This is a genomic window from Flavimaricola marinus (genome assembly GCF_900184895.1).
GTDB classification, from domain to species: domain Bacteria; phylum Pseudomonadota; class Alphaproteobacteria; order Rhodobacterales; family Rhodobacteraceae; genus Flavimaricola; species Flavimaricola marinus.
Genome location: NZ_FXZK01000004.1, coordinates 56101 through 112030, shown reverse-complemented (window position 1 = coordinate 112030; position 55930 = coordinate 56101). Strand labels below are relative to the sequence as shown.

Below are 55930 nucleotides of genomic sequence, written 5' to 3'. Positions count from 1 at the left end.
CAAAGGCCACGGAAGCGGCCGCACCGGAGGACGACCCGCCCGGCACCGCGTCGGGATCGTTCACGCAGGGCGGCGTTTCGGTCACTGGATTATACCCAAGACCCGAGAATGCAATCTCGGACATATGGGTCTTGCCCAAGCAGACCATACCCATCGCAGTGGCGGTTGCCAGAACCGCTGCATCCGCATCGGGAATGCGCCCCGCCAGCAGTGCGGTGCCGGCCTCTGTTGCCACGCCTGCGGAATCGAACAAGTCCTTCCAACTGGCCGGAACGCCATCCAGAGGGCTCAATCGCTGCCCCGATTTGGCACGAGCAGCGGCAGCGGCGGCTTCGGTCATCGCGCGCTCCGGCGTGAGGCGCGCATATATCCTGCTCTTCAGCGGATGGGCCCCGATCGCGTCGAGATAGGTCTTGCACAGCTCAACCGGGTCAATCTGACCAGCCTCGATCCCGCGGCCTAGCTCTGCGGCGCTCATGGTTAGCCAATCGCCCATTTCTGTGTCCCCCACTGATGTTTCACAACTGGTAGCGGCCCACAGCCGCATGGACAATCCCGGACAGAGACGCATATGTCGGGCTATGAGAAATGACAGCGATATCCTGATCGTCGGCGGCGGGTTGAATGGCCCGGTCTTGGCCTTGGCTTTGGCCCGGGCCGGTTTCGGCGTGACCGTGATCGACTCCACGTCGCGGGATACACGAGCGGCACCGGACTTCGACGGACGATCCTATGCTCTTGCCTTGGCATCGTGTCGGTTGCTCCGCGCACTCGGGCTTTGGGACAAACTTGCGCCGCACGCAGAGCCGATGCTGGAGATCAAGGTTACAGATGGACGCGCCGGCGAGGGGCCGTCGCCTTGGATGCTCCATTTTGATCACGCCGAGATCGAAGAAGGGCCGATGGGCCACATGGTCGAGGATCGGCATCTTCGTGCAGCCTTGCTGGATGCGATGGACGCCTCCCCCGCGATCACCCATTTGGCAGGCGAAACCGTGGTGACGCAGGACGTTGCGGGGCCGCGCGTCTTGCTGAGTTTGGCCTCGGGCCAGCAAGTCAAAGGCAGCTTGCTTGTCGGTGCCGATGGCCGCGGCAGCGGGACAGCCGAGCGGGCCGGGATCGGGCGCACCGGCTGGGGCTATGACCAGACCGCAATTGTCTGTGCCGTGGCACACGAAAAACCGCATGGCGGCATTGCCCACCAGTTCTTCATGCCGTCCGGCCCCTTGGCGATTCTGCCGCTGACGGAAAACCGCTGCTCCATCGTCTGGAGCGAGACTGACAGCCGCGCCGCCGAGATCATGGCATTGGATGACGCCGGGTTCCTTGATGCTTTGCGTCCCGCGTTTGGCAGCTTTTTGGGCGAGATCTCCCTGACCGGAGCACGATTCACCTATCCGCTTGGCCTGACGCTGGCCGACAGGTTCGTCGATGACCGACTCGCCCTCGTGGGAGATGCCGCACATGGGGTTCACCCGATTGCGGGCCAAGGACTGAATGCGGGTCTGCGCGACGTGGCGGCTTTGGTCGATGTGCTGACCGATGCGCGACGGCGCGGTGAGGATCCGGGGAGCGCAGCGGCGCTTGCCCGCTATCAGCAGTGGCGACGGTTCGACACGGCAAGCCTCGCGGTTGCGACGGATCTATTCAATCGGCTTTTTTCAAACGATAATCCGATCCTGCGGGCAGCGCGCGATCTGGGGATCGGCGCGGTGAATGCTACGCCGTCACTCCGCCGCACATTCATGAGAGAGGCCGCCGGCCTTACCGGAGATCTCCCACGTCTGATGAGAGGCTGACTACTGCATTCGACTGGCCGCCGGGCCTGTCAGCGGAGCAGCGTCATGTGTCGCGGTAACAGTCGGCGCCTTTACGTCGACCCATTGCGTTTCCTGCATCTGCCAAAAGCGCGGGTCGGCAAGCACGTGATCTGGCAGCAATTCCTTGCAAAAAACCTTGTGACGCTTGGTCGATACCGTCACCTTGCAGTTCATCCCGGTGGTGGGCAGCTTTCCTGACGCAAAATCAAACCGCAGTTGCGCCTCGCGTCGTGCGAGTTTGCGGATCTGAGCGCGGAGCGATGCGAGTTCGTCTGCCGGTGTCATTTTGAGAATCATCAACCGCTCCTTTTCCGGGTCCGTAACCAAAGCTGGATCACGGCCCCCTAAAGCGCGGTTAAGATCACTCTAGGCTTCGGGCCTCATCGGCGAGCATGACCGGGATTCCGCCGCGTATCGGATACGCCAGATTGGCCGACTTGCTGACCAACTCCTGCCGCGCGGCGTCATAGCTGAGTTGACCGTGGGACTGCGGGCAAATCAGTGCCTCAAGCATCTTTGGATCAAAAACCGGGCCGTCGCTCATTGCATGATCTCCTCGCTACTGCCGCCACGAAGGGCATATTCGATCAACGTGATCAAGGTCTCTCGCCGGGTGCTGAGTGATGGGGCTTCCAACAGGGCCTGTTTGTCCTCCGCGTCGAATGGGCAAAGCATCGAGAGCGAATTTATCAGAAGTTCGTCGTCCGCCTCCGAAAGAGACTCCCAATCGGTCGAAAGGCCCTGATCCTCGAAAAAGCGACCCAAAAGCGCCATGAAATCTAATCGATCAAAGGCGTTGTCACGCTCCGTCGGACCAAGATCACGCTCGAACCCCTGCCAGTTCACCTGACAGCGCCGATAGGGTTGAAATCCTTCGACCTCCTGAACGATCCGGAAGCGCGACATGCCCGAGAGGGTAATCATGTAGCGGCCGTCTTCTGTCTCGGAGAACGCAGTGACGCGACCGGCGCAACCGATGGTGTGGAGCCGCCCCGCCTCGCCGGGGGCGTCATACGGCTGAACCATCCCTATCAGCCGCTCGGGTGTCTTGAGCACATCCTCCAGCATCGCCAGATAGCGCGGCTCGAACAGGTGCAACGGCAACCGGGACCGGGGAAGCAACAGCGCCCCCGGCAACGGAAAGACTGGAACGAGATCTGGCAGGTCTTTGGTTTGTGTCATGCTCCGCAACCTAGCCCGTGCTCTAGGTCAGGCAAATATCATCGACGACAATTTGCGCCGTCCGTTCAATGCGATTGGATCGGTGGCCGTCAATGCGTCGAAGACCTTGAACAACTGGGTTTTGGCCGCCCCGTCGTTCCATTCCCGATCGCGCCGGAAGAGCTCGAGCAATTGATCGACACCTTCGGCCACTTGGCCGTTGGCGTGAAGCGCCGTGGCCAGATCGAACCGCGCGGCGTGGTCGTCTGGATCGGCTTCGACCTTCGCCTGCAGCTCTGCGACCGGCCCGGCATCGGCGGCCTCGCGAGCCAGCTGCAATTGCGCGTGCGCTGCGTCCAGTTCAGCGGACTTGGCGATGGATGCAGTGGCGCCGTTCAGAACGGCCTCGGCCTGATCGAGATCACCCAGCGCGATGTATGACCGCACGAGGCCGGAATAGGCCGGAGCGTTCTCCGGCTCCTCCTGTAGCACGGCGGCAAAGGTCTCTGCCGCGCCGGCCACGTCGCCCTCGGCCAACATCGTCTCGGCGGCCTCGACGGCGGCGGACAGACCTTCGTCTTCCTCGCCGGCAAGGGCGGCGATCTTGGTGACGAATTCGTCTACCTGGCTTGCAGGCAATGCGCCCTGAAATCCATCAACCGGTTGCCCTTGCCAGAAGGCGTAGACCGTCGGGATGGATTGCACGCGCAGTTGCCCGGCATAGACTTGGTTGGCATCGACGTCGATCTTGACGAGTTTGACCTTGCCTTTGGCCTTGGTCACTGCCGCCTCGATGGCCGGGCCGAGCGTCTTGCACGGGCCGCACCAAGTGGCCCAGAAATCCACGATCACTGGCATTTTCTGCGACGCCTCGATGACATCCGTCATGAAGGTGGCATCGGTTCCGTCGATGATGGCTGCGTCGTCGGTGGTCGCGGCGGTGGGCTGGTCTCCGATCCCAAGCATGGGGCGTCTCCTGCGTTTAATGTTTGGCCTCTATATGTGCGCTGTGGCGGCGACCGCCAAGGGCAAAGCGCCATTGCACGGCACAGAATCCGGGATAGTCTGCTCAGAATCGGCAAGAGGAGGCCCGGATGACGCGAACTTTGATGTGCTTTGGCGACAGCAACACACACGGCACGCCGCCCATCGTCGAGAGGGGCGCACCCTATAGCCGTTATGACGACCAGACCCGTTGGCCATGTGTCGCACATCGTGCGCTAGGCTCCGATTGGACGCTGGTCGAGGAGGGCCTACCGGGGCGGACCGCCCGCTTTGCCGATCCGGTCATGGGCGCACATATGAATGGACAGATCGGCCTCGATATCGCGCTGAACAGCCATGGCCCGATAGACGTCATGACTCTCATGCTCGGCACGAACGACGTGAAGACGCGATTCTGCATCTCTCCCGAGAATGTGCTCGCCGGAATCGCCGGGTTGATCGACGTGGCGCTTGGCGAGGTCGCGCAAACCCGTCACGGAGGCTTCAAGGTCTTGCTGATGTGCCCACCGCCGGTCTTGGAAGAAGGACCGTTCGCCGGGGAGTTCTTCGGAGGTCGCGCCGCGTCAGAAGCCCTTCCACCGCTGTATCAGGCACTGGCCGAAGCACGAGGATGCGGCTTTCTGGATGCTGGAAAAATCATCCAGGTCAGCCCGATCGACGGCGTCCACTATGGCCCGGAGGCCCATGCCGCACTGGGCGCGGCTGTCGCCGAAGCGATCGCCGCTCTCTAGTTGCGGGATAGCGATCAGAGATCAAAGGTCGCGAAAACCGGGGCGTGATCGCTCGGCTGATCCCACCCCCGCGCATCCCGCAGGACACGGCTGGAGTGAGCCACCCCGGCAATATCCGACGTCGCCCAGACGTGATCCAGCCGGCGCCCCTTGTCGGCGTTCTGCCAATCAGGCGATCGATAGGACCACCAGCTGAACAAGGGGCCTTCCGGAATATCGGCGCGCGTCACGTCCACCCAATCGCCTGCCTCCTGCACAGCGGCAAGGTGGTCGACTTCGATCGGAGTGTGGCTGACAATCTTGAGCAATTGCTTGTGATTCCAGACATCGTCTTCGCGTGGTGCGATGTTCAGATCGCCGACGAGGATCGCCCGCTGAGGTTTCTCCGCGATGAAATGGTCGCGCATCTGGGTGAGGTAATCGAGCTTTTGACCAAATTTTTCATTTTTCTCGCGGTCAGGAATATCGCCACCGGCAGGTACATAGAAATTGTGGATGACGACGCCGTTTTCCAGCCGGGCCGCAACATGCCGCGCATGGCCCAGCGCGGCGAAATCGTGGGCGGCGACTTCGGTGAGCGGCTGCCGCGACAAGATGGCGACGCCGTTATACCCCTTTTGACCCCGCGCAACGATGTGGCCGTATCCAAGGGAGGCGAACTGCTCCAACGGGATCTTTTCGACCGGCGATTTGCATTCCTGCAGGCATAGGACATCGGGGGCTTCTTCCGACATCAGGCGGGCGACGAGCCCCTCTCTGAGACGAACGGAATTGATGTTCCATGTCGCAAGCGTAAAGGGCATCCGGCTATCCTGTTGCTACGTCTGTCTTCGCGCGCACACTATCGCCGGGGCGGCGCTTCGGCCAGCGCCAAACCACACGTTAAACGGACAACTGCCGCGCACCCGGCGCGGCAGTTGCGAAGCTATTCTACGTCGCGATCAGCGATTGATGTTGTAGGTGCCCACCGAACACACATTCACGCGGTCGGTCAGAACCTGGCCGTTGGTGAATTCCATCCGAACGTCGTAATTGCAATTGGTCACGTTCCGGATCGTCAGATCGAAGTATTGACCGTTGTTCAGAACCCTGCTGCCCAAGAGATCATTCTCCCAGCTGGAATTCGTCGTAGGTGAAGCGTGCAGACTGTATAGTGTCATGCCCGAGCGGTTGTTGACCCGGATGCTCTCGGTTGATTGCGCAAGTGCCGGAGCTGCAAGGACTGCGGCGGCTATAACTGCGGGAATAAATTTGGAAGTTCCGAACATGTGCTCTCTCCTCTGCTCATCGCAGAACAAATCGCCTGCGTGCAACGGAGCCTAGCGGCATGTTTTCGCTCAGGAAAGCCAAAAACTCTGACCAATTGGTATGGAATACCGGTCTTTGTGACGCTTGTATTAATTTCGTCACTACCCGGAAAAAGGCCCGACCCGAAAAAAGGCCCGGGTGCATCTAGGGGATGCCCCGGGCAAGTCCAACAGGGAGGTAGTGGCTTGACCCCGCCACCGAGGGCTCTTTGGAAACGAATTGATACACCTGACCAACCGCAACCGTATCCGTGTGAGCATCGCTGCCCGTCACGACAATATTAGGGCATTCTTGCCCAGATGCTCTGCCTAATTCAAGAATTTCCAGGCAGTATTGCAAAAGCGGCACATGGCACAATTGCTATACTTTTTGCGAAGGCTGGAACTTTCCCGAATTTTCAAAGCCTTGCCGAATTCAGGCGACCAAACGATAGCCGCCGGACTCTGTTACCAAAAGTCGAGCATTCGACGGATCGGGCTCGATTTTCTGGCGCAACCTATAGATGTGTGTCTCGAGGGTGTGAGTCGTTACGCCTGCATTGTACCCCCAAACCTCGTGCAGGAGGACGTCGCGCGGGACGATGCCTTCGGTCGAGCGATAGAGAAATTTCAAAATATTTGTCTCTTTCTCGGTCAACCGCACCTTTTTGTCGTCTTCGGTGATCAGCATCTTTTGCGCAGGCTTGAAGGTGTAGGGCCCAAGCTGGAAAACCGCGTCTTCGGATTGCTCGTGGGTGCGTAGTTGTGCCCGGATACGAGCCAGTAGAACCGGAAACTTGAAAGGTTTGGTGACGTAGTCGTTCGCCCCTGCATCAAGACCCAGGATGGTGTCGCTGTCGCTGTCGTGCCCGGTGAGCATCAGGACAGGGCATTTCACCCCGTGTTTGCGCATCACGCGGCAGAGTTCGCGCCCGTCGGTGTCGGGCAGGCCCACGTCGAGGATCACAAGGTCAAACAGACCGGCCTTGACCTTGGCCATCGCGTCGGCGCCGTCACCGGCCTCGAACACGTCGAAATCCTCGGTCATCACGAGTTGCTCGCTCAGCGCCTCGCGCAGGTCTTCGTCGTCGTCGACCAGCAGTATTTTCTTGAGTTGAGCCATAACAGCCTCCACTTTCATTTCATCACATCTGTGGCGTGTCGTGTGGATGGGCAAGCTATGCTGCAAAGGCTTCACGCCGTCGTGTGCAAGAGGCCACAAATGTTTCAATTCCTGACAGAGCCGGATATGACAACGCGACCTGATCCCGCCGAGGCCCCATGACTTTTGCACCCAACATGACGGAACGGCTTGCCCGCGCCCGCGCAGACCTTCGGATGGGCGTGCCTGTCGTGCTCTTGTCGGAGGGTCCGTCTGGTGCCGTGGTCATGGCAGCAGAGACGACAGACACCGCCCGCCTGACCGATCTGCGCCAGTTGGGCGGTGCACCTGTGCTGGCGATCACCTCGTGGCGGGCCGAAACCCTTCGTGCGCGGGCCTATGACGGCGATCTGGCGCGGGTGATCCTGCCGGCCGATGTAGGCCTTGCGTGGGTGCGCGGCATTGCCGATCCTGCCGACGATCTGTGTCAGCCGATGAAGGGCCCGCTGCGCACCGAGCGCGAGGGCGATGCGGACCTGCACCGTGCCGCGATTGCACTTGCCAAAGCGGCCCGCCTTTTGCCTGCGGCGCTGGTGCTGGAGGTGCCGGATGCGGCCGCGTTTGCGGCGCGAAACGATCTGACCAGCTTGCCGGCCTCGGCGGCTGTGAACACTGCGTTTTCGCCTTTGAACGAGGTGATTTCCGCCCGATTGCCGCTGGAGGTGTCTGAGGCTGGACGGCTGCATATCTTTCGCCCGGAGGATGGATCGGAGGAGCATTATGCCGTCGAGATCGGCTCGCCCGACCGGCAGGAGCCGGTGCTGTCGCGATTGCATTCGGCCTGTTTCACCGGCGATCTGCTGGGGTCGCTGAAATGCGATTGCGGGCCGCAGTTGCGCGGCGCCCTGGCGCAGATGGGGGCCGAGGGCGCGGGCGTGCTGCTTTACCTCAATCAAGAGGGTCGCGGCATCGGTTTGGCCAACAAGATGCGCGCCTATTCCCTTCAAGATCAGGGGTTTGACACGGTCGAGGCCAATCACCGCCTTGGCTTTGAGGACGACGAGCGCGACTTTCGGATCGGGGCGGCGATCTTGCAATCCATGGGCTTTTCCAAGGTCCGCCTGATGACGAACAATCCGGCCAAGGTGGCCCGGATGGAGAGCTGTCACCTGACGGTGACAGAGCGGGTGCCGCTCAAGGTGGGTGAGAACCGCCACAACCATCATTATCTGGCGACCAAGGCGGCGAAATCGGGCCATCTGCTGTAGGCGGTCGCCCGGTCAAGCCCCGCCCTGCGCACGGCGATTAACGTTTCCGAGAGCCCGAAAAAAGCCGATGCGGTATGCCGTCGGTCTGACGTCGGTATCCGGTCGGTGTCGGTCGGCGGGTATTTGTGCCCGGCCGGTTCGTTGACACAACGCACGGACCGGGCTTTGGAATGCAACGGTTGGGCGGCACCCGCCCGTCGGGGGGCGGCGACCTGCCGCCCCGGCGCGCGGCCTAGGCCATGTCGAATTCGAGCGCCTTGACCTGATTGAACTTGCCGGTTGCCCGCAGCTTGTCGAGCGTCTTTTCCGGCACCGCGTCGTCGACGTAGAGGATCGCGATGGCTTCACCGTTCTTGGCCGACCGGCCCAGCGTAAAGTTCGCGATGTTCACGTCGTTGTCGCCCATGGTTTGCCCCAACAGGCCGATGATCCCCGGCACGTCGTCGTTGGTGGTGTAGACCATGTGCTGACCGATCTCGGCATCGATGTTGATGCCCTTGATCTGGATGAACCGCGGCTTGCCGTCGGAGAAGACCGTGCCGGCGACCGACCGTTCCCTCTGGGCGGTGACGGCGGTGACCTTGATGTAGCCTTCGAAGGCGCCGGACTGATCCTGACGGGTGGTCGAGATCTTGATCCCGCGCTCCTTGGCGATGACCGGGGCGGAGACCATGTTCACGTCCGGGTTCACCTTGCGCATGATCCCGGCGATGACCGAGCAGTTCAGCGCCTGCAGGTTCATCCCCGACACCTGCCCGTCGTAGAGCACGTTGATCGCGGTGATCGGCTCGTCGGTCATTTGCCCGACGAAGTTGCCCAGATGACCGGCCAGCGCCACCCACGGCCCCATGACCTTGGCCTCTTCGGCAGAGATCGACGGCATGTTGATCGCGTTGGTCACGGCCCCGGTCAGCAGGTAGTCCGACATCTGTTCGGCCACTTGCAGCGCCACGTTTTCCTGCGCTTCGGTCGTTGCGGCCCCGAGATGCGGGGTGACGACGACGTTGGGCAGGTTGAAGAGCGGGCTTTCGGTGGCGGGCTCTTCGGCGAAGACGTCAAAGGCGGCCCCGGCGACGTGGCCGGATTTGATCGCGTCGGCCAAAGCCTCTTCGTCGACCAGACCGCCACGGGCGCAGTTGATGATCCGCACGCCGGGCTTGAGCTTGGCGATGTTTTCGCGCGACAGGATGTTGCGTGTCTGATCGGTCAGTGGCACGTGCATGGTGATGAAGTCGGCACGGGCGAGCAGCGCGTCCAGCTCCAGCTTTTCCACGCCCAGTTCGGTGGCCCGCTCTTCGGACAGGAAGGGGTCGTAGGCGACGACCTTCATCCGCAGCCCGCGGGCCCGGTCGATCACGATGGAGCCGATGTTGCCGGCCCCGATCACGCCCAGTGTCTTGCCGGTCAGTTCGACACCCATGAAGCGCGACTTTTCCCATTTACCGGCGTGGGTCGAGGCGTTCGCCTCGGGGATTTGCCGCGCCACGGCGAGCATCAGCGAAATCGCGTGCTCGGCGGTGGTGATCGAGTTGCCGAAGGGCGTGTTCATCACGATGATGCCCTTCTTCGACGCCGCCGGGATGTCGACGTTGTCGACCCCGATGCCGGCGCGGCCGATGACCTTGAGGTTGGTGGCCTCGGCGATCAGTTTCTCGGTGGCCTTGGTGGCCGACCGGATCGCCAGACCGTCGTAGTTGCCGATGATGGCGGCGAGCGCCTCCTTGTCCTTGCCAAGCTGGGGCTGGAAATCGACGTCGATCCCGCGATCGCGGAAGATTTGCACGGCGGCGTCGGAGAGCGCGTCGGAGATGAGAACTTTGGGCATGTCAGGTATCCTGTTGGAGGAAAGATGTGGGGGATCGGGGGCAGGTGTCCTGTCGGATGCCTGCCCGCCTTGGGGATATGTGCGAAGCGCGCCTTAGGCAGCTGTGGTCAGCGCGGCCAATTCGGCGTGGTAGGCCCATTCGAGCCACGGCAGCATGGCCGCCACGTCGGATTGCTCGACCGTTGCCCCGCACCAGATCCGCAGCCCTGCGGGCGCGTCCCGGTAGCCGCCGATGTCCAGTGCCACGCCTTCGCCTTCGAGCCGCTTGGCCACGGCTTTGGCAAAGGCCGCCCCGTCGGTGATGTCGGGGTTGGTGAACTGCAGGCAGACCGAGGTGTTCGACCGTGTCGCCGGATCGACCGCCAGATTGGCGATCCAGTCGCGGGTTTCGCAGAAATCCCAGACCGTTTGCGCATTGGCATCCGCCCGCGCCTTGATCGCGGTCAGCCCACCGATGCTTTTCGCCCAGTCGAGCGCCACGAGGTAATCCTCGACCGCGAGCATCGACGGCGTGTTGATCGTCTCGCCCTTGAAGATGCCTTCGATCAGCTTGCCGCCCTTGGTCAGCCGGAAGATTTTCGGCAGCGGCCGGTCGGGCGTGTAGCTTTCGAGCCGCTCGACGGCGCGGGGGCTGAGGATCAGCATTCCGTGTGCCGCTTCGCCGCCCATGACCTTCTGCCAGGAGAAGGTGACCACGTCGAGTTTGTCCCACGGCAAGTCCTGCGCGAAGGCCGCCGATGTGGCGTCGCAGATCGTCAGCCCGGCGCGATCCGCCGGGATCATGTCGCCATGCGCCATCCGCACACCGGAGGTGGTGCCGTTCCATGTGAACACCACGTCCCGGTCGTAATCGAGCGTCGTCATATCGACGATTTCGCCATACTCTGCCGTATGCACGCGGGCGTCGAGCTTGAGCTGCTTGACCGCGTCAGTCACCCAGCCTTGGCCGAAGCTTTCCCATGCGACCATCTCGACCGGGCGTTCGCCCAGCATCGACCACATCGCCATTTCGACGGCGCCGGTGTCCGAGGCCGGCACGATGCCGACGCGGTAGCCGTCCGGCACGCCGAGGATCTCGGCGGTCTGGTCGATGGCGGCCTTGAGTTTGGATTTGCCAACCGCTGCACGGTGAGACCGGCCCAAGGGGGCGTCGGAGAGAGCCTCGAGGCTCCATGTGGGGGGTTTGGCGCAAGGGCCCGAGGAGAAACGGGCATTGGCCGGGCGAGTGCCCGGAGTCGTCGTAGTCATATCTGCTATCCTTCCAGATAAGCGCCCTTCGTTGGGGAAGGGTGTCCCGCCGCCGCGTTTACAAAAGCGCGGCGTGGCTGGCAAGTGACAATATGACGACGATCGATCCGCTGATCGCACCCCACGGCGCAAAGCCTTGGGCGGCTGGCCTCTACATCCCCTGCGGATCGACCCGGAAGCCGTCCTCGGGCGGGTAAATCCGGGTCAGCCACTCCGGTCCCCCCTGCGCGACGTAGACGGCGGCGGCCAGGGGTGCCGCGGCGCACATCACCCCGAAATCCTCTGCGCTGAGCGATCCCCGCGCCCGCCCGGCCAGCACGATCTGCCCGAGGAACCGCCCCTGCCAGATCATTGGCGCATAGATCGCAGAGCCCATCCGGGCGGTCTTGAGGTATTGCTTGAAATTGCCCGCCTCCGCCTCGGTGTCGGGCAGGTGAAGCGGCGCGCCACTGGCCCGCACCCGCGCCGGATGCCCGCCGTCAATCGGGATCATCAGCCGGTTTTGCTCGGCCGGAAAGCCGAGGCTGGCGGTGAGCATGTGCCATTCCTGATCCGGTGCCACCAGAAACGCTCCGGCAACGAAGAACTGCGAGACCCCATCGGGCAGGTCGAACGCCCCTGTCCGCTGCCCGAGCTCGCCATGAAGCGGCGTGAGCAGCGCCCTCAGCGCATCCTCGGGGGAGGTTTCGGCGGTGGCGGCGGCACCGGCCCGTGCCAGCAAGTCTGAGGTCATTCCGGATCTTTCCTGAAGTTGGGTCGCCGCTTTTCGAGAAACGCACTGTAGCCTTCGCGGAATTCCGGCCCGGCGAAGGTCGCCTCGAAGACCGCCTGCAAGTCCGGCCGCAGGGACGGCTCGCTCAGTCCATTGCTGATCGCCTTGATGGCGCTGAGGGCCGAAGGGGCGAGGTTGGCCAGATGCTCGGCCAGTGCCGTGGCGTCCTCGTCGAGCCGGTCGATCAGCCCGATCCGGAGCGCCTCGGCGGCCGTCACCGCCCGCCCCGTGAGCAGCAGGTCCTTGGCCCGGGGCATCCCGACCTTTTCGATCAATTGCCATGTGTCCGACGGGCTGTAGGCCAGCCCCAGTTTGGCCGGTGTGATCGCAAACGTTGAGTCCGCCGAGGCGACCCGGAAATCGCAGGCCAGCGCCAGACCGCAGCCGCCGCCGTAGCAGACCCCCCGCACATCCGCGATGGTCGGGCAGGCCAGATCGCGCAGCCGGGCCTGTGCCGTCCGCACGTAGCCGTTGTAGGCGGCCGTCGCCTCCGGCGTGCCGTAGACCGTCTCGAATTCCGAGATGTCGGCCCCGGCGCAGAACGCCTTGTCGCCCGCCCCGGTGACGATCAGCACCCGCGTGCCGTCCTGCGCCAGCCGGTCGCAGATCTCTGGGATCACCGCCCACATGGCGGCGGTCATCGCATTGCGCCTGTCGGGCCGGTTCAGGATCAGCCGGGCGATGCTGCCCGGTTCGAGCATCAGCCCTTCGTCTGCGTATGTCTCGGTCATGGGCGTGTCCTTCATTGCGTGGCGCGTCGTTCCATCAGGCGTCGGCCCGCGACGGGGCCGTCTGCCCAAGGATCATATCCGCGGCCTTCTCGGCAATCATCATCGTCGGTGCGCTGGTATTCCCGCCGACAATCGTCGGCATCACAGAGGCATCGACGACGCGCAAGCCCTCGATCCCGCGCACCTTGAGGGCGCCATCGACGACAGAACCAGGATCCGCCCCCATCCGGCAGGTTCCGACGGGGTGAAAGATCGTGTTCGCCCCGGCCCGGACCCATGCGTCGATCGCGGCGTCGCTTTCCAGATCGGCGGGGGTGGGCGACAAGTCCTTGGCCTTGCGATCCACCAAAGGCGCGGTCTCGCCGATCTGCCGCGCCAGCCGCGTGCCGTCTCGCATACAGCGGATGTCGGCCTCGGCGGAGAGGTAGTTCGGGTCCATCACCGGTGCCGCCCCCGGATCGGCGGAGGCCAGTGTGATCGTGCCCCGGCTTTCGGGCCGCAGCTGGTAGAAGTTGATCAGGTAGCCGTGCCGCCCCTGCCCCTTGCGCGTGGTCTCGAGGCTGAGCCCCGGCACGAAGGTCATGTGGATATCGGGGATCTCCAGCTCGGGCCGAGTCTTCAGAAAGCCGCCCGCCTCCAGCGGAACGGCACTCGCCGGTCCGGTGCCGAAGAGGTAGGCGCGGGCAATGGCCAGCGCGGCCCGGTCGGGCCGGAACAGCCGAAACAGCGTCACCGGATCCTTGCAGGCATAGGTGAGGTAGACCCCGAGGTGGTCTTGGAGATTGCGCCCCACGTCGGGCGCGTCGTGGACCACTTCGATGCCGTGCCCGGCCAGTTCGGCCCCCGGCCCGACCCCCGACAGCATCAGCAGTTGCGGAGAATTGATCGCGCCACCGCAAAGGATGACCTCTCGCCGGGCGCTGACCTCGATGGTTTGACCGGCGCGCCGCAGCATCAACCCCGTCGCCCGTTTGTGCCGGATCACGATCCGGCGGACCTTGGTCTTGGTCAGAACGGCGAGGTTCTTGCGCGTCATGGCTGGGCGCAGAAAGGCGGTGGCGCTGCTTTCGCGGCGACCGTCGCGGGTGTTGAAATCGTAGAAGCCGAGCCCCTCTTGGTCGGCCCCGTTGAAATCATCGTTGGGCCGTGCGCCGTTCGCCTGACCCGCGCGGAGGAAATCCTCGTAAAGCGGGTTCTCGCCCTTGGATTTCTTGACCCGCAGCGGTCCGTCCTGCCCGTGAAACGGATCGCCGGGACGTTCGGGGTTGCTCTCGGAGCGCCGGAAATACGGCAGGACGTCGTCATAGCTCCAACCGGTCAGCCCGGACTGCGCCCATTGATCATAGTCCGCCGCGTTGCCGCGCATATACATCATGCCGTTGATCGTGGACGATCCGCCGAGCACCTTGCCGCGAGGCCATTTGATTTCGCGTCCGTCCATGTGCGCCTGCGGTGTGGTCTTGTAATTCCAGTTGGTGGGCTTGTGCCAATAGGCGACCCCCGCCAGAAGCGGGATCGAGAACAGCGGATTGCGGTCGCTGCCGCCCGCCTCGACCAGAAGGACCGAGATGGACGGGTCTTTCGACAGCCGGTTGGCGAGCACGCAGCCTGCGGACCCGGCGCCCACGATGATATAGTCGAACGTATCCATGCCCTTGCCCTTCAGAACGGGAATTCCGCGCCATTCATGGCGATGGCCTGCCCGCTGACGTATTCCGCGTCGGGCGTCGCCAGCCACGACACCGCCGCCGCCACATCGTCTGCCGTGCCGAACCGCCCCCACGGCACAGTCTGCCGGAAGCCCTCGATCACCGCTTCGGGCGTTTGCCCCGTGACCTTGGCAAAGCCTTCGGCGATGCCGCCCCAGAACGGCGTTTCGATATGGCCCGGCACGTAGCAGTTGGACCGGATCTTGTGTGGCGCCAGTTCGATGGCCAGCGATTGCGTCAGCATCAGGATCGCGGCCTTGGAGGCGCAGTAGTGCGACAGGTTTGGCACACCGCGCCGCCCAGCCCCGGAGGAGGCGTTGATGATGACGCCGCCGCGCCCTTGGGCGATCATGGCGCGGGCTGCGGCCCGGCTGCCAAGAAAGACCGAGTTGACGTTGATGTCCATGACCCGCTGCCATTCGGCAAACTCCATCTCGACGACGGGTTGCACGGCTATGACGCCCGCGTTGCAGACCATGACGTCGAGACCGCCGTGTTCGGCCACGACCCGGTCGACCGCCGCCTGCACCGCCGCCTCGTCGGTGGCGTCGCCGTTGATCGACAGCACCCCATTGGCCTGCGTCTCGTGCAGATCAAAGCCCGCGACCTGCGCTCCTTCGGCCAGGAACCGTTCGACGATCCCCAGCCCGATCCCGCTGGCAGAGCCGGTGACGAGGACGGATTTTCCCTTGTGGCGATTGGGCTCAGACATCTTTGGCCTCCGGTGTTGGGCGGTAAAGCGGGCCGCGTGCGGCAGGCACGGCGACCATCGCCGGATCGAAGGGCTCCAGCGGATGCCCCGCCGGTTGCGGCGGGCGGGCGGTGTGCCCGGTGAGCGCCTCGATCACGGCGGCGACTTGTGGATGCGTGTAGTAGAGGCTGTAGGCCCCGACCGTCAGCGCATTGAACTCTGCCGGGCTTTGCCGTTCCAGATCGGTCAGCGCGGCTTCCTTGTCTTTGGCAGAGAGCGCGTCGAAACCGTCGGGCAGCAGCGCCGTGATCGCCGCGTAGGGTGCGGCGAACCTGTCATGCGTGGTAAGCGCGTCGTGCAAGCCGATGGCGCTGGCCGCCGGGAAATCCGCATCGCCGGGGATCATCGTGTCGAGCATCGCACTCATGACGCCACCTGCATCTCGGCCCGGTCGCGGATCAGCGCGTCGGCGGCCCGGAGCGCGAGGGCCTGGATCGTGGAGGTGGGGTTGAGCGCGGCGGCGGTGGTGAAGACGGAGCCGTCGAGGATCAGCAGGTTTGGCACCGTATGCGCCCGGCTGTTGCTGTCTGTCACGCTGCTGCCCGGATCGGCCCCCATGCAGGCGGTGCCGAGCAGGTGGAACCCGGCGTCGGCCACCAGCGATTGCGCGGTGATGTCGGCGGCGCCCGCTTCGGCAAAAGCGCGGGTGGCGCTTTTGATCCCGTGCTGGATCATCCGCTTGGTGTTGTCGTCGAGGCTGTAGGTCATCTTGGGCGCAGGGATGCCGTTGCTGTCGGTCAGATGGTCCGACAGGGTGACCCGGTTTTCGAGGCGCGGCAGGTCTTCGGTGGTGACCGTCAGGCTGGCGCTGTGCCCAAAGACTTCGCGGAACCGGGCGTGGTGCCCTGCCCCCCACGGCACCCGCGGCAGGTAGCCGCCAACCGCCGTGCCGACCGGTCCGTCGGACCGGATCAGCTGCATCTGGTAGCCGCGCACGAAGTCGTGGGTAGGGTCGGTTTCGTAGAACTCTTGTGACAGGATCGACACGGCAAAGGGGCCGGCCCAGCCGTCCATAGCTTCGGTGAACCGTCCCGTCACCATCCCGGTCGGGTGGTGCATCAGCCTGCGTCCGACGAGGTCGGTGTCGTTGGCCAGCCCGTTGGGAAACCGTTTCGACGTGGACAAAAGCATCAGCCGCGCGGTGCCGAGCCCGTTGGAGGCGAGGGCCACGACGGCGGCTTTCGTCCGTTGGACCGTGCCGGTGTGGTCATACCAAGCGACGCCGGTGGCACGCCCTTGCGCGTCGGTTTCGACGTCGAACACCCGCGCCCCGGTGATCAGTCGGACCCCGGCTGCGATGGCTTGTGGCCAATAGCTGACGTCGGTGGCGCTGCGTGCACCGTGGGGGCAGCCCAGATCGCAGGGGCCGCAGTTGTTGCAGGCTCCGCGCCCTTCGCCGTAGGGCTGGGTGTTGATCGCGACGTCTGCGGGCCACCAGTGCCAGCCCAAGCGGTCAAAGGCCTGCGCCATTCGCACGCCCGCCTTGCCCGGCGGGACGGGCGGCATTTGCCGCGCCTCGCGAGGCGGGTTGCCGGGATCGCCGGACAGCCCGGAGACGCCCATCATCCGGTCGTTTTCGGCGTAGTAGGGGGCGAGGTCTTCGTAGGAGATCGGCCAGTCGTCGCCGACCCCGTCGAGCGTCTTGGTGCGGAAGTCCGAGGGCCGGAAGCGCGGGAAATGCGCGCCCCAGAGGATCGTGGAGCCGCCGACGGCGTTATAGAGGAACGGCTTGATCGCGGCGTCGGTGTCGTCGACGGGGTAGTCCTGCGGCGCGGCCCGGACGTTGGGGTTCGGGTGGTGCGTGGTCTGCCGCGCGATTTCCCAATCGGGGCGCAGCGAGGGCGTGGCGTCGGGGGCGACCCAGCCGCCCTGTTCGAGGCAGGTGACCTTGAACCCCGCCCGCGCCAGCCGCCAGGCGGCGGCGCCGCCGCTGGCCCCGGCCCCGACGATCACGATGTCAGTCATGGGCGGCCTCCTGAAGGGTGATTTCACCCGCCACCACCCGTTCGCAGCGCACGGCCCGGCCTTGGCCGAGGTCGGTGAGCACTTGCGGGTTGGCGCGGCAGGCGTCGGTGACATGCGGGCATCGGCTGGCGAGATAGCAGCCCTTGGGCACGTCGATGGGCGAGGGGATCTCGCCTTCGAGCGCCGCCGGCACCGGGTTGTCGACCCGCCTGTTCGTCGGGTCTGGCATCAGGTGTGCCGACAGGAGCGCCCGCGAATAGGGGTGCTGAGGGGCGGTGAAGACCTGTTCGACGCTGCCTTCCTCGACGATCTGGCCCAGATACATCACGGCGACCCGCTGGCAGAGATAGCGCACGGTCGTCAGGTCGTGGCTGATGAACAGGTAGCTGATCCCCAGTTCCTTTTGCAGCCGCGCCAGCAGGGCGATCAGGCTGTTGCGGGCGCGGGGGGCGAGCACGCTGGTCGGCTCGTCCAGCACCACGAAATCCGGATTGCAGATCAGCGCCCGGGCAATGTTGATCCGTTGCAGCGTCGAGGCCCCGAGGTCGCGCGGTTTGGCGATCATCAGGGAGGGATCGAGGTCCACCTGCTTGAGCGCGGCCACGGCCCGTTCGCGCCGGGCGGCCTTGTCGCCGCCTTCGTGGACGCGCAGCGGCTCGTCGAGGATGTCGGCCACGGTCCAGCGCGGATTGACGCTGTCGAAGGGGTCCTGGAACACGATCTGCATCCGCGATCGCATCTTGCGCATCTCGGCGGCGTTCAGCGCGGTGATGTCCTGGCCGTCGAGGATGACCGCGCCTGCGGTGGGATGCTCGAGCCGCATCAGGCAGCGCCCGACGGTGGTCTTGCCCGACCCGCTTTCGCCCACGAGGCCGACCGCCTCGCCTTTGGCCACGCTGATCGTGACCTTGTCGACGGCTTGCACGACCTTGTCGGAGCCGCGCAGCGGGAAGTGTTTGGTCAGGGCGTCGGTGCGCAGGAAACCGGCTCCGCCAGTGACCTGCTCGGGGTAGCCGGAGGCCCGTTCGTGGTAGAAACGTAGCACCTCTTGGCTGTAGGGATGCTGCGGCTCGGCAAAGAATTGGCGCACCGGCGCGTCCTCGACGATCCGCCCTTTGTGCAGCACCAGCACCCTGTCGCAGAAATTGGCGATGACGCCGAGTTCCTGTGTGACGAGCAGCATTGCGGAGCCGGTTTTCTGCACCGTCTGCCACATCTCGTCGAGGAATTGCGCCTGGATCGTCACGTCGAGGCCGGAGGTCGGCTCGTCGGCGATCAGCAGCTTGGGCGTGGACGACAGCGCCATCGCGATGAGCGCCCGCTGCGCCATGCCGCCGGAAAGCTCGTGCGCGTAGGCCTCGACCCGGCGTTCGGGATCGTTGATGCCGACGAGGCGCAGCATGTCGATGGCATGGGCGCGGGCGGCGGCTTCGGTGGCCTCGTTGTGGGCGCGGTAGGCAAAGCCGATTTGCCGGCCGACCCGCAACATCGGGTTCAAAGCCGCGCGGGGGTTCTGCACGATGATGCCGATGTCGCGGCCCCGGATCTCCCGGATTTCGGCATCCGGCAAGGTGAGCAGATCGCGGCCGCCGAATTCGACCGACCCGCCGAGGATCTTGCCCGGAGGCCGGGCGAGGCCCATGAGCGCAAGCGCCGTGGTGGATTTGCCCGAGCCTGCGTCGCCGATCAGCCCGACGACCTCGTGCGGGTTGAGATCGAAGCTGACCCCTTCGACCGGGACGATCAGGTCGCCCGGCACTTCGTAGCCGACCTTGAGATCGCGGACGCGCAGCAGCGGATTATCCCCGTTCATAGCGACGCTCCAATGCGTTGCCGAGGACGGCAAAGCCGAACACGGTGAGCGAAATCGCGAGGCCGGGGAACACCGAGGGCCACCATTCGCCCAGCACGATCTGGTTGGCGCCTGTCGAGATCATCAGCCCCCACTCGGGGGTTGGCGGCCGCACGCCCGCGCCGACGAACGACAGCCCCGCCGTCAGCAGGATCGCAAAGCCGATGGTGACGGAGGACTGGATCAGCGCCGGTGTCAGCGAGTTGGGCAACACGTGCCGGAGCGCAATCGACAATTCGGAATTGCCCATCGCGCGCGCCGCCTCGACAAAGCCGCGCGAGGTTTGCCCGAGGACTTCGGCCCGCGTCAGCCGCAGGTAGATCGGCGTGTAGACGAAGGCCAGTGCGATGATGATGTTGGTCGCGGACCGTCCGGCCAGTGCCACCAGCACCATCGCCATGATGAACACCGGAAAGGATTGCAGCACGTCCGACACCCGGATCAGAAGCTCGGTCCCCCAGTTGCGCCAGTAGCCCGCGACGAGGCCAAAGAACACGCCGGTGATCAGCGACAGGATGTTGGCCAAGAGCGCGATCTTGAGATCGGTGCGCGGCGCGGCGATCACCCGCGAAAAGATGTCGTAGCCGTTGGCGTCGGTGCCCATCCAATGTGGCGGATATTCCAGAGTGCCGCCGATCCAGCCTGCCAGAAGGCCGGGGATCTCGGTCAGCCCCGGAGGCGGCACGGCGATCCGGATGGTGGTGCGCGTGGGATCGTAGGGCCCGATATACGGCCCGAACAGCGCCAGAAAGATCACCAGCGTCACGATCGACACGCCGATCCGCATCAGCCAATCGGCCTTGCGCACCGGCGGGACGTAGGTGGTTTCGTCGAGCAGGAGGTCTTGCACTTGATCGGGCATCAATAGGCAATCCTTGGATCAATAGCGGCGTGGATCAGGTCGAGCAGCAGGTAGACCACGAGGCTGATCGCGGTGATCACCAGCACGACCCCCTGAATGGCGGGATAGTCGAAGGCCAGCACCGAGCGGATCGCGTATTGCCCGATCCCGCCCAGCGAAAACACGCTTTCCACCAGCACCGCTCCGGACAGCATGAAGCCGTAGAGGATGCCGATCAGCGTCATCGACGGCCCCATCGCGGCCCGCAGCGCGTAGCGCGCCACCCGCTTGCGCGGCAGTCCGATCAGATTGGCGTAGAGCACGAAATCCGATTGCAGGGCGCGGAGCATGTTTTGCCGCACCATCTTGATGATCGGCCCGGACAGGATGAACGCCAGCGTGATCACCGGCATCATCAGGTGGTGCAGAGCCTCGAAGAATTTCGCAGGCTCCCCCGCGATGAGCGTGTCGATCAGCATGAAGCCCGTCACCGGCTCTGGCGGGAAGGTCATTGGCGAGAGCTGCCCCAAGGGCGCGGGGGCCACGCCGAGCTGGAAGTAGAAGACGTAGACGAACAGCAGACCCCACCAGAATTCCGGCTGCGACCCGGCAAAGAGGCTGTAGACGAAGACCCCCTTGTCTGCCGCCTTGCCCGGATTGAGGGCGCCGAGCATCCCCACCGGGATCGAGATGATGAAGGCGAGGATGAAGGCCAGCGTGATAAGCTGCAACGTGACGGGCAGGAACGTGGCGATCTCGGAACCGACGGTGGAGCCGGACGCCCATGACACGCCCAAAGACCCTTGCAGCAGCCCCGGCGCGATGTCGGGAGACAGCCCGAGGTAGATCCACAGCTGTTCAAAGAGCGGCCGGTCGAGCCCCAGTTGCCGGGCGGCCTGTTCGTAGCCTTCGGGGCTGGAGTTGAGCCCCACCAGCCGGGACACGGGGTCGGCTGGCAGGAGCCGGATCAGAAAGAAGACGGCGATCACCAAGCAGAACAGTTGGATCACGCCAATCAGCATCCGGCGGGTAATGTAGCGTAGAAGCATCTGGGGCCTTTCCGGTCTTGGGCCTATGGAAAGGCCCCATGCGCTTATTCAGAGATCTGAAGGTCGGTGTAGCGGATCGAGTTGTCCGGATACCACTTCAGCCCGCTGACCCGATCCCGGAACGCCCATTGGGTCCGGTATTCGACGATGGGCAACCATGCCACGTCTGCGGCCAGCATCTCCTGGATTTGGGCAAGCGTCGCGTCGCGGCTTGCGGTATCGGGATCGACCCGCGCGCCGGACCACATCGTGTCGAGGTCGGCATTGCGATAGTTGACCATGTTGTTCAGACCGCCGTTTTCAGGCGAGACAAAGAACAGCTGGATCGCATAGCCCGCATCCACACCGATCGGCTTTTCCTGATCGTTGACCGCAAAGGGCAGATCGCGGCGCACAAGCTGGCGGTCGCCGTATTGCGTTTGCGGGATCGGATCGAGCGTTGCCGGGATGCCGACTTCGCGCAGGGCCGTCTGGATCACGTTGACGATCGGACCGAGGGTCGATTCCTTTTCGGCCACATAAGACAGCGCGAAGGCTTCACCGAAGGCGTCGAGCCCGGCCCCGTCCGGATAGCCGGCCTCGGCCAGCAGGGACTTTGCCATCTCGGGATCATAGCTGAACCCCGCGACCTCGGCGTAGCCCGGATAGGTGGAGGGCACCATGCCGTTCCATTGTGTCGCCTCGCCGAAATAGCCTGTGGCGATGATCTGGTCGTAGGGTATCGCATGCGCAATCGCTTCGCGCAGCTTGATGTTGTCGAAGGGCTCGACGTCGAAGTTCATGTGGATGAACAGGTTTTCGTTGCCCGTCACACCGGCGACCGTCAAGCCATCGACATCGGCAATCGAGTTGTATTCGCGCGGTGTCAGCCCGGTGACAAGATCGGCCTGACCGGAGCGCAGGACGACCAGCCGGTTGGACGATTGCGGCACACGCCGCACGCTCACTCGCGTCGCATCGGGTGCGCCGCGGTAGTAGTCCGGGAAGGACGAATAGGTGATCTGTTCGTTCTTGGCCCAGCTTTCCAGGCAATAGCCGCCAAAGCCCGGTGCGTTGGTGTTGTTGACGTAGTCGTGGCTCCACGGGTCCGCCTCGGTGGCGTTGGCTTCCATCGTCTCCTTGTCGAAGATCAGCAGGCCGAAGATCGTCAGAACCGGCAGCAGCAGCGCGTTCGGCTCGGCCTGACGGATTTGCACGGTGTAATCGTCGATCTTGACGATGCTGTCGCCCAATTCCTTGGCCGCCGCGTCGTCACCGAACACCTCTGGCCCGAAGCCGTCGATGCTGGCCACGTTCGACAGGAACCAGCCGATCGGAGCCGCGCCCGAGACGGATTTGGCCCGCTCGAAGGTGTACATCACGTCGTCGGCGTTGAAGGTCGCCCCGCCGCAGCCCGTAACACCTTGGCGCAGGTTGAACGTCCAGGTCAGCGTGTCGGCGTCATAGGTCCAGCTTTCCGCCAGACGCCCTTCGAAAGTGTCGAAGTCGGGTACGACCACGCCATCGACCGTTTCACCGTCGGCATAGCCGACGAGCGGCTCGAGCAGGGTGACCATGCCTTGCTGACTGGAGGGAATCGCGGCGGCGGGACCGTCGTAGTTCAGGCCCGCCGGCACATCCTCGGCAAGAATGAGAATCTCTTGGGCCGTTGCGGCCCCAGCGACGGATAACGCGCATAGCGCGGCCGTTGCTGTCGACATCATCGTCTTCATCTTTTCCGTTCTCCCCGTTTTTATTGATTTGTCCGGACAAATAACGCATCGACTCGCCAGACCTGTCAAGGAATTTCTCCGGACAAATTCCGATGAGCGGGCCTGCCTGCCGCCAGTGGCTGAATTTTGGGCAACCGGTCGCAGGAGCAGAAAAGGGTTTGACAAGGACAAAAAAACCGTCCTCATTTGTCCGGACAAATTTGCCATTTGGATCGTCGAGCGATCCTCAGCCTGGGAATTCTGCTATGCGCGTCTTCGTCGTCTTCAATCTCAAACCCGGTGTCGATCCGGCGGAATACGAGGCTTGGGCCAAGTCGACCGACATCCCCGTGGTCCGTGGATTGGGCTCGATTGCGGGCTTTGACGTCTACCGTTCGACCGGCCTCTTGGGATCGGACGCGCAGCCCCCCTACGCCTATATCGAGGTGATCGAGGTGGCCGACGATGCCGCCTTTGGCGATGACGTCAGCACCCCGCAAATGCAGGATATTGCCGCGCAGTTTCAGACCTTTGCCGACAATCCGCAATTCATGGTGATGCAGGACATCACCGAAGCGCAATGACCCGCGTCGCCCTGATCACGGGCGCCGCCCGCCCCAAGGGGTTGGGTCAGGCCATCGCCGCCCGGCTGGCGGCGGAGGGCTGCGATATTCTGCTTCACGATCGTGGTGCCGTCGACGGCGAGCTGGCCCCGGCCCACGGTGTTGGCGTGGCGCAGGATCTGGAGGCGACGGCCCGGGAAATCCGCGATGCCACCGGCCGCCGGGTGGAAACTGTCACCGGCGATTTGCTGGACGCCGAGGCCATCAGCGCCATCGTCGCCGCAGCGGATGAGCTGTTCGGCCGCCTTGATATCCTCGTGAACAACGCAGGCGTCGGATATTTGTTTGGCCCGCTGACCGAAACCGACCCCGCCCATCTGGATGCCGTTCTGGGCGTCAATCTGCGGGCGCCGATGCTGCTGACCGGGCAAGCCGCGCCGCTGATGATCCGCGGCGGCGAGGGCGGTCGGGTGATCAACATCGCCAGTCAGGCGGCGAAATCCGGCTTTGCCTTTGCCTCAGCCTATACCGCGTCGAAGCATGGTCTTCTCGGCTTTACCCGCTCTGCCGCGCTGGAACTGGGCGCGCATGGGATCACCGTCAATGCCGTCTGCCCCAACCATGTGACCACCGGCCTTGGCGCGTGGCAGAACGACTTCATGAGCAAGGCCAGAGGCGAAACGCTGGAGCAATACATGGACGGGATGCGCGCCCGTATCCCGCTGGGTCGCACCGGCCTGCCCGAAGATACCGCCAATGCGGTCGCCTTCCTGTGCTCGGATCAAGCCAGCTATATCACCGGCGAGGCGATGAATGTCTCGGGCGGAGAGGAGTATCACTGATGTCGTTTGAATGGCCGAACAAGGCGCGGATCGCCATGTCCTTTGTCATCAACATCGAGGAGGGATCCGAGATGTCGGTCGCCCGCGGCGACAAGGGCCCGGAGCCGGTGGATGAATTGGGCGTGTCCCTCAAGATTCCGATCCGCAACTACGCCAACGAGAGCAACTATGACTACGGCATCCGCGCGGGCGCCAAGCGCGTGTTCGGCGCATTCGACAAGGCCGGGATCAAGACCACCGTCACCGCCGCCGCGCAATCGCTGGAGAATGCGCCCGAACTGGCCAGGATGATCGTGGATGGTGGTCACGAGACCTGCTCGCACGGCTGGCGCTGGGTCCATCAGTTCAGCTTCAAGGAAGAGCGCGAGCGCGAGTTCATCCAGAAGGCCATCGACAGCATCGAAGCCACCACCGGCACCCGCCCCTTGGGTTGGCTGTCCCGCTATCTGCACACCGATATCACCCGCGCCCTGCTCGCCGAGATGGGGTTCGAGTATCATATGGACGATTTCTCGGACGACACTCCCCGCTGGGACGTGGTCGAGACGCCGCAAGGGCCGAAGCCCATCGTGATCGTCCCCTATGCGCTCGATACCAACGACATGAAGTTCTGGCTGGCGCCGGGATATACGCCTGCTCAATGGCTGGACTATGCGGTCGAGACCTTTGACCGCCTTTATGACGAAGCCGACGACGGGGTGCCGCGCCTGATGTCGCTGGGCCTGCACCTGCGCATCATCGGGCGGCCCGGACGGATCGGGGCGCTGGACAAGCTGATCGCGCATGTGCAGTCCAAGCCCGACGTCTGGTGCGCCAGTCGTTTGGACATCGCCCGCGCCTTTGCGGCGGCGGTGCCTGCCCCGACCGGTGGGGCCGGCGCATGACGAACCCGCTCGATCAAATCGCCGCCCATGTGGTGACGGCCCGGACCGCGGATTTGCCGCCTGAGGTGGTGGCCAAGGTCAAGACCTTCCTGCTCGACACCTTTGGTGTCGGCATTGCCGGATCATCGGGCACAGGCGTGACCGAGTTGATCGAGGTCGCCCGTGGCTGGGGGGCGGAGCCGGAGGCCAGCGTGCTCGCCAGCGACGTGAAGATGTGTGCCGGATCGGCGGCGGTGGTGAACGCCTATCAGATCCACTGTTTGGAGTTTGACTGCGTCCACGAAGGCGCCGTTCTGCATCCGATGGCCACGATCACCGGTGCCGTGATGGCTTGGGCCGAGCGCGAAGCAGGACGCGGCCGCAGAGTCTCGGGCGATGATTTGATCGCGGCTTTGGCCGTGGGCGTCGATGTGTCGACCATGCTGGGGATCGTCACGGATGCCGAGCTTCGCTTTTTCCGGCCTGCCACGGCGGGCGGTTTCGGTGCGGTTGCCGCGATTGGCCGCCTTGCCGGGTTTGACGAGCGCCGGATGAAGGACGCCTTTGGCGCGCAGTATTCGCAGACCAGTGGCACCTTGCAGGCCCATGCCGAAGGCTCGCCCATGCTGGGAATGCAGGTTGGCCTGAACGCCCGCGCCGCCATCGTGTCCGCCGATCTGGCAGCGGCCGGGTTTCGTGGGCCGCACGACATTCTGACCGGGCAATACGGCTATTTCCGCCTGTTCGAGCAGGACGATCACGACATCGACGCCTTCCTGCCCTCGCTGGGCAAGGACTGGCAGATCCTCAACATGTCGCACAAGCCCTACCCATCTGGCCGCCTGACCCACGGCGCCATCGACGGGTTGGGCCAGTTGATGCAGCGGCACGGATTTGCGCCCGACGACATCGAGAGCATCGAGGCGCTTGTGCCGCCGCTGGTCCACCGCCTCGTCGGCCGCCCCATCGTGGAAAGCCCCGAGGCGAACTATGCCAAGCTGTGCCTCGCCTTTGTGGCGGGCACGTTCCTGGCACGCGGCAATGTCGATGTGCCGGATTTCCGCGGGGCCGCGCTGACCGATCCGGCGGTTCATCGCTATGCCAAATGCGTCAGCGTGGTGCTGGACGACAATCCCGACCTCAACGCCCTCGACCCGCAGCGCATCACCGTGCAGTTGCGCGACGGGACCCGCCATGTCTGCGATCTGCCCTACGTCTATGGCCATCCGGACAACCCGCTGAGCGACGAGGACAACATCGCCAAATTCCGCCGCTGCGCAGGCTATGCCAGCGCGCCGCTGGATCAGGCCGGTCAGAACAGGCTGATCGCCGCCATTGCCGGGTTGGAGAGCATGGACGACATCGCCGATCTGATGACGCTTTCTCGGGGGGACACCGTATGACGCCGCACCGATCCCTGCTGTTTGCCCCGGCCAACCGCCCCGCGATCCATGACAAGGCGCTGGCGTCCGGTGCCGATATCGTCTGCCTTGACCTTGAGGACGCCGTGCCGCCCGCCGACAAGGCCAGCGCCCGCGAGACGGCCACCGGGTTCCTGACCGATGCCGCCGGCCCGGAGCGTGTGGTCCGGATCAACGGCCTGCGCAGCGCGGACGGCTTGCGCGATATTCTTGCCTTGCTGGAGGCCGGACCGACGGGTGGCACGATCTTCCTGCCCAAGGTCGCCACGCCGGACGAGGTTCGCTTGACCGACGAGCTGATCACCGAGGCCGCCGCGCCCCTGAAGATCGCCGTATTGATCGAGAGCCTTGAGGGCCTGTACAATGCCGCCGCGATCCTGAGCGCCTCGCCCCGGATCTCCTTTGCGATGTTCGGTGCCGTCGACTATGCCGCCGAGCTTGGTGTGGAGGTCGCCCCCGAGCCGCTGTTCCACGCCCGCACCACGCTGATCCATGCTGCGAAGCTGGCAGGCGTCGATCTGCTCGATGTGCCGTGCCTTGCCTTTCGCGACGAGCAGGCCGTGTCGAAAGAGGCCGATGCCGCACGCGCACTTGGCTTTACCGGCAAGGCGGCGTTGCATCCGTCGAACCTGTCGATCCTCAACACGGCCTTCAGCCCCTCGGAGGACGAGATCGCCCATGCCGAGAAGGTGATCGACCTGTTCGACCAGAGCCCGAACGGCCTCGCCGTTCTGGACGGCAAACTCATCGAAAAACCCGTGATCCGGTCGATGCAGCGCATCCTTGCGCTGCGCGACGCCCAAGCCACCTAAGCGCCTCAATTCCAAAGTGAAAGTTACGCCATGTCTCAGAACGAAAAATCCGTTGGTGAAAACAGAATCCGCGAAACCTTTGGTCGCTATTTCGAGGACTTTACCGTTGGCGATATCTATGAACACCGCCCCGGCCGCACGATCACCGAGACCGACAACACATGGTTCACCCTGCTGACCATGAACACGCATCCGATGCATTTCGATGCGGAGTTTGCCAAGCATTCCGAATTCGGAAAGTGCATCATCTGTTCGCCCCTGACCGTGGCGCTGATGGTGGGAATGAGCGTCACCGACGTCAGCCAGAAGGCCATCGCCAACATGGGTTGGACCGATATCCGCATGACCCACCCGCTGTTTGCCGGTGATACCCTCACCGCCGAAAGCGAGGTCCTGGCCAAGCGCGAGAGCAAGTCCCGCCCCAATGCCGGCCTCGTGACCGTCAAGACCAGCGGCTTCAACCAGGACGGGGTGCTGGTCTGCGATTTCCAGCGCACGATCCTTATCCCCAAGCGGGGCCACGGCGTAGAAGACAAAGCGAATTATTGATCCGGAGAGAGAGATGAACGCCCAGACACAGACCGATTGGACTGCCGACGACGAGACCGCCATCCTCGATGCCATCGACAAATGGGTTGAGGGCGAGGTCCGCCCGATTGCCCGCGAACACGATCAGGCCGACACCTATCCGCACGAGCTTGTCGAGCAGATGAAGGAGCTTGGCTTGTTTGGCGCGATCATCTCGCCCGAGTATGGCGGCCTTGGCCTGCCCGCGTCGACCTATGCCAAGATCGTGGTCAAGGTGGCGAGTGCCTGGATGGCCCCGTCGGGCATCTTCAACTCTCACCTCATCATGGCCTCTGCCATCGAGCGCGCCGGCACCGACGAACAAAAGGCCGAATGGCTGCCCAAGATGGCCACCGGCGAGTTGCGCGGCGGGATTGCCCTGACCGAGCCGAACGCCGGCACCGATCTGCAGGCGATCCGCACCAAGGCCGACAAGACCAACGAAGGCTATCGCCTGAACGGCACGAAGACGTGGATCACCAATTCCCTGAACGGCAATTGTCTGATGATCCTTGCCAAGACCGATCCCGAGGCCAAGCCCCGCCACAAGGGCATGAGCGCCTTTCTGACCAAGAAGGGTGAAGGCTATGAGGTCTCCAAGAAGCTGACCAAGCTGGGCTATCGCTCGATCGATTCCTGCGAGTTGCTGATCGACGACAAGCTGGTGCCGCACGATGCCCTGCTTGGTGGGGCCGAGGGCCGCGGCTTGCAGCAGGTTCTGGGCGGTCTGGAGCTTGGCCGTATCAACGTCGCCGCCCGTGGCGCCGGTATCGCGGAGGGCGCGCTGATGCTGGCCACCCGCTATGCTCAGGAACGCCAGACCTTTGGCAAGCCGATTGCTGAGCATCAGGCGATCCAGCTTAAGCTGGGCGAGATGGCCAGCAAGGTCGCCGCGTCGAAGCTCCTCATCGAGGATGCCGCCAAGAAATACGACAGCGGCCAGCGTTGCGACATGGAGGCGGGCATGGCCAAGTATTTCGCCACCGAGACCGGCGTGTTCTGTGCGCAGGAGGCGATGCGTATTTTCGGCGGCTACAGCTATTCGACCGAATACGAGATCGAGCGCTACTACCGCGACGCAATGCTGATGTGCATCGGTGAGGGCACCAACGAAATGCAGCGCATCATCGTGGCCAAGCAATTGATCGAGCGGAATCCCATCTGATGGTTGGGATTTCCGACCCGCCGCTTGCTGGCACCCGCATACTGTCGGTCGAGCAATACGGGGCCGGCCCGTTTGCCTCGATGTATCTCGCCGACATGGGCGCCGAAGTCATCAAGATAGAAAGCCCGGCGACGGGAGGCGACAGCAGCCGCGCCTCTGGTCCGCATTTTCTGGGTGACGGCGACAGCCACTTTTTCCAGACCTTCAATCTGGGCAAGAAGAGCCTCGATCTGGATCTGCGCGCCCCGCGCGGCAAGGAGGTCTTGCACCGGTTGGTCGGCACCGCGGATGTCGTCATGAACAACCTGCGCGGCGATCTGCCGGGCAAGCTGGGCCTGACCTACGCCGACCTGTCCCCGCACAATCCGCGCGTGGTCTGCACCCATCTGTCCGGCTATGGCCGGGTCGGAGAGCGGGCGACATGGCCCTCGTATGATTACCTCATGCAGGCCGAGGCGGGCTACCTGTCCCTCACCGGAGAGCCGGACGGCCCAATGACCCGGATGGGCCTGTCCATCGTCGATTACATCACCGGCATCACGACCGCCTTTGCTCTGACCGCCGCCCTCGTGGGGGCGCTGCGCACCGGCAAGGGCCGCGATGTGGACGTGACGCTTTACGACGTGGCGATGCACCAGCTGACCTATCCGGCGACGTGGTATCTGAACGAAGGCGATGTGGTCGCGCGCAGGCCCCGCAGCGGCCATCCGTCGGTGGTGCCGTGCGAGACCTATCCCACGGCCGACGGCCATATCTTTGTGATGTGTGTGCTGCCGAAATTCTGGATTCAGCTCTGCCAGATCCTCGGTCTGCCGGATCTCCCCGAAGATCCCCGCTTTGCCACGCCGCGAGATCGCTTTGACAACCGCGATGCTCTGGCGGCGCTGCTCGACGCGGCCTTTGGCCAACAGAGCACGGCGCATTGGATGGGCAAGTTGGCCGGTCGGGTTCCGGCGGCGCCGGTGTTGACCATGCCAGAGGCGCTCGACAATCCGTATTTCGCCCGGACCGAGGGCATCCAGTCGATTGACCATCCCGACCGTCCGGGCCTGCGGGTGCTGTCCAGCCCGATCCGGCTGGACGGGGAGCGTGCCCGCGCGACCCCTGCCCCAAAGCGCGGTGCCGATACCGACGCGGTGCTGCGCAGCGCGGGTTTCCTCGATGACGACATTGCGGCGCTTCGGGCCGAAAAGGTGATCTGACATGAAGATGGACGGCTACCGCATCCTCGATCTGAGCCTGTTTCTGCCGGGGCCCATGCTGACGCAGGTGCTGGCCGATCACGGGGCCGACGTGATCAAGATCGAGCCCCCAACAGGCGAGCCGGTCCGCAAGGTGGGATATGTCGAGGGCGGTGCGACGACGTGGTTTCGCAACACCCATCGCGGCAAGCGCTCAGTGGTGCTGGACCTGAAATCCGCCGAGGATCACGCCGTTTTCATGGACCTGTGCCGCACGGCGGACGTGATCATCGAGGCGTTTCGGCCCGGCGTCGTGGATCGCCTTGGCGTTGGCCCTGACGCCGTCATGGCGGTGAACCCGCGGGCCGTTTATTGCTCTATCGCCGCCTTCGGCCAGACTGGGCCGGAGGCCAAGCGCCCCGCCCATGACCTCTCGATCGAGGCGCTTGCGGGTGTGGTCTCGCTCAACCTCGGCCGCGACGGGCATCCCGTCAATCCGCACATGCCGGTGGCCGATGTGGCAGGCTCGATGACCGCGCTGGCCGCCATTCTGATGGCCCTGCTGCGCCGCGAAAAGACCGGCAAGGGCGATGTGATCGACATTTCGATGCAGGACAGCACGATGGCGTGGCTGCCCAATGTGGTCGGCCCGGTGTTTGCCGAGGACCGCCCGCCCGTCATCGCCAACGAGCGCAGCTTTGGCGGCTATGCGTTCTTTTCGGTTTACGAGACGTCGGACGCCCGCCACCTGACGCTGGGCGGGGTGGAGCCGAAGTTTGCCCGCAATCTGCTCACCGATCTGGGCCGGCCCGATCTGATCGACGCCGCCACCAGCCCGCCCGGCCCGACCCAAGAGCCTGCAAAGGCGTTTCTGCGCGAGACATTTGTCAAGGAACCGCTCGCACATTGGATCCAGTGGTTCGAGGGCCGTGACGTCTGTTTCGCCCCGGTGCTGAACCTGCACGAAGCGTGGCATTCGCCGCAGGTGGCCGCCCGCGAAATGCTGCTGACCGATGCCGAGGGCAATCGCCATATCGGCACCCCGATCAAGTATCGTGACGAACCGGGCCAGCCCGATCTTAGCCTGCCCGACCTTGACGAGCATGGTGCCGAGATCCGCCGGGAGGCACGCCGCTGACCCTATCGGTAGGGCAAATCCCCGAGGATTGGCCCAAGTGCGGGCAGGTCTTCGGTTATGCCGACGCGGCGCAGCGCCTCCCAATACGTGACGGCGTTGACCCCGATGACCGGCTTGCCGACCTGCTCGGTCAACGCCGGGACAAAGCCCGTGAACGCCAGATTGGTGCCGACCTGCACCCATGCCTCGATCTCGGGCCGGTCGCCCGCCTCGATCTCTTGGCTCAGCCGGCCTTGCGGGACTTGGGCGATGGCGAAGGGCGTCGGGCAGCGCAAGGTGACGAGGTGAGCCACAGACACGCCCTCGCCCGTGAAGAAGTCCGTCAGCATCTGATCCATCACCGGCTGATAGGGCGTGATCAGCCCGATCCGTTTCAGCCCCAGTGCTGCGAGAACCCGCGCCAGCGCGGTGGAGCCGGCTGTCATGGCGATGCCGGTCCGCTCCTCGAGCCTTGCAAGCCGGGCGTCGCAGGATGCTCGCCCGCCGCGCAGCATCGGAGAGGTGACGCCGATGATCATGTGATCGGGCGCCGCGGCGGCGACGTCGTCCAAGGCGCGGTCCATATCCGCATCGAGCGCGTCGAGCAGCTTTATGAAATCGGCATCCGTCGCCATTGGCACGTTGGTCACCCGGATACGCCCGAGGTGATTGGTCACGCCGTCTGGCCGCATCGCCTCCATTTCAGGCTGCACGATGGTGTTCGTGGCCGGGGCCACGACGCCGATCCGGGCGCGCCAGCCCAATTTATCCCGCTCCATCCGCGCACCTCCTGTCGCGGCAGTTTTCACCGTTCACGGCGGCGGCGCAACCGATGATCGGGGCCTTTGCCGCATCGCTTCGCAGGTATTCGCCGCTGTGGATGGTGGCTTCGATCGCGTTGGGGCTGGCGGTGCCGCAACTGGCGGCCATCCTGCGCGGATGGGTGGTGCCGATCTCGGTCGTCATGGTGCCGCTGTCGGTGATGCGGATCGACATGGGCGAGCTGGGCCGGGCGTTCCGGCCGGCGTGGCGCGTCACGGCGGCGGCCTTTGTCGTGCTCGTCGTCCTGCCGATCCTGACCGGGATCGTGGGCCTGATATTGGGCCTGCCCGGCTGGCTGATCACCGGGCTGGTGCTGATCGCGGCGGCGCCACCGCTGAGCTCTTCGGCGGCGTTTGCCATTCTGTTGCGCATCGACCCGGCCCGCGTCACGGCCGTGTCGCTGATGGCGACCGCTGCCGCCCCGGCGACGATGTGGCTGGTGACCAAGGCCTTGCCCGGTTTCGGCCAGGGAATCGACGCGACCGCCCTCATCCTTCGGCTGGCCATATTTATCGGCGGCGCCTTTGCCGCGGCGTTTGTGGTGCGCCGGATCTTGGGCAAGGAGCGGATCGACCGCGCCGCCCCTGCCATCGATTCGACGACGATCTTTCTCGTGATGTGCATCGGCGTTGGCGTGATGCACGAAATCGGCCAGACCCTGCGTGCCGATCCGTTGCTGTGGCTTGCCCTGTTCGGGGCCACATGGCTCTTGTCGGTGCTGTCCTGCGCCAGTGCCGTCGGTCTGTTCTGGCGCGGGTCCAGAGAGGCGGCGCTGGCCACCGGCGTGGTCGCAGCGGTCAAGAATATCGCGCTGATGGTGGCGGCCATTGCCCCTGTGGTCGAGCCGCGTGTGCTGCTTGTCGTGATGACCGCGCAGCTGCCCATTTTCTTTGCACCGCTGGTGCTGCGCCCGGTTTTTCAGCGTATTTCCGCGACGGCTCCGGCCGCTTCGAAATCACCCCGATAACTTGTCCGGACAAATTCTTGACAGATGCCCGGAAACATTCGCATGATTGCCCAAAGCACCGTCCGACCGACGCTGCTCCACCTGACCCCGGCCACAGGCCCGGGCGAGATAAACCGGAGAGAAAGATGTTTCTGAAACCGCTTCTGACCGCCAGTGCGCTGGCGCTTGTGTCGACATCCGCCATCGCCCAGACCGTGTGGGATATCTCGATCCCGTGGGGCCCGGCCGAGTTTCACACCGTCAACGCCGAGAACTTTGCCAGTGCCGTGACCGAGGCCACCGGCGGCGAGGTCGAGATGATCATTCATCCCGGCGGATCGCTGGGCGTGCGCGCCAACGAATCCCTGCGTGCGGTCGAGGACGGCGCTGTTCCGATGGCCGAATACGCCCTGTTCCAGAACGTCGGCGATCTGCCGATCCTCGGCATCGAGTCGATCCCGTTCCTGATTTCCGACTATTCCGAGCTCCGCCGGATGCACGACCTCGTCCGACCCGTCTGGGAAGAGGCCCTGATGGATCGCAACCAGATGGCCCTGTATATCGTGCCGTGGCCAAGCCAGAATTTCTTTACCAAAGAGCCGCTCGAGACCGCTGCCGATATGGAAGGCGTCAGGATGCGCGTCTATGATGCGAACACCTCGACCATGATCACCAACCTTGGCATGACCGCGCAGCAGATGAACAACCCTGACATCATCCCGGCCCTCGCCACCGGCCGTCTGGATGCGGTGATGACCTCCGGTTCGACCGCGGCGGCCCAGAAATACTGGGAATTCCTCAACCACACTTACAACACCAACCACCTTTGGGCTTCGAACGCCATGACGGTGAACCTTGATGTCTGGGGCGAGATTTCCGAGGAAAATCAGCAGATCATTCTCGATCTCGCCGCCGAGATGGAGCCGGGCTTCTGGGCCATTTCCGAGGCGGAGCACGCCACACGGATGGAAGAGCTCATGGCGAATGGCATGACCGTTCAGGCCCCGTCCGAAGAGCTTGCCACGATGATGCGCGACGCGACCAAGGACATGGCCGACGATTTCATCGCCGCCAATCCCGAGGCCGGTGACATCATCGCCCAGTTCCGCGCCGGCGCTGCGAACTGATCATGGTGGCCGCCATTCTACGCCCGGTCCTGCGGGCCATTGATTTGGTCTGCGTGGCAGGGGCCGTCGTGGCGGCCATCGCTTGCGCCATCATGGCGGTCATGCTCGTCACCGAGGTGATCGCCACGTCGTTCTTTGGCTGGTCGCAGCCTTGGGCGGTCGAGTTTTCCGGCTATAGCCTTTTGGCGGTGTTCTTTGCCGGCTCTGGCTGGGCCTTGCGCCAAGGGGCCCACATCCGCGTCACGCTCGTCACCCAGTCCCTTCCCCCCCGCGGGGCGTGGGCGTTGGATGTTCTGGCCAGTTTCGGCGCGCTGATCGTCACGTGCTATGCCAGCTATGCCCTGATCCGCTATGCCCTGCGCAGTGCCGAGTTGGGATCGGTGAGCACCTATCTGTCGCAGACCCCGCTCGCCTTGCCGCAGGGCCTTTTGGCCGCCTCTTTCGTGCTGCTCGCCCTCGCCCTGTTTGCCCGCATCACCCGTTTGCTGACCGGCGAAGACCCCGAACTACCCGTCGCAGGAGCCATTGAATGAGCGGAGCGCTGACGTTTATCGGGTCGTTTCTCGCCCTGTTTCTGGGTGGCGGCCTTTGGGTCGGCTTTGCCCTCATGGCCTTGGGCATTCTGGCGCTGGAGCTGTTTCGCTCCATGCGCATCGACAGCTTTCTGGCCGGAGACATCTGGGGCACCGCCACCGCGCAGGAGCTGGTGACCCTGCCGCTGTTTATCCTGATGGGCGAGATCCTGTTTCACACCCGTCTGTCGCAGAACCTGTTTTCCGGACTTGCCCCGTTTGTCCGCCGTTTGCCCGGCGGCTTGCTACATGTGAACGTGCTGGGCTGCACCCTGTTTGCCGCCGTCTCCGGCTCTTCGGCGGCGACCACCGCCACGGTCGGCCGGATCACCCTGCGCGAATTGGAGACCCGCGGCTACGATCGCAGGCTTGCCCTCGGGTCGCTGGCGGGCTCTGGCACCATCGGATTTCTGATCCCGCCGTCGATCCCGCTGATCGTCTACGGCGTGCTGGCCGAGACCTCGATCCTCGAGCTGTTCATCGCGGGCATCGTTCCCGGCCTGATCCTTGCCGCCGCCTACATGACGTGGATCGGGCTGGCGAGCACCTTTGGCTCGGCCAAGCCGCCGCCGCGCGAACCCTCGACCACTTGGGCCCACAAGGCCCGCGCCTTGGGCCAGCTCTTGCCGCTGACCCTGCTCATCGGCTTTGTCGTGGGCAGTATGTACGGCGGCTTTGCCAGCGTGACCGAAGCCGCGGCCATTGGCGTGCTGGGCGCCCTTCTGCTGACCGTGTGGGAGCGCCAGTTGTCCTTTGCCATGATTCGCGCCGCACTGCTCGGCACGGTGCGCACCTGTTCGATGATCGGATTGATCCTCGTGGGCGCGTTGTTTCTGTCGAAAGCCATGGCCCGCCTCGCGATCCCCAGAGAGGTGGCCGCGGCCATCGATTCGCTCGGACTGTCGCCTTATGCGCTGATCCTGTTGCTGACGCTGTTCTATCTGGCGATGGGTTGTTTTCTGGACGGGTTGTCCACCATCGTGATGACCCTGCCCGTGACCCTGCCCCTGGTGATCGCGGCCGGGTTCGACCCGGTCTGGTTTGGCATTTTCCTGATCATCACCATCGAGATGGCGCAGGTGACCCCGCCGGTCGGGTTCAACCTGTTCGTGATCCGCACCCTCACCGGCGAGGGCATTGGCCGGATCGCCCGCGCGGCGATGCCGTTCTGCCTGTTGATGGTCTGTGTCGTCATCGTCCTGACCATTTGGCCGGATTTGGTGACGTGGTTGCCGGATCAGATGCGCAGCCGGTGACGCGCCCCGGCGGTCAGACCCAGCTTCGCTTTGCGCCCTCGCGCCGCAGATGCATCGTGTAGGAGAACCGGTCCGTCGGGTGGTGATTGACCGACGCAAGGATGACCGACCCGTCGGTGCCAAGGTAGCGCCGCCGGACCTGCACGGCGGCGTCGTCCTTTTTCTTGCCCAAGGACTTCGCCGCCTGCGCCGTGATCGGGGACACGGTGATGTCCTGCACCACCTCCAGCACCTCGATCCCGTAGCGGTCCTCGATCAGCCGGTAGATCGCGCCGGACCCTTCGGCCAGCACATCCGCGATCCCGGCATATGCCGCGTTGACCATGACGGTGGAATCGCAAATCGGGATGTCTTCGTCCCGCTCGAGCCGCAGGCCCCGCACGATCAGCCATTCCGCCCCATCCCCGCCGATTTCGGGAAACAACGTCGGCTCCGGCACGGCGACCGACATATCGCGGATGACGAAGCGGGTGTCGCTGGCGTAGAGGAACAGCTGGTCGAGCGACCGCATGGCGTGGACATAGTTCTGGTGCGGCTGGGCCGCCAGAACCCGGCTGCCGGAGCCTTGCCGCCGCTGGATCAGCCCGGCGTCGGTCAGCAGCCGTAGCGCCTCGCGGACGGTGTGTCGGCTGATCTTGAACTCTTCGCACAACTCGCCTTCGGTCGGCAGCAAGGCCCCGACGGCGTAATCCCCCCGCGCGATCCGGTCGCGCAGTTGATCGCCGATGCGCACATATTGCGGGCGGTCGTCGGAGCCGCCGTTGGCCTTGCCCGTCTGGGTCATTGGCCTGCCCGCATCAGATCGTCTCGGAACGCCGGGTCCGCCACCGCGATCAGCCGGGCGCGCCGTGTGTCCATGTCAGCCTCACGCAGGTCAGCAACGCCGTGCTCCGTGACCACAACGTCGATGTCGGAGCGGGCCACCGAGACCGGGGTGCCTTGCGCCAGTTGCGGGACGATCCGGCTGACCGTGCCCCGCTTGGCCGTGGATGGCAGCGCCATGATCGCCACGCCGCCTTCGGATGCTCGCGCCCCCCTGATAAAGTCAATCATCCCGCCCTGCCCGCTGCTCTGGTTTCCGTTGAGGTACTCTACATTGACCTGTCCGGTCAAATCGACTTCCAACCCAGAGTTGACGCAGGTCAGCCCCGGTATTCCGGAGAGCACGCTGATGGCGTGGGTCTGGTCGACCGGACCGAAGCGGATGCCGTCCGCCGTGCCAAGCCGGTCGTAGAACCCCCGCGTCCCGAGGGCGACGCCGGTGGTGATGCCCCGCCGGAAGCCCCCGTCCTCCGCGGCGTCGAGCACGCCGTCGGAGATCATCCCGCCGTGAAAGCCCAGATCGTGCCGCCCCTGCACGGCCTCGAGCACTGCCGCCTGCAATGTGCCGAGCCCCAGTTGAAGCGTGCCGCCCTCTGGCACCAGCCCGGCGATCCGCTGCGCGATTTGCCGGTTGATCGTGTCTGGCGAGGTGCTTTTGAGTTCGGGCAGCGCAGCCGAGCTTTCCGCCAAGGCCTCGAACCGCGCGACAGGTATCCGCGGCGCTCCGGGCGTATCGGGCAACTGCGGATTGACCATACCGATCAGCCGCGCCCCTGCCGCGATCGCCGCGGGCGCGAAATCGGCGCAGAGCCCCAGCCCGATGCTACCGTCTTGCGGAGGCGGGACGGTTAGGATCACCAGATCCACAACTCCGGGCCGCGCCAGCCGCTTGTGAAAGGCGCTGTAGTGCATCGGCAGATGCGCCACCCGACCGGCGGCTCGATCCGCCCGCAACCCGGATGTCACAAAGATCGTCTCGACCGTCCCGTTCCGCCCGAGGGCCGAATAATCCCGATCATTGACCCCGGGGATGAACGCGCCGGTCAGGGTGATCCCTTGCCAGAGTTCCGGGTCGGCGGCGACCGCGTCGAGCACATCGACCGGGTCGGCGGTGCAACCCCCGAGGAGGATCCGCCCGGCTGTTCGCGCGGCCTCGGCGGCGGCTTTCGGCGTCATGTATGCGATGTCGTCCCCTCCCCTTGGTCGTTGGCCCCTTAGTCCGGCCGCCAGATCGGCGGCAAGCCCTGCATCAACTGGCCCATCGCAACCAGCTGCTGATCGCTCTCCCTCGGGCCGATGATCTGGGCAGCGCAAGGCAGCCCCCCGTCGCGCGCGGTCAGCGGCAGGGTCAGCGCCGGTGCGCCGGCGACGTTGGCGAGCGCTGTGAAGTCTGCCTGCCCTGCAGGGACGGGATCACCGTGGGCAAAGGCTCTTTGCGGGGCGGTGGGCAACACGATCCCGTCGAGGCCCTGAATCGCCGCCTCGAAGCCAACGGCGAGCTGCTGGAGCTGCTGGTAGGCGCGCGCGATCCGCCCCGGCTTGGCCCGCTTGCCATAGTCGAGCATCGCCCGGAACCCGTCCGACAGCCCCGTCCCGTCGAGCGCGTCGCCGAGTGCTTCGGCACATTCGACCTCGGAGACCAGAAGCCCGGCCCGACGCAATGCCCCCGGCGACCAACCGGCCACCTCGGTCGGCACCAGAACGGCGCCCGCATCAATGAGGCTGGCTTTGAAATCGTCAAAGGCATCGAGCACCACCGGCTCGCAGTCGGCCAGCGCCGCCGCGTCGGGGATGCCGAAGCGCATTCCGTCCAAGGTGCCGGGCAATGCTCCGTCGCCCTGCAACACCGCGCTCATCGGGTCGGCCGCGTCAGGCCCGCTCATCACGGCGAGCACTGCGCCCAATGTCGCCGGATCGCGGGCAAGCGGCCCGATGCTGTCGAGCGTCCATGACAGGTGCGTCAGCCCCGTCACCGGCACCCGGCCCCGCGTCGGCTTCAGCCCCCAGAGCCCGCAATAGGCCGCCGGGATCCGGACCGAGCCCATGGTGTCGGTGCCCAAGGTCCACGGCACCATTCCGGCCGCCACCGCCGCAGCGGACCCGCCGCTGGAGCCGCCGGGTGTGAAGCCGGGTCTGAGCGGGTTCATGCAGCGCCCCCAGAACGGGTTGTCGGTCGTGGCGCCCAGCGCCCCTTCGTGCATGTTCAGCGTGCCGATCAGCACCGCTCCGGCGGCCCTCAGTCGGGCGACGACGGTGGCATCGGCTGTGGCGGGCGCGTCGAAGGCCAACGTGCCGCTTTGGGTCGGCACGCCCGCGACGGCGATGTTGTCCTTGACCGCAAAGGGCATCCCGTCGAGCGGCCCGAGCGATTGCCCCGCCGCGTGCCGCGTGTCGCTGGCGCGGGCCTCGGCGCGGGCGCTGTCGCCCAGAACCGTGACGAAGGCTCGGATGTCGCCATCGACGGCGGCGATCCGCGTCAGAGCCGCTTCGGTCTGGTCGAGCGCGGCGGTTTCTGGCCGGGCCGTCACTCCACCACTCGGGTGATGAGCCGGATCGGCTTTTGCCGCTTTTCGATCTGGGTCAGTTCGGCCAGTTCACCGGGACCGGCCAGTTCGACGCCGATTTCCACGCCGAGCCGCTGTTTGAGCAGCGCCTTGTAGCCGGACACGTCGCGGTTCGTGTCGCCCATCGTTTCGATATGGACCGTCATCTCGTCGCGTCCGTCCTGCCGGGTGACGATACAGACGTAGTCGTTGAGCAACTCCGGGTCGCTTTCGGTCAGGATCACCCCCAGCCCGGTGGGGTAGATGTTGATCCCGCGCAGTTTGACCATGTTGTCGCTGCGCCCCTGAAAGCCGACGATCCGCCGCAAGGTGAATCCGCTGGGCGACGGGTCTGTCCGGAAGGCCGAGACGTCGTGAGTGTTGAACCGGATGATCGGGAAGACGTCGTCCTTGTAGAGGCAGGTCACGACCATATCGCCGCTTTCCCCGTCGGGGACCGTTGCACCGGTGTCGACGTCGAGGATTTCGAGGAACTGCGCGTCTTCCTGCACATACATGCCCGCGTGGTCCGGCCCCTCGCCGGCGATGGCTCCGGTATCTCCGACGCCATACCAGTCGTAGACCTCGGCCCCGCCCCAGGCCTTGGAGATCGCCTCGCGCGCCTCGGCCCCCATGTGCCCGGAGATCACCCGGATGTTGATGTCCCGCCCCGGCTCCAGCCCTTCCTTGCGGGCGACCCCGGCGAGATAGGTGATGTAATCCCCGAAGCCGATGATCGCCGTCACCCCGAAATCCTTCATCAGGTTGACCTGATTGGCCGAGCGCGTCTCGATCCCGGTGCCGGCGGTCAGCAGCTGCGCCCCCGTCCAATGCAGGATCGCCTCGCGGACATAGTGCCCGCCGTTGACCATCCCGTGTCCGTAGACCGAGTGCATCACGTCGTCGCGCCGGATCCCTTGCAGCGCGTAGAACCGCGCCAGAAGCAGGTTCTGGATCTCGCGGCTTCGCGGCCCGAAGAGCAGCGGTTGCGGCCGCCCGGTCGTTCCGCTTGTGGTCTGGAACACCAATGGCGGCCGGTCCTCGGGGGCGTAGGTGTCGAGCCCGTGGAAATCCCCGATCGGCGGATGCGCCTCGACGGAGGCCATCAGGTCCTCTTTGGAATAGGGCGGCAGCTTGCCGATGTCGTCGATGGACCGGATGTCGTCGGGCGTCACGCCCGCCGCCCCCCAATGCCGTTGGTAGAACGGGATTTTCCAGCCGAACGCCACCAGCTTGAGAAACCGATCGTTCTGCAGCGCCCGCAATTTGTCGCGCGGCATCTTGGCGATTTCGTCGACGAAGGTTTCCGGGCGGCCATAGTCGGCGATCATCGCCTCGTAGTTCATGGCATCGAAGTATGACGGTTGTGACATCAGTTATCCTTGGTCAAAGGCGTGGGCAGGTTTGCGAGCAGGGCCCGCAGCGTGAAAGCGCCGGTCTCGGGATCGAGAGCCGCGGGTTGCAGCGTCGTTCCGTCGACACCGGCGGCGGCGGCAAGCATCTGGAACTTGTCTTTGATCGCGTCGGCGGACATCGGATTTTCGCTGTCTCCCCAAGCATCGGGGATGTGGACGACCGTTTCGCCGCCGCCGGCCCTGACCCGAAGCCGGGCGCCGAAATGCGCGGGGTAGGCGGCGGTCATCGCGCTGTCTTCGGCCACCGTGCAAATCTCGCGGATCGCGGTGTATTTCGGAAGGCCGAGCGCCGGGGTTTCAAACCCTGCAAGCGTCGGCGGGCCGTCTGCCAGCGCCACCGCGACGGCATGTTGCAGGCTGAACCGCGCCGCCCCCGGATCGGTGGGTGTCGGTCGGTCGCAGAACAGGACGGCGTCGGCGTAGGTCTCGATGACGATACTCTCTGGCGTGCCGAGGTTCATCTTGGCGAAGGCCAGCGCCGCGTCGATCGCCGCGTGGGCGTGCCGGCAGGCGGGCCATGGCTTGAACGAGGTGTCGTGCAGCGCCCAAGGCCCTTTTTGAAGCAATGCCTCGGGGCTGCCGTTGGGTGCGAGCCCTGCGAAGAAGCCCTGCGCCCCTTCGAGGATCCGCAGCGGCCCGGCGATCCCCGCCTTGGCCGCCAGCGCCGCCTGAACGCCCCGCCGGGCGGCCTCTGCCACGTGCAGATGCTTGGTCGCCCCCGGTTCGTTGCGACATTCCCAGAGCCCGCCCGAGGTCGACAGCGCGTGCGCCATGGCCCATTGCGTCTGTTCGGTGTCCAGCGCCAGCATCCACGCCGCCGCCACGGCAGAGCCGAGCCCGCCGCAGGTGGAGGTGTTGTGAAACCGGGCGTAATGCCCTTGCCCTACGGATTTCCCCAACCGCACCATCGCCTCATAGCCGCGCAGAGCCGCTTCGGGCGCCCGGTCGGCCGTCTCGGCCGTAGCGCAGGCGACCACGGCCGGCCAGATCACCGGGCCGGGGTGCAGGATGGCGGTGCGGTGCACGTCGTCCATCTCCAGCAGGCTGCCAAAGCTGCCCAAGGCAAAGGCGTAGTCGGCCATGCCCCGCCCCATGGGCGAGAGCGGATGCCCGGTTGCCCCGCCTGCTCGCGCCATGGCCTGACCCGTGTCGGTAACGGCCCCGGCCAGTGCGCAGCCGAGCCAATCCAGCAGATGCAGCACGGCGGCGTCCTTGTCGTCTGCCGTGGGCGCCGACGCGATAGAGGCCAGCAGTTGGCCGGTCAGTGAGGCTGTTGTGGCGCGGTGCGCGGTCATGCGGATCGGTGTCCCGGATAATTTGTCCGGACATATTTGAACGGTTCTGATCCTTTGACAAGAGGAAACCCGGATTGCCGCCGCCCGGCAAGGCTGCCGCCCGTTTTTTGGGCACCCCGGCCGGGGCGCTCTCTTTCGTCCGGCCCTTTTACGACCGACCAAATACCGATAGACCGCGGGGCGACCGCGCTTGCGCGCACACCGCCACAGTTGGAAGCCTGTTTGCCATGTTTACAGCCACATTGATCGCTGCCCCGGATCGGGCCGACCTCAGCCAAACCATGATCGAAGCCCTTCGCAATGCCTGGGGCGGCGGCGATGCGGAATGGCTTGCGGGTGGTTTGGCGGCTGAATTCCCGCTGCCCGATTTGCAGCAGAATCAGTGGGAGGTCTGGGAGAGCCTTCAGGCCGAGGGCTTTGACCTCGTCGTCCAGCCGACCGACGCCCGCCGCAAGCGGATGCTGCTGGCCGACATGGACAGCACGATGATCCAACAGGAGTGCATCGACGAGCTGGCCGATGCGGCGGGTGTCGGACCGCGCGTCGCCGACATCACCGCCCGCGCGATGAACGGCGAGCTGGATTTCGAGGGCGCCTTGCTGGAACGCGTGGGCCTGCTGCGCGGGCTGGATGCCGCCGTGATCGACAACGTTCTGGCCGAGCGCATTACCCTGATGCCCGGTGGCCCGGTTCTGCTGGCTACGATGAAGGCAAACGGTGCCTATGCCGCGCTGGTATCGGGCGGCTTTACGGCCTTTACGACGGCGATTGCCGCCAAGCTCGGCTTTGACGAGCATCGCGCCAACACCCTGATCGTAGAGGACGGCAAGCTAACCGGCGATGTGACCCGCCCGATTCTGGGCCGTGAGGCCAAGGTCTCGGCGTTGGAGCAGATCACCGCCCGCCTCGGCCTGTCATCGGCGGACGTGATCGCGGTCGGTGACGGTGCCAACGATCTGGGGATGCTGGGTCTGGCGGGCACTGGCGTGGCGCTGCATGCCAAGCCGAGCGTGCAGGCCAAGTGCGGTGTCCGGGTCAACCACGGCGACCTGACCGCCCTGCTGTATGTGCAGGGCTATCGCGCCGAGCAGTTCGTGACGCCCTAGCCCGGGGGCCGGGTTCGGCGCCCTCAGCTGAGCGCCGCAGCAGGTCGAATGTCGCCGCAGTGGATATTTCTGCGGTTGCGGATCTGTGGCCGCGTCCATTCCCGCGCGGCGGGGCTGTCGGGCAGCACCCCGAGTTTGTCGAGCACCATCGCGATAGCCGCATCCGCGCCCCGATCAGCCCCGTCGGTGATCTTGATCGCCACCCCATACCCAAGCTGCGGCAGGATCGCGATATACATCCCGTCTGCACCGTCCTTGAGCGCGGCCCCGTTGCCCACCAGCCGCATGAGTTCTGTGGCGGAGCGTCCGTGTCCGTTCACAAGCTCTGGGAAGGCCGCCATCGCCTGCACCAAGGTGGTCGCGGCGGTGCTGCGGGTGTCGGAATGCTTGTGTGCATTGGCGAACATGGCCATCGCCCGCGCCAGCCCGTGCACCGTGGTGGCGTGATTGGGCGCGGAGCAGCCGTCGATGCCGTAGCCGGGGCTGTCCTCGCCCGTCACCTCTTCGAACGTCTGTTTGATCGCGACCTGAAGCGGGTGGCTGATGTCGTTATACTCTGGCCCGGCCTTGAGGTGCTTGGTCAGCGTCAGGAAACCCGCGTGTTTGCCCGAGCAGACGTTATGCGCCTGACAGGGCGTCCCGCCGGCGCGGATCAGCGCGTCTCGCGCCTCTGTTTCGCGGGGCATCTGCGGGCCGCACCGCAGATCGTCGTCCGTCAGCCCCAGATCGCCGAGCCATGCGTTGACCCTGTCGGTGTGGTAATCCGCCGCGATATGGCTGGCCGTGGTCAGCGCCAGTTGGTCCTGCCGCAGCCCCATCGCCGCCGCCGCGCCGCTTTCCAGAAGCGGCAGCGCCTGCACCATCTTGCACGAGGACCGGGGGTAGATCACCGCCGAGGGATCGCCCAGCGCCCAGACCACGTCGCCCGCCGCGTCGCAGACCACCACATGCCCCCGATGCACGCATTCGACCCGCCCGCCGCGGGTGACTTCGACAAGTTCGACATCTGAGGACATGGAAACTCTCCCTTGTGAGTGCTTTGGCGGCAATCCGCGCAGAGTTGTGACCATTCGGGGGTTTCCCAGCGGCCCGGTTTCTTGTTATGGAAATGGCTATCGTGTTGAACCCGTGCCTTCCAGCCGAAAGATGCCACTGAAGAATGCGCACACTGGACGGGACGATCAGAGGCAAGGACAGTTTGGAGTCTTCTCGATGAAATTTCTTTCGCAGATCTGCGCAGTCGCCGCATTGAGCCTTTTGGCGACGGGCGTGACGGCGCAGGACGAAGCTACCAACCGCGTCGCCGCGTCGACCGACTGGAGTGTCTTTGAGGAAACCGACCCCGTCGAGTGCTTTGGCGTGTCGGCCCCCAAGGAGCAGTTGAACACCCGTAACGGGCAGCCTGTGCAGGTGAACCGCGGCGAGACGCTGTTGTTCGTGTTCTATCGCCCCGGACAGGGCGTAAACGGTCAGGTGACCTTTACCGGCGGCTATCCCTTTGCCGGTGGCTCGACCGTGACGCTCGATATTGGCGGCACCGAGTATCAGCTGTTTTCCGAGGGCGAATGGGCCTGGCCCGCCACCCCCGAGGACGACGCCCGCATCGTGGCCGCGATGAAGCGCGGTTCGACCGCGATCATCACCGGTGTGTCGGGCCGTGGCACCACCACCCGCGACACGTTCTCGCTGCTCGGCTTTACCGCCGCGGTGGAAGAGGCGCAGCGCCGTTGTAACTGAGGATTGTTCCGGCCCGTCCGGTCGGATTGAGTTTATTTGCCAAGATGAAGGGATCGGTTTCGCTTGGGAATCGGTCCTTTTGCCTGTATGGCACCGGCTTGTTCCAAAGAGGTTTGCCATGACGGACGCCACCGCCCCGATCACGCAGGACGTGATGACCTTTCCCCGCAAGGCCCCTGACGGTCCCCCCAATCTGGTGGGCATGACCCGTGATGCCATGCGCGCCGCCTTGATCGAGGCGGGCACGCCGGAAAAGCAGGCCAAGATGCGCGTCGGCCAGATTTGGCAATGGATCTATCATTGGGGCGTCCGCGATTTCGCGGATATGACCAACCTTGCCAAGGATTATCGCGCCATGTTGGCCGAGCGCTTTGTCGTCGCTCTGCCGGAGGTGGTGACCAAGCAGGTGAGCGGAGACGGCACTCGCAAATACCTCGTCCGCATCGCGGGCGGTCACGAGGTGGAGGTGGTCTATATCCCCGAAACTGATCGTGGCACTTTGTGCATTTCGTCTCAGGTCGGCTGCACCCTGACCTGTTCGTTTTGCCATACTGGCACCCAGAAGCTGGTCCGCAACCTCACCGCTGCCGAGGTGATCGGCCAAGTGATGCTTGCTCGTGACGATCTGGGCGAGTGGCCCGTGCCCGGTGCGCCGAAGGACGAGACCCGCCTGCTGTCCAACATCGTTCTGATGGGCATGGGCGAGCCGCTCTACAATTTCGAGAACGTCCGTGATGCGATGAAAATTGCAATGGACCCCGAGGGCCTGAGCCTGTCGCGCCGCCGTATCACCCTGAGCACGTCCGGCATCGTTCCTGAAATCGCCCGCACCGCCGAGGAGATCGGCTGTATGCTCGCCATTTCGTTTCACGCCACCACCGACGAGGTGCGTGACAAGCTGGTGCCGATCAACAAGAAGTGGCCCATCGCCGATCTGCTTGACGCTCTGCGCGAGTATCCCAAGGTCAGCAATTCCGAGCGCATCACCTTTGAATACGTGATGCTCGACGGGGTCAACGACAGTGACGAGGACGCCCGCCGCCTCATCAAGCTGATCGACGGCATCCCTGCCAAGATCAACCTGATCCCATTCAACGAATGGCCCGGCGCCCCTTACAAGCGGTCGAGCAACAACCGCATCCGCGCCTTTGCCGACATCATCTATAAGGCCGGTTACGCCAGCCCGATCCGCACCCCCCGTGGTGAGGACATCATGGCCGCGTGCGGCCAGCTCAAGAGCGCCACAGAGCGCGCCCGCAAGAGCCGGGCCGAAATCGCCGCAGAAGCCGGTTTGTGAAGGGAACGCACCAGTGAAGATCAAGCTCAACAAGTTGGAATTTGACGTTCTGGGCGTGCCGGGACCTCTTCGCAATGCTCTTTTGACCGACCCCACCATCATGCAGGGCGTCTGGCGCCGCGTCTGGGAATGGGATCACGTGGCTCAAGAAGGCAAGCTCCTGACCCAGGTGACCGAGAAGAAGGCGCTGCCCCTGCCCAATGGCTTGAGCTTTTTCGTGCCCAAGAAGACGGCCGATGGATCGTATGCCGTCAATCAGGGCCCGTCCAAGCTGATGGCGAAACGCTTTGTCGAGCAGGTCGGCGGCAAGTCGGTGGCCGATGTTCTGGGTGCGCTGCAAAAGATCATGGGTGTGCCTATGCGCACGATCCCCTATGACCAATTTGCCCCGCTGAACCCTATCTCCTCTTATGCGATCCGGATGCATACCGAATTCAACGTCGTTCAGTTGAAAGAGGCGAGCCGCAATCTGAGCGGCTATCTGTTTATCCCCGGTCAGGTGGTCTTTGTGGCCGAGGTCAAGGACAAGGGCGACGAGGCCGCGTTTGACGCGATGCTGGCCGAGAACCCCAAGCTCGCCCAAGCCCAGAATGCCCAGATCGTGCCCGCACAGGGCAAGGCCAACCAGAACGCCCGGATGATCGCGCTGGCCCAGCGGATTGGCGAATTGCGTCCGCTGGTCGAGGCGGCCACCGAAGGCGGCAAGCCGCTCGAGGACACCAACCTGCGCAACGCCTTTGGCCGCACGGTCAGCGAATGGCGCGCGATTGCCCCCAAGGAGCAGCCGACGGCGAAGGCCTGAGCCCCGCCCGTCATTGCTAAGGCTGCGCCGCTGCACATCGGGATGAACCCTTATGCAGCGGCGCTTAATCCCGTCAGTGATCGTTAGGCCAGCAGCGCCTGCGCCTGCTCCGGGCTGAGTGCTGCGGGCTGGGCGCAGGTGGTGCTGAGCTCGACAAACCGCTTCTCGGCCCCGGCCCGCAGGATCGAGGTCATCACGTCGACCGCATGGACCGCGAGGTCGATGCTGCACCGATGCTCGCGCCCTTCGTCGATGGCTGTCGCCATGTCGGCCAGACCGGCGGCCCGGTAGTTGGCCCGTCCGTTGCCGCTGTTGTCCGTCTGGTTGACCTTGCCGAAGGGATGATCGACCGGAGCCACCTCTGTGATCGGCCCGTCTTTTTCCGACATCTCGACGGTCCCGCCAAAGAAATTGGGATCGGGCACGAAGAGGCTGCCTTTGGTGCCATAAAGCTCCATGTTGGCGTGCCGGTGTTTCCAGACATCCCAGCTGGCCCCCAGAGTAACGGTCGCCCCATTGGCGAATTCGAGCAGGGCGTGGATGTTGGTCGGCGTGTTCACCGGCACGGTTTCGCCGTTCCGCGGACCGTTCGAAATCGTCCGCTCGGGGAAGGTGGCCGTGGCGAGCGAAGCCACCGATTTCACCGGACCGATCAGTTGGATCAGGTTGGTGACGTAATACGGCCCGATGTCGAGGATCGGTCCGGCGCCGGGCTGGTAGAAGAAATCGGGATTGGGGTGCCAATGCTCCATCCCGTGTCCCATCACGTGGCAGGTGCCGCCGATGATCTTGCCGACGCTGTCGTTCTCGATCGTTGCCCGCGCCAGTTGGTGCGCGCCGCCGAGGAACGTATCGGGCGCCGAGCCGATCCGAAGCCCCTTGGCCGCGCCCAGATCGCGCAGGTCCTTGCCTTCGTCGAGGGTCAGCACCAGCGGCTTTTCCGAATAGGCGTGTTTGCCGGCCTCGAGGATCTTCCGCGTGACTTCGTAGTGCACGGCGGGGATCGTCAGGTTGACGATCACGTCCACATCCCCCGCCTTGAGCAGATCGTCCACCGTATCGGCCCGCACGCCGAACTTTTCCGCCTGTGCATTTGCAGTGGCCATGTTGATATCGGCCACTGCGACCAGCCGCAGCGATTTGAACATCGGGGCCAGTTGCAGATAGGCCGTTGAGATATTGCCGCACCCGATGATGCCGACGCCGAGTTGTGCCATTGTTGAAGCCCCCCTTAGAAAGTTTTCATCGTTGCCAGCGACCGCGCGGCAAAGCGGGCGTGATCGCTGGGATTGTCGTGTTCGGCCACGTAGTGCGTGACGTTCGCGGCCTTGAGCGCCTTGTTGATCGCCGTCCAATCCAGCGTTCCGTGTCCGACATCGGCCCAGCCGTCTTCGTCGGTGCATTCGCCTGCGGGCGCGATGTCCTTGACGTGCACCGAGGTGATCTTGCCCGCGTATTTCTTGATCCAGTCGACCGCGCTTTGGCCGCCCTTTTCGACCCATGCCAGATCGAGCTCCAGCATCACGTCGTCACCGCCCTGGGCGATCAGGTCGAGCGGACGGTCTGCGCCGCCGAGATCGGCCAGTTCGAAATCGTGGTTGTGCCAGCCAAAGATCACGCCGGCGTCGTTGAACGGCTTGCCCGCCTCGGCGAGCCGCTTGCCGAATGCCGCCCAGCCTGCGGCGTCCGTTGGCCGATCGGCCGGCATCAGGTGCGGCACGTAGACCCGGCTGACCCCAAGTGTCTTGACCACTTCGAGCGCCTTGGCGGTGTCGTTTTCGACCATGTCGAGCCCGAAATGCCCGGAGGTCATTTTCATGCTGGTTCCGTCCAGAGCGTTCTTGAGCCGCGCCAGATCGCCATAGAGCCCGCCGTAGCCTTCACATTCGGTGAAGCCGGTTTGCGCCAGCATCGCGAGGGTGTCTTCGATCTCGGGGAAGTTGCGCGAGCAGTAGAGCTGGTAGGAAAGCGTTGGCATGGGTCTGTCCTTTGAAACGTCAGTTGTAGGTGGCGCTGTGCAGATCGCGCAGCGTGAAGGTCGGCGGGGCCTGCGGATCGGCCGGTGTGAAGCGCAGCACCTTTGGTTGCCCCGGCAAGAGCCCGAAGGCGTTGTCGCTGAACCGCCCTGCCACGTCGGCCTCTGCACTGACGAACAGCGCCAGCGCGGAGGATTGCAGCGTCAGGATCCAGTCATCCCCGTCTTGTGTGATCTCGCTTTCGATCCCGGCCGGTTGCAGATCGTAGGTCTTGAAGGGCCGGGGCGCGTGGATGTCTTGCCCGCCCTGCCCGGTGGAATCGGTCCAGGAGAAGGCCAGCATTTCGTCGTCGCCGATCTTGTCGGCGCCGATGTGCAACGCGGCAATCGCGCTCTGCCCGACCTGCACCGTCGCCTCGCCCAAGGGCCGGGTCTGACCCGACATGTTCACGGCCTGAGCCGAGACCGTGACGCTGACCGGCTCTCGCCCGTCGTTCACCGCCCGCAGCGTCAGCCCGATGTCGGTCGGCACCGCGGTGACGATCACCGGGGCGTAGAACCGTTTGGCCATGTGGTGCATCAGCTTCCAGCCGCCGCCATAGTCCAGCGAAGACCACGAGCAGACCGGCCATGTGTCGTTGAGCTGCCAGATCAGCGTGCCCATGCAGCGCGGCTTGCAGGCCCGCCAATGGGTGACGGCCGTCTGGATGGCCAAGCCCTGCTGCACTTGGCTGAGGTAGACGAAATCCTCGAACTTCGCAGGCCAGCGGAAATAGCGGAACATCGTCTCCGCGATACGGGCATTGCCGCCGTCGTTCTTTTGGTGGCTCTCCAGCACCGGGGCCGCGATGTTGAAATCCGCAGGATCCGCGAATTGCCGGATCACGTTCATCGACGGATAGCTCTGAAACCCGAATTCGGAGCAGAACCGGGGCGCCACGTCCCGGTAGTGATCGAAATCACGGCCCTCGTGCCAGACCGACCAGAAGTGCATGTCGCCCGAGCCGTCGTCGTGCCATGCGTCGCCAAAGCTCATCGGCCCCGGCGTGGGCGAGGACGGCCACCAGATCGCGGTGGGATCAGTGTCGCGCAGTGCCGCTTCGATGCACCGGTTGAGTCGGTCGTAGTTCACGAGGTAGCGGTCACGGTCGTTGCGCGTGACGTCATACCATGTCAGCGCCCCGACCAGTTCGTTGTCGCCGCACCAGACCGCCAGACAGGCGTGATGATGCAGCCGGGCGGTGTTTTCACGAACCTCGGCGTCCACTTCAGACAGGAAGTCCGGCGTCGAGGGATAGATGTTGCAGGCGAACATGAAGTCTTGCCAGATCAGCAGCCCCATTTCGTCGCACATGTCGTAGAACCAATCGGGCTCGTAGCGTCCGCCGCCCCAGATCCGGATCATGTTCATGTTCGCGTCGACGGCGGATTGCAGCAGATCGCGGGTGCTTTCCTTGTCGATCCGCCCCGGCAGAGCGTCCGCGGGGATCCAGTTGGCGCCCCGGCAGAACACGTCGAACCCGTTGACCCGGAAGGTGAAGCCAAGCCCGATGTCGTCAGGCTCTGTCACCAGTTCCATCTTGCGCAGACCGATCTGCCGCGTCGCGGTGGCCCCGCCGCAGCTGACCGTTAGCGTGTGCAGCGGTTGCTCGCCCAGTCCGACCGGCCACCAGAGCGCCGGGTCCTGCACCGTCAGGCTGGCAAAGCCCTTGCCGCCGCGCACCCGCATCGAGACGGACTGCCCGGCAAAGTCGAACGTCGCGTCCTGACCGTCGCAGCCGGTCAGATTTGCGGTGACGTTGATCTGCGCCCAGCCGTCGCCGTGAATTTGCTCGATGGCCAGAGTGTCGATCCGGGGGCTGCCCTGTGCCTCGATCCGCAGATCGCCCAATACCCCCATAGGGGCGAGCGCGATGTTCCAATCCCAGCCATAGTCACAGGCCGGTTTGCGCAGCAGGTTGCCGTTCGGGATCGGGCAATTGGCCGAGTTTGGCACGGGGAACGGCTGTTCCGCCTGCAGCTTTGCCGCGGCCTCCGGCGTCGCGTGGAAGGTGATCTCGATCGTGTTTCGCCCCGGTTTGGCCGCTGCCGAGAGGTCTGCCCGGTAGCTGCGAAACGCGTTGGCGGTTTCCAGCACCACCTGCCCGTTGAGCCGCACCGTGCAGAGCGTGTCCAGCCCGGAGGCGACCAGATCGACGGCACTCTCGGCAAGCTCGAACTCGCGGCTGATCGTCCAATCCCGTTCGCAGATCCAGCGCAGGTCGTATTCGTTGCGCCCCCAATAGGGATCGGGGATCAGCGCCGCGTCATGCAGGGCGCTGATCACGTCGCCGGGCACCGCCATGGCGCAGGCGAAGTCACCTGCTCCATCGAGCTGCCACGGCCCCGCAAGTGTGAGGGGCAATGAAGTGAGTGTCACAATCGGTTCTCGGTTTTGGTGTCAAAGAGGGATGCCCGCGAGGGGTCGATCCCGATGGTCAGCCGTTCCTTGGCGGAGACTCTTGCAGAGCCGTCCATCCGGATCCGGAAGGGTTTGCCGGCCAGATGCGCCCAGACCAGCGTGTCGGACCCCATGGGTTCGACGATATCGACGTCGACCTCGACCTTGACCGGAGCGCCGCTGACGAGCTCGCCTGTGATGACGTGCTCGGGCCGGATCCCGATAGTGGCACCGCGGTCGGCGGTTTTGGGCGCGACGTATTCGTAGCCCGTCATCGGCAGCGACAATTCGCCCTTGGAGAAGACGCCGTTGCTATACTGGCCTTCGATGAAGTTCATCGACGGGCTGCCGATGAAGTCGGCAACATAGATGTTCTGTGGCCTGTTGTAGATCTCGTCTGGCGTGCCGAGTTGCATGATGTTGCCGCCCTTCATGATCGCGATCCTGTCGGCCAGCGTCATCGCCTCGACCTGATCGTGGGTCACGTAGATCATGGTGTTCTCGAGCTGGTTGTGCAGCCGCTTGAGTTCGACCCGGAGGTCGGCTCGCAGTTTGGCGTCGAGGTTGGAGAGCGGTTCGTCGAAGAGGAACACGTCCACGTCGCGCACGAGCGCCCGCCCGATGGCGACCCGCTGCCGCTGCCCGCCGGACAGAGCGCCCGGCTTGCGGTCGAGCAGCGCCTCGATCTGCAGCACTTCGGCGGCGCGGGCGACCCGCTTGTCGATCTCGGCCTTTGGCACCTTGGCGTTCTTGAGCCCGAAGGACAGGTTCCCTTTCACGGTCATCTGCGGGTAGAGCGCGTAGGACTGGAACACCATCCCGATCCCCCGCTCGGACGGTTCTGCCCAGGTGACGTTCTTGCCCTTGATCCAGATCTGCCCGTCTGTCGGCTCTAGCAGGCCCGCGATGCAGTTGAGCAGGGTCGACTTGCCGCAGCCGGACGAGCCGAGCAGCACCAGAAATTCGCCCTCGTGGATGTCGAGGTTGAGGTTCTTGAGCACTTTGACCGCGCCGAATTGGAGATCGAGCGATTTGATTTGTACGGAATGAGACATTGATCAGCCCTTGACTGCGCCGGCGGCGATGCCGCGGACAAAGAGTTTGCCAGAGGCAAAGTAGATGACGAGAGGCACAAGCCCGGTGAGCAGGGTCGCCGCCATGTTGACGTTGTATTCCTTGACCCCCTGCACCGAGTTGACGATGTTGTTCAGCTGCACCGTCATCGGATACCGGTCTGGCGACGAGATGTAGGTCACCCCGAACAGGAAGTCGTTCCAGATGCCTGTCACCTGAATGATCATCGACACAACGAAGATCGGCAGCGACATCGGCATGACGATCTTGACGAAGATCGCCCAGAAACCGGCCCCGTCGACCCTTGCGGCCTTGAACAATTCCTCGGGGATCGAGGCGAAGTAGTTGCGGAACAGCAGCGTGTTGATCGGCATCCCGAAGGCGAGGTGCACCAGCACCAGCCCCGACAGCGAGCCGTAGAGACCGGCTTCGCGCAGCAGGATCACGATGGGATAGAGCATCACCTGATAGGGGATGAAGGCCCCGATCATCAGCATCGAGAAGAACACCTCGGAGCCTTTGAATTTCCACATCGACAGGACGTAGCCCGTCACCGACGCCACCGAGATCGAGATGACGACCGAGGGGATCAGAATCCGCACCGAGTTCCAGAAACCCCGCGAAAGCCCGTCGCAATTGATCCCGGTGCAGGCCTCGGCCCATGCCTTGACCCACGGCTGGAACGTCACCTCCATCGGCGGCGCAAAGATGTTGCCCATGCGGATTTCGGGCATTCCCTTGAGCGAGGTCACGATCATCACGTAGAGCGGCAGGGCGTAGTAGATCGCGACGACGAACAATGTGCCGTAGACGATGATGTTGTTGCGGCTGAGCGCCTTTTTCGGCTTGGCCCCGCGTGGCCCCGACATGGCGTCTGTCATGGTGTTATCCACGCTTCTTGCCTCCGAATTCGAGGTAGGCCCACGGGATGAGGATGATCCCCACCATCAGGAGCATCATGGTCGAGGCGGCAAAGCCCTGACCCAGATTCTGTCCGCCGAACATGGCGGTCATCACATATTTCGCTGGCACTTCGGAGCTGATCCCCGGGCCGCCGGAGGTTTGCGCCACGACGAGGTCGTAGAGTTTCACGATCCCGGACCCAATGAGCACCAGCGAGGTCACGAACACCGGCCGCATCATCGGGATAATGATCCGAACATAGGTTTTGACGGTGCCGATCCCATCGACGCGGGCGGCTTTCCAGATGTCTTCGTCGATCCCGCGCAGACCGGCGAGCATGATACACATAATCAGCCCCGTCCCCTGCCAGAGCCCCGCGATCAGCAGCCCGAACATGACGATGTCGGGGTTGTTCAGCGGGTCGAAGGTGAACGACGTCCAGCCCCATTCGCGGACCACATTTTGCAGCCCCAGCTCAGGGTTGAGAATCCACTGCCAAACAAGCCCGGTAACGATGAAGGACAGCGCGAAAGGATAGAGAAAGATCGTCCGAAACGCCCCTTCGCCGCGGATTTTGCGATCCAGCAACGCGGCCAGCGTGAAGCCGATGACCAGCGTGCCGATCAGCGAAAAGAATCCGTAGATCCCGAGGTTCTCGATCGAAACCATCCATTTGCGGCTGCTCCACAGCCGCTCGTATTGATCGAGCCCGACGAAATTCGTGTTCGGCAGAAGCCCGGATTTCGTGAAGGAGTAGAAGATCGTCCAACAGGTGCCACCAAGGAACACGACCATCGCCACGAAGATCATCGGGATCGCGGCGATTTTGGAATTCAAGTTCTTGAATAATCGGTTTGGCCTGCGCGCTCCCGCCGCCAATTGCCTATCGGTGCTGCCTGTATCGGCGATCGCCATGCTATCCCTCCCCGGACTGGCTTTCGCGCCCCTCAAACTGAGCGCAGTGGACAAACCGGGCCCCGCGAGGGGGCCCGGCGTCGAGACTCTTCGCTATGACAGCCTATTCGGCGTCGGCGATGATGTCAGCATATTGCTGCTGCACTTCGGCAGGCGTCATCGACGGCGTGCTCCAGAACTCTGTCATCAGGTCGTTGAGCTGGGTGACGGTGTCTGGCGCCAGCAGCTGGGTGCCGGCGGGCACCATGGCGCCGGAAGCCAACAGGTCGAGACCCTTCTGGGTGCACTCGTTCACGGTGGTCAGGTCAACGTCGGGACGCACGGGCAGCGAGCCCTTGGCCGAGTTGAACGACACCTGAACGGCAGGCGACAGGAGAAGTGCGGCCAGCTCTTTCTGGGCGGCCTCGATTTCCGGATCGCCGGTCACGGGGAAGAAGAACGCGTCTCCGCCGGTGTCGAGCAGGGCCACTTCACCCAGACCCGGCAGGCAGGAGTAGTCTGTGCCGGCCACTTCGCCAGCCAGTGCGAATTCGCCCTGCGCCCAGTCACCCATGATCTGCGCACCTGCGGTGTCGTCGATCACGGCAGCGGTTGCCTGGTTCCAGTCTTGCACGTTCAGACCGTCGGAGAGGCTGCGCGCCGCGCCGAAGGCTTCGAACACGCGGGTGTACTCCGGGCCCATGACGACTTCGGCGTTCTTGTCCTGGTTGACGGCGAGCCATGCTTCCTGACCGGCAAGAGCCAGAGCCATCACACCGAAAGCGCCGTTCTGCTGCCAGGACTGACCGCCCATTGCGAGCGGAACGACACCGGCTTCGCGCAGAGCATCGGCGCTGGCGGCGAATTCGGTCCAAGTGGTCGGCACGTCGAGGCCGGCATTCTCATAGGCCGCGTTGGAGAGCCACATCCACTGCCACGAGTGGATGTTGACCGGCACGCAGAACACGCGCCCGTCGTAGGTGCAGCTGTCGAGCAGGGAGGATGGGGTGATGATGTCGGCCCAGCCTTCGGCTTCGGACACGTCGGTGATGTCGAGAATCAGGCCGGCTTCGACCAGTTCCTCGGCCTGACGTCCGTGGTTGAACTGGAACGCGGCGGGCGGATCGCCACCGATGATCCGGCTGACCATGATCGGCCGCGCCGTATCGCCACCGCCGGCGATTGCGCCGTCGACCCAGACGTTTCCGGTTGCATTCCAGGCATCTGCGAACTTGGAAACGGCGTTGGCTTCACCGCCGGATGTCCACCAATGCATGACCTCAAGATCGGTCGCGTGAGCGCCGCTGGCCGCCACGATTGCAGTCGCTGCAAGCAGCTTGGTTGTGAGTTTCACGATTTTCTCCTCCCTGGTTCTAAATCGTTGTAGAAATTTCTATATCGATTTAGTTTTGTCTGGCAAGATGATTTTTTGTGGTTATGCTTGATCCTGTGCTTGACGGTACTAAGAGCGGCCGGATGCCCGGAAAATCAGCGGCCACGGCCATGTTTGATGCCGTCACATGCAGAAGGGGGGCGTGGCCTTGGCCATTGGTTCAGAAAAGAAGG

54 protein-coding genes (1 of these 54 cut by a window edge) are annotated in these 55930 nt (G+C 64.3%); 20 read left to right on the top strand and 34 right to left on the bottom strand.

Features of this window, described 5'->3' with window-relative positions; genetic code table 11:
- Positions 1-496, bottom strand: the 5' portion of a protein-coding gene (locus tag LOM8899_RS11590) for an amidase (protein ID WP_093992393.1). The gene continues 830 nt to the left of window position 1, outside the view; the window shows 496 of its 1326 coding nt (coding positions 1-496); it begins with the start codon at positions 494-496; its stop codon lies beyond the left edge, outside the window.
- An 85-nt stretch (positions 497-581) separates the two neighbouring features.
- Between LOM8899_RS11590 and LOM8899_RS11585 the strand changes: the two genes are divergently transcribed.
- Positions 582-1799 (top strand): UbiH/UbiF/VisC/COQ6 family ubiquinone biosynthesis hydroxylase, encoded by a 1218-nt coding sequence (locus tag LOM8899_RS11585; protein WP_245820512.1) that lies wholly within the window; start codon positions 582-584, stop codon positions 1797-1799.
- Here the strand turns inward: LOM8899_RS11585 and LOM8899_RS11580 are convergent, their stop codons facing one another.
- From LOM8899_RS11580 to LOM8899_RS11565, 4 genes are all read right to left on the bottom strand, one after another.
- Positions 1800-2117 carry a hypothetical protein gene (locus LOM8899_RS11580; RefSeq protein WP_093992391.1) on the bottom strand — a complete coding sequence of 106 codons (318 nt, stop codon included), beginning with the start codon at positions 2115-2117 and terminating at the stop codon, positions 1800-1802.
- A 64-nt stretch (positions 2118-2181) separates the two neighbouring features.
- Positions 2182-2364, bottom strand: coding sequence for a Trm112 family protein (locus LOM8899_RS11575; protein ID WP_093992390.1), 183 nt, complete (start codon positions 2362-2364; stop codon positions 2182-2184).
- Positions 2361-3002 (bottom strand): LON peptidase substrate-binding domain-containing protein, encoded by a 642-nt coding sequence (locus LOM8899_RS11570; protein ID WP_093992389.1) that lies wholly within the window; start codon positions 3000-3002, stop codon positions 2361-2363. Before LOM8899_RS11570 ends, LOM8899_RS11575 begins: the two co-directional genes overlap by 4 nt.
- Positions 3003-3029: 27 nt before the next feature.
- Entirely contained in the window at positions 3030-3947 is a 918-nt protein-coding gene (locus LOM8899_RS11565) for a thioredoxin family protein (RefSeq protein ID WP_093992388.1), read from the bottom strand.
- A gap of 128 nt (positions 3948-4075) precedes the next feature.
- Between LOM8899_RS11565 and LOM8899_RS11560 the strand changes: the two genes are divergently transcribed.
- On the top strand, positions 4076-4717 hold the full coding sequence (locus LOM8899_RS11560; protein WP_093992387.1) for a GDSL-type esterase/lipase family protein: 642 nt from the start codon (positions 4076-4078) through the stop codon (positions 4715-4717).
- A gap of 14 nt (positions 4718-4731) precedes the next feature.
- Here the strand turns inward: LOM8899_RS11560 and LOM8899_RS11555 are convergent, their stop codons facing one another.
- From LOM8899_RS11555 to LOM8899_RS11545, 3 genes are all read right to left on the bottom strand, one after another.
- Complete coding sequence (locus tag LOM8899_RS11555; protein ID WP_093992386.1) at positions 4732-5520, bottom strand: exodeoxyribonuclease III; 789 nt, start codon at positions 5518-5520, stop codon at positions 4732-4734.
- 138 nt (positions 5521-5658) lie between these two features.
- Positions 5659-5985, bottom strand: a complete 327-nt coding sequence (locus LOM8899_RS11550; protein WP_093992385.1) for a hypothetical protein — start codon at positions 5983-5985, stop codon at positions 5659-5661.
- Positions 5986-6439: 454 nt separating this feature from the next.
- Positions 6440-7126 carry a response regulator transcription factor gene (locus tag LOM8899_RS11545; protein WP_093992384.1) on the bottom strand — a complete coding sequence of 229 codons (687 nt, stop codon included), beginning with the start codon at positions 7124-7126 and terminating at the stop codon, positions 6440-6442.
- Positions 7127-7284: 158 nt separating this feature from the next.
- Here LOM8899_RS11545 and ribA point away from each other — a divergent pair, with 158 nt between their 5' ends.
- On the top strand, positions 7285-8373 hold the full coding sequence (gene ribA, locus LOM8899_RS11540) for a GTP cyclohydrolase II (protein ID WP_093992383.1): 1089 nt from the start codon (positions 7285-7287) through the stop codon (positions 8371-8373).
- A gap of 232 nt (positions 8374-8605) precedes the next feature.
- On the opposite strand, the gene serA is transcribed toward ribA, so the two are convergent.
- The 12 genes from serA to LOM8899_RS11480 all read right to left on the bottom strand — a co-directional run bounded on the left by serA (position 8606) and on the right by LOM8899_RS11480 (position 22828).
- Positions 8606-10198 carry a phosphoglycerate dehydrogenase gene (gene serA / locus LOM8899_RS11535; RefSeq protein WP_093992382.1) on the bottom strand — a complete coding sequence of 531 codons (1593 nt, stop codon included), beginning with the start codon at positions 10196-10198 and terminating at the stop codon, positions 8606-8608.
- 93 nt (positions 10199-10291) lie between these two features.
- Entirely contained in the window at positions 10292-11446 is a 1155-nt protein-coding gene (locus LOM8899_RS11530; protein ID WP_093992381.1) for a phosphoserine transaminase, read from the bottom strand.
- A gap of 151 nt (positions 11447-11597) precedes the next feature.
- Positions 11598-12179, bottom strand: a complete 582-nt coding sequence (locus LOM8899_RS11525) for a GAF domain-containing protein (protein ID WP_093992380.1) — start codon at positions 12177-12179, stop codon at positions 11598-11600.
- Positions 12176-12949 (bottom strand): enoyl-CoA hydratase/isomerase family protein, encoded by a 774-nt coding sequence (locus LOM8899_RS11520; RefSeq protein WP_093992379.1) that lies wholly within the window; start codon positions 12947-12949, stop codon positions 12176-12178. Before LOM8899_RS11520 ends, LOM8899_RS11525 begins: the two co-directional genes overlap by 4 nt.
- A gap of 34 nt (positions 12950-12983) precedes the next feature.
- On the bottom strand, positions 12984-14600 hold the full coding sequence (locus LOM8899_RS11515; RefSeq protein ID WP_093992378.1) for a GMC family oxidoreductase: 1617 nt from the start codon (positions 14598-14600) through the stop codon (positions 12984-12986).
- Positions 14601-14611: 11 nt separating this feature from the next.
- On the bottom strand, positions 14612-15370 hold the full coding sequence (locus tag LOM8899_RS11510; protein ID WP_093992377.1) for an SDR family NAD(P)-dependent oxidoreductase: 759 nt from the start codon (positions 15368-15370) through the stop codon (positions 14612-14614).
- A complete protein-coding gene (locus LOM8899_RS11505) occupies positions 15363-15776 on the bottom strand; it encodes a hypothetical protein (protein WP_093992376.1) in 414 nt (137 codons plus the stop codon). The genes LOM8899_RS11510 and LOM8899_RS11505 overlap by 8 nt, the downstream gene beginning before the upstream one ends.
- On the bottom strand, positions 15773-17374 hold the full coding sequence (locus tag LOM8899_RS11500) for an FAD-dependent oxidoreductase (protein WP_093992375.1): 1602 nt from the start codon (positions 17372-17374) through the stop codon (positions 15773-15775). The genes LOM8899_RS11505 and LOM8899_RS11500 overlap by 4 nt, the downstream gene beginning before the upstream one ends.
- Positions 17367-19187 carry a dipeptide ABC transporter ATP-binding protein gene (locus LOM8899_RS11495; protein WP_093992374.1) on the bottom strand — a complete coding sequence of 607 codons (1821 nt, stop codon included), beginning with the start codon at positions 19185-19187 and terminating at the stop codon, positions 17367-17369. Before LOM8899_RS11495 ends, LOM8899_RS11500 begins: the two co-directional genes overlap by 8 nt.
- Entirely contained in the window at positions 19174-20088 is a 915-nt protein-coding gene (locus LOM8899_RS11490) for an ABC transporter permease (RefSeq protein ID WP_211096194.1), read from the bottom strand. The genes LOM8899_RS11495 and LOM8899_RS11490 overlap by 14 nt, the downstream gene beginning before the upstream one ends.
- Complete coding sequence (locus LOM8899_RS11485; RefSeq protein WP_093992373.1) at positions 20088-21116, bottom strand: ABC transporter permease; 1029 nt, start codon at positions 21114-21116, stop codon at positions 20088-20090. Before LOM8899_RS11485 ends, LOM8899_RS11490 begins: the two co-directional genes overlap by 1 nt.
- Before the next feature lie 44 nt (positions 21117-21160).
- Complete coding sequence (locus LOM8899_RS11480; protein WP_168770532.1) at positions 21161-22828, bottom strand: ABC transporter substrate-binding protein; 1668 nt, start codon at positions 22826-22828, stop codon at positions 21161-21163.
- Between the two features lie 245 nt (positions 22829-23073).
- Between LOM8899_RS11480 and LOM8899_RS11475 the strand changes: the two genes are divergently transcribed.
- From LOM8899_RS11475 to LOM8899_RS11435, 9 genes are read left to right on the top strand one after another with little or no spacing between them, the layout of a single operon-like run.
- Complete coding sequence (locus tag LOM8899_RS11475; protein ID WP_093992371.1) at positions 23074-23391, top strand: RedY/HapK family protein; 318 nt, start codon at positions 23074-23076, stop codon at positions 23389-23391.
- Positions 23388-24212 (top strand): SDR family NAD(P)-dependent oxidoreductase, encoded by an 825-nt coding sequence (locus LOM8899_RS11470; protein WP_093992370.1) that lies wholly within the window; start codon positions 23388-23390, stop codon positions 24210-24212. The genes LOM8899_RS11475 and LOM8899_RS11470 overlap by 4 nt, the downstream gene beginning before the upstream one ends.
- A complete protein-coding gene (locus tag LOM8899_RS11465) occupies positions 24212-25096 on the top strand; it encodes a polysaccharide deacetylase family protein (RefSeq protein WP_211096193.1) in 885 nt (294 codons plus the stop codon). The genes LOM8899_RS11470 and LOM8899_RS11465 overlap by 1 nt, the downstream gene beginning before the upstream one ends.
- Positions 25093-26478: an MmgE/PrpD family protein gene (locus tag LOM8899_RS11460; RefSeq protein WP_093992369.1), complete on the top strand. Its 1386-nt coding sequence runs from the start codon at positions 25093-25095 to the stop codon at positions 26476-26478. The genes LOM8899_RS11465 and LOM8899_RS11460 overlap by 4 nt, the downstream gene beginning before the upstream one ends.
- Positions 26475-27308, top strand: coding sequence for an HpcH/HpaI aldolase/citrate lyase family protein (locus LOM8899_RS11455; protein WP_093992368.1), 834 nt, complete (start codon positions 26475-26477; stop codon positions 27306-27308). Before LOM8899_RS11460 ends, LOM8899_RS11455 begins: the two co-directional genes overlap by 4 nt.
- A gap of 30 nt (positions 27309-27338) precedes the next feature.
- Positions 27339-27857, top strand: coding sequence for a MaoC family dehydratase (locus LOM8899_RS11450; RefSeq protein ID WP_093992367.1), 519 nt, complete (start codon positions 27339-27341; stop codon positions 27855-27857).
- A 13-nt stretch (positions 27858-27870) separates the two neighbouring features.
- The gene (locus tag LOM8899_RS11445) at positions 27871-29040 is read left to right on the top strand and encodes an acyl-CoA dehydrogenase family protein (RefSeq protein WP_093992366.1); all 1170 of its coding nucleotides are present in this window, start codon (positions 27871-27873) and stop codon (positions 29038-29040) included.
- Positions 29040-30242, top strand: a complete 1203-nt coding sequence (locus LOM8899_RS11440; protein ID WP_093992365.1) for a CaiB/BaiF CoA transferase family protein — start codon at positions 29040-29042, stop codon at positions 30240-30242. The genes LOM8899_RS11445 and LOM8899_RS11440 overlap by 1 nt, the downstream gene beginning before the upstream one ends.
- A gap of 1 nt (position 30243) precedes the next feature.
- Positions 30244-31359, top strand: coding sequence for a CaiB/BaiF CoA transferase family protein (locus LOM8899_RS11435; protein ID WP_093992364.1), 1116 nt, complete (start codon positions 30244-30246; stop codon positions 31357-31359).
- A gap of 2 nt (positions 31360-31361) precedes the next feature.
- Here the strand turns inward: LOM8899_RS11435 and LOM8899_RS11430 are convergent, their stop codons facing one another.
- Positions 31362-32117 carry a maleate cis-trans isomerase family protein gene (locus LOM8899_RS11430; RefSeq protein ID WP_093992363.1) on the bottom strand — a complete coding sequence of 252 codons (756 nt, stop codon included), beginning with the start codon at positions 32115-32117 and terminating at the stop codon, positions 31362-31364.
- A gap of 53 nt (positions 32118-32170) precedes the next feature.
- Between LOM8899_RS11430 and LOM8899_RS11425 the strand changes: the two genes are divergently transcribed.
- The 4 genes from LOM8899_RS11425 to LOM8899_RS11410 all read left to right on the top strand — a co-directional run bounded on the left by LOM8899_RS11425 (position 32171) and on the right by LOM8899_RS11410 (position 36061).
- Positions 32171-33127, top strand: coding sequence for a hypothetical protein (locus LOM8899_RS11425; RefSeq protein ID WP_093992362.1), 957 nt, complete (start codon positions 32171-32173; stop codon positions 33125-33127).
- Between the two features lie 125 nt (positions 33128-33252).
- The gene (locus tag LOM8899_RS11420; RefSeq protein WP_093992361.1) at positions 33253-34233 is read left to right on the top strand and encodes a TRAP transporter substrate-binding protein; all 981 of its coding nucleotides are present in this window, start codon (positions 33253-33255) and stop codon (positions 34231-34233) included.
- Positions 34234-34235: 2 nt separating this feature from the next.
- Positions 34236-34766, top strand: a complete 531-nt coding sequence (locus LOM8899_RS11415) for a TRAP transporter small permease subunit (protein WP_093992360.1) — start codon at positions 34236-34238, stop codon at positions 34764-34766.
- The gene (locus tag LOM8899_RS11410; RefSeq protein ID WP_093992359.1) at positions 34763-36061 is read left to right on the top strand and encodes a TRAP transporter large permease; all 1299 of its coding nucleotides are present in this window, start codon (positions 34763-34765) and stop codon (positions 36059-36061) included. Before LOM8899_RS11415 ends, LOM8899_RS11410 begins: the two co-directional genes overlap by 4 nt.
- A gap of 13 nt (positions 36062-36074) precedes the next feature.
- Here LOM8899_RS11410 and LOM8899_RS11405 read toward each other — a convergent pair whose 3' ends face one another.
- The 5 genes from LOM8899_RS11405 to LOM8899_RS11385 are packed head-to-tail and all read right to left on the bottom strand — an operon-like array spanning position 36075 to position 42136.
- On the bottom strand, positions 36075-36845 hold the full coding sequence (locus LOM8899_RS11405) for a GntR family transcriptional regulator (RefSeq protein WP_093992358.1): 771 nt from the start codon (positions 36843-36845) through the stop codon (positions 36075-36077).
- Positions 36842-38059, bottom strand: coding sequence for an acetyl-CoA hydrolase/transferase family protein (locus LOM8899_RS11400; RefSeq protein ID WP_093992357.1), 1218 nt, complete (start codon positions 38057-38059; stop codon positions 36842-36844). Before LOM8899_RS11400 ends, LOM8899_RS11405 begins: the two co-directional genes overlap by 4 nt.
- Before the next feature lie 38 nt (positions 38060-38097).
- On the bottom strand, positions 38098-39411 hold the full coding sequence (locus tag LOM8899_RS11395) for an amidase (protein WP_093992356.1): 1314 nt from the start codon (positions 39409-39411) through the stop codon (positions 38098-38100).
- Entirely contained in the window at positions 39408-40799 is a 1392-nt protein-coding gene (locus LOM8899_RS11390) for a phenylacetate--CoA ligase family protein (protein WP_093992355.1), read from the bottom strand. The genes LOM8899_RS11395 and LOM8899_RS11390 overlap by 4 nt, the downstream gene beginning before the upstream one ends.
- Positions 40799-42136, bottom strand: coding sequence for an MmgE/PrpD family protein (locus tag LOM8899_RS11385; RefSeq protein WP_093992354.1), 1338 nt, complete (start codon positions 42134-42136; stop codon positions 40799-40801). Before LOM8899_RS11385 ends, LOM8899_RS11390 begins: the two co-directional genes overlap by 1 nt.
- Positions 42137-42363: 227 nt before the next feature.
- On the opposite strand from LOM8899_RS11385, the gene serB reads away from it, so the two are divergent.
- Positions 42364-43242 carry a phosphoserine phosphatase SerB gene (gene serB, locus LOM8899_RS11380; RefSeq protein WP_093992657.1) on the top strand — a complete coding sequence of 293 codons (879 nt, stop codon included), beginning with the start codon at positions 42364-42366 and terminating at the stop codon, positions 43240-43242.
- 23 nt (positions 43243-43265) lie between these two features.
- On the opposite strand, the gene LOM8899_RS11375 is transcribed toward serB, so the two are convergent.
- Complete coding sequence (locus LOM8899_RS11375; protein WP_093992353.1) at positions 43266-44258, bottom strand: asparaginase; 993 nt, start codon at positions 44256-44258, stop codon at positions 43266-43268.
- A gap of 196 nt (positions 44259-44454) precedes the next feature.
- Between LOM8899_RS11375 and LOM8899_RS11370 the strand changes: the two genes are divergently transcribed.
- The 3 genes from LOM8899_RS11370 to LOM8899_RS11360 all read left to right on the top strand — a co-directional run bounded on the left by LOM8899_RS11370 (position 44455) and on the right by LOM8899_RS11360 (position 47078).
- On the top strand, positions 44455-44979 hold the full coding sequence (locus tag LOM8899_RS11370) for an invasion associated locus B family protein (protein ID WP_093992352.1): 525 nt from the start codon (positions 44455-44457) through the stop codon (positions 44977-44979).
- A gap of 118 nt (positions 44980-45097) precedes the next feature.
- Entirely contained in the window at positions 45098-46276 is a 1179-nt protein-coding gene (rlmN, locus tag LOM8899_RS11365) for a dual-specificity RNA methyltransferase RlmN (RefSeq protein WP_093992351.1), read from the top strand.
- Positions 46277-46289: 13 nt separating this feature from the next.
- The gene (locus LOM8899_RS11360; protein WP_093992350.1) at positions 46290-47078 is read left to right on the top strand and encodes a hypothetical protein; all 789 of its coding nucleotides are present in this window, start codon (positions 46290-46292) and stop codon (positions 47076-47078) included.
- 83 nt (positions 47079-47161) lie between these two features.
- Here the strand turns inward: LOM8899_RS11360 and LOM8899_RS11355 are convergent, their stop codons facing one another.
- The 7 genes from LOM8899_RS11355 to LOM8899_RS11325 form a co-directional block, all read right to left on the bottom strand.
- Positions 47162-48295, bottom strand: coding sequence for a Gfo/Idh/MocA family protein (locus LOM8899_RS11355; protein WP_093992349.1), 1134 nt, complete (start codon positions 48293-48295; stop codon positions 47162-47164).
- A gap of 14 nt (positions 48296-48309) precedes the next feature.
- Complete coding sequence (locus LOM8899_RS11350; RefSeq protein ID WP_093992348.1) at positions 48310-49056, bottom strand: sugar phosphate isomerase/epimerase family protein; 747 nt, start codon at positions 49054-49056, stop codon at positions 48310-48312.
- A gap of 19 nt (positions 49057-49075) precedes the next feature.
- Positions 49076-51472: a glycosyl hydrolase 2 galactose-binding domain-containing protein gene (locus tag LOM8899_RS11345; protein WP_245820511.1), complete on the bottom strand. Its 2397-nt coding sequence runs from the start codon at positions 51470-51472 to the stop codon at positions 49076-49078.
- Positions 51469-52548: an ABC transporter ATP-binding protein gene (locus tag LOM8899_RS11340; RefSeq protein WP_093992347.1), complete on the bottom strand. Its 1080-nt coding sequence runs from the start codon at positions 52546-52548 to the stop codon at positions 51469-51471. Before LOM8899_RS11340 ends, LOM8899_RS11345 begins: the two co-directional genes overlap by 4 nt.
- A gap of 3 nt (positions 52549-52551) precedes the next feature.
- Positions 52552-53448, bottom strand: coding sequence for a carbohydrate ABC transporter permease (locus LOM8899_RS11335; RefSeq protein WP_093992346.1), 897 nt, complete (start codon positions 53446-53448; stop codon positions 52552-52554).
- Positions 53449-53452: 4 nt separating this feature from the next.
- Complete coding sequence (locus LOM8899_RS11330; protein ID WP_093992345.1) at positions 53453-54385, bottom strand: carbohydrate ABC transporter permease; 933 nt, start codon at positions 54383-54385, stop codon at positions 53453-53455.
- Positions 54386-54488: 103 nt separating this feature from the next.
- Complete coding sequence (locus tag LOM8899_RS11325; RefSeq protein WP_245820510.1) at positions 54489-55718, bottom strand: ABC transporter substrate-binding protein; 1230 nt, start codon at positions 55716-55718, stop codon at positions 54489-54491.
- Between the last annotated feature and the right edge of the window lie 212 nt (positions 55719-55930).

What these genes read in the sequence shown, in the direction of transcription:
- LOM8899_RS11435 (WP_093992364.1), top strand. Translation starts at nt 30,244, where the DNA reads ATGAAGATGGACGGCTACCGCATCCTCGATCTGAGCCTGTTTCTGCCG.
- LOM8899_RS11545 (WP_093992384.1), bottom strand. Translation starts at nt 7,126, where the DNA reads ATGGCTCAACTCAAGAAAATACTGCTGGTCGACGACGACGAAGACCTG.
- LOM8899_RS11480 (WP_168770532.1), bottom strand. Translation starts at nt 22,828, where the DNA reads ATGAAGACGATGATGTCGACAGCAACGGCCGCGCTATGCGCGTTATCC.
- LOM8899_RS11475 (WP_093992371.1), top strand. Translation starts at nt 23,074, where the DNA reads ATGCGCGTCTTCGTCGTCTTCAATCTCAAACCCGGTGTCGATCCGGCG.
- LOM8899_RS11335 (WP_093992346.1), bottom strand. Translation starts at nt 53,448, where the DNA reads ATGACAGACGCCATGTCGGGGCCACGCGGGGCCAAGCCGAAAAAGGCG.
- LOM8899_RS11505 (WP_093992376.1), bottom strand. Translation starts at nt 15,776, where the DNA reads ATGAGTGCGATGCTCGACACGATGATCCCCGGCGATGCGGATTTCCCG.
- LOM8899_RS11350 (WP_093992348.1), bottom strand. Translation starts at nt 49,056, where the DNA reads ATGCCAACGCTTTCCTACCAGCTCTACTGCTCGCGCAACTTCCCCGAG.
- LOM8899_RS11430 (WP_093992363.1), bottom strand. Translation starts at nt 32,117, where the DNA reads ATGGAGCGGGATAAATTGGGCTGGCGCGCCCGGATCGGCGTCGTGGCC.
- LOM8899_RS11560 (WP_093992387.1), top strand. Translation starts at nt 4,076, where the DNA reads ATGACGCGAACTTTGATGTGCTTTGGCGACAGCAACACACACGGCACG.
- LOM8899_RS11495 (WP_093992374.1), bottom strand. Translation starts at nt 19,187, where the DNA reads ATGAACGGGGATAATCCGCTGCTGCGCGTCCGCGATCTCAAGGTCGGC.
- LOM8899_RS11445 (WP_093992366.1), top strand. Translation starts at nt 27,871, where the DNA reads ATGAACGCCCAGACACAGACCGATTGGACTGCCGACGACGAGACCGCC.
- LOM8899_RS11580 (WP_093992391.1), bottom strand. Translation starts at nt 2,117, where the DNA reads ATGATTCTCAAAATGACACCGGCAGACGAACTCGCATCGCTCCGCGCT.
- LOM8899_RS11465 (WP_211096193.1), top strand. Translation starts at nt 24,212, where the DNA reads ATGTCGTTTGAATGGCCGAACAAGGCGCGGATCGCCATGTCCTTTGTC.
- LOM8899_RS11525 (WP_093992380.1), bottom strand. Translation starts at nt 12,179, where the DNA reads ATGACCTCAGACTTGCTGGCACGGGCCGGTGCCGCCGCCACCGCCGAA.
- LOM8899_RS11585 (WP_245820512.1), top strand. Translation starts at nt 582, where the DNA reads ATGAGAAATGACAGCGATATCCTGATCGTCGGCGGCGGGTTGAATGGC.
- LOM8899_RS11460 (WP_093992369.1), top strand. Translation starts at nt 25,093, where the DNA reads ATGACGAACCCGCTCGATCAAATCGCCGCCCATGTGGTGACGGCCCGG.
- LOM8899_RS11570 (WP_093992389.1), bottom strand. Translation starts at nt 3,002, where the DNA reads ATGACACAAACCAAAGACCTGCCAGATCTCGTTCCAGTCTTTCCGTTG.
- LOM8899_RS11405 (WP_093992358.1), bottom strand. Translation starts at nt 36,845, where the DNA reads ATGACCCAGACGGGCAAGGCCAACGGCGGCTCCGACGACCGCCCGCAA.
- LOM8899_RS11400 (WP_093992357.1), bottom strand. Translation starts at nt 38,059, where the DNA reads ATGACGCCGAAAGCCGCCGCCGAGGCCGCGCGAACAGCCGGGCGGATC.
- LOM8899_RS11330 (WP_093992345.1), bottom strand. Translation starts at nt 54,385, where the DNA reads ATGGCGATCGCCGATACAGGCAGCACCGATAGGCAATTGGCGGCGGGA.
- serA (WP_093992382.1), bottom strand. Translation starts at nt 10,198, where the DNA reads ATGCCCAAAGTTCTCATCTCCGACGCGCTCTCCGACGCCGCCGTGCAA.
- LOM8899_RS11510 (WP_093992377.1), bottom strand. Translation starts at nt 15,370, where the DNA reads ATGTCTGAGCCCAATCGCCACAAGGGAAAATCCGTCCTCGTCACCGGC.
- LOM8899_RS11490 (WP_211096194.1), bottom strand. Translation starts at nt 20,088, where the DNA reads ATGCCCGATCAAGTGCAAGACCTCCTGCTCGACGAAACCACCTACGTC.
- LOM8899_RS11425 (WP_093992362.1), top strand. Translation starts at nt 32,171, where the DNA reads ATGATCGGGGCCTTTGCCGCATCGCTTCGCAGGTATTCGCCGCTGTGG.
- LOM8899_RS11485 (WP_093992373.1), bottom strand. Translation starts at nt 21,116, where the DNA reads ATGCTTCTACGCTACATTACCCGCCGGATGCTGATTGGCGTGATCCAA.
- LOM8899_RS11515 (WP_093992378.1), bottom strand. Translation starts at nt 14,600, where the DNA reads ATGGATACGTTCGACTATATCATCGTGGGCGCCGGGTCCGCAGGCTGC.
- LOM8899_RS11450 (WP_093992367.1), top strand. Translation starts at nt 27,339, where the DNA reads ATGTCTCAGAACGAAAAATCCGTTGGTGAAAACAGAATCCGCGAAACC.
- LOM8899_RS11470 (WP_093992370.1), top strand. Translation starts at nt 23,388, where the DNA reads ATGACCCGCGTCGCCCTGATCACGGGCGCCGCCCGCCCCAAGGGGTTG.
- LOM8899_RS11375 (WP_093992353.1), bottom strand. Translation starts at nt 44,258, where the DNA reads ATGTCCTCAGATGTCGAACTTGTCGAAGTCACCCGCGGCGGGCGGGTC.
- LOM8899_RS11500 (WP_093992375.1), bottom strand. Translation starts at nt 17,374, where the DNA reads ATGACTGACATCGTGATCGTCGGGGCCGGGGCCAGCGGCGGCGCCGCC.
- LOM8899_RS11385 (WP_093992354.1), bottom strand. Translation starts at nt 42,136, where the DNA reads ATGACCGCGCACCGCGCCACAACAGCCTCACTGACCGGCCAACTGCTG.
- ribA (WP_093992383.1), top strand. Translation starts at nt 7,285, where the DNA reads ATGACTTTTGCACCCAACATGACGGAACGGCTTGCCCGCGCCCGCGCA.
- LOM8899_RS11420 (WP_093992361.1), top strand. Translation starts at nt 33,253, where the DNA reads ATGTTTCTGAAACCGCTTCTGACCGCCAGTGCGCTGGCGCTTGTGTCG.
- LOM8899_RS11390 (WP_093992355.1), bottom strand. Translation starts at nt 40,799, where the DNA reads ATGTCACAACCGTCATACTTCGATGCCATGAACTACGAGGCGATGATC.
- LOM8899_RS11440 (WP_093992365.1), top strand. Translation starts at nt 29,040, where the DNA reads ATGGTTGGGATTTCCGACCCGCCGCTTGCTGGCACCCGCATACTGTCG.
- LOM8899_RS11370 (WP_093992352.1), top strand. Translation starts at nt 44,455, where the DNA reads ATGAAATTTCTTTCGCAGATCTGCGCAGTCGCCGCATTGAGCCTTTTG.
- LOM8899_RS11340 (WP_093992347.1), bottom strand. Translation starts at nt 52,548, where the DNA reads ATGTCTCATTCCGTACAAATCAAATCGCTCGATCTCCAATTCGGCGCG.
- LOM8899_RS11565 (WP_093992388.1), bottom strand. Translation starts at nt 3,947, where the DNA reads ATGCTTGGGATCGGAGACCAGCCCACCGCCGCGACCACCGACGACGCA.
- LOM8899_RS11455 (WP_093992368.1), top strand. Translation starts at nt 26,475, where the DNA reads ATGACGCCGCACCGATCCCTGCTGTTTGCCCCGGCCAACCGCCCCGCG.
- LOM8899_RS11555 (WP_093992386.1), bottom strand. Translation starts at nt 5,520, where the DNA reads ATGCCCTTTACGCTTGCGACATGGAACATCAATTCCGTTCGTCTCAGA.
- LOM8899_RS11355 (WP_093992349.1), bottom strand. Translation starts at nt 48,295, where the DNA reads ATGGCACAACTCGGCGTCGGCATCATCGGGTGCGGCAATATCTCAACG.
- LOM8899_RS11530 (WP_093992381.1), bottom strand. Translation starts at nt 11,446, where the DNA reads ATGACTACGACGACTCCGGGCACTCGCCCGGCCAATGCCCGTTTCTCC.
- LOM8899_RS11415 (WP_093992360.1), top strand. Translation starts at nt 34,236, where the DNA reads ATGGTGGCCGCCATTCTACGCCCGGTCCTGCGGGCCATTGATTTGGTC.
- rlmN (WP_093992351.1), top strand. Translation starts at nt 45,098, where the DNA reads ATGACGGACGCCACCGCCCCGATCACGCAGGACGTGATGACCTTTCCC.
- LOM8899_RS11575 (WP_093992390.1), bottom strand. Translation starts at nt 2,364, where the DNA reads ATGAGCGACGGCCCGGTTTTTGATCCAAAGATGCTTGAGGCACTGATT.
- LOM8899_RS11550 (WP_093992385.1), bottom strand. Translation starts at nt 5,985, where the DNA reads ATGTTCGGAACTTCCAAATTTATTCCCGCAGTTATAGCCGCCGCAGTC.
- serB (WP_093992657.1), top strand. Translation starts at nt 42,364, where the DNA reads ATGTTTACAGCCACATTGATCGCTGCCCCGGATCGGGCCGACCTCAGC.
- LOM8899_RS11520 (WP_093992379.1), bottom strand. Translation starts at nt 12,949, where the DNA reads ATGACCGAGACATACGCAGACGAAGGGCTGATGCTCGAACCGGGCAGC.
- LOM8899_RS11410 (WP_093992359.1), top strand. Translation starts at nt 34,763, where the DNA reads ATGAGCGGAGCGCTGACGTTTATCGGGTCGTTTCTCGCCCTGTTTCTG.